This is a genomic window from Virgibacillus sp. Bac330 (genome assembly GCF_003667845.1).
GTDB classification, from domain to species: domain Bacteria; phylum Bacillota; class Bacilli; order Bacillales; family Amphibacillaceae; genus Virgibacillus; species Virgibacillus chiguensis.
In genome coordinates this window covers 2,076,170-2,133,840 of sequence record NZ_CP033048.1, presented here as the reverse complement: position 1 = coordinate 2,133,840, position 57,671 = coordinate 2,076,170, and the positions used below count along the sequence as shown (strand labels likewise).

57 protein-coding genes and 1 pseudogene (2 of these 58 running past the window's edge) are annotated in these 57,671 nt (G+C 35.9%); 38 read left to right on the top strand and 20 right to left on the bottom strand.

Annotated elements, in window-relative coordinates:
* On the bottom strand, nt 1–810 hold the 5' portion of the coding sequence (locus tag D9780_RS09980) for an aminotransferase A (protein ID WP_121639987.1). 354 nt of this gene lie to the left of the window's left edge; 810 of the gene's 1,164 nt are visible here — the first part of the coding sequence; its start codon is at nt 808–810; the stop codon falls past the left edge of the window.
* A 116-nt stretch (nt 811–926) separates the two neighbouring features.
* On the opposite strand from D9780_RS09980, the gene D9780_RS09975 reads away from it, so the two are divergent.
* Nucleotides 927–1,082, top strand: coding sequence for an FbpB family small basic protein (locus tag D9780_RS09975; protein WP_121639986.1), 156 nt, complete (start codon nt 927–929; stop codon nt 1,080–1,082).
* 239 nt (nt 1,083–1,321) lie between these two features.
* Here the strand turns inward: D9780_RS09975 and D9780_RS21410 are convergent, their stop codons facing one another.
* Nucleotides 1,322–1,510 carry an EamA family transporter gene (locus tag D9780_RS21410; protein WP_240458804.1) on the bottom strand — a complete coding sequence of 63 codons (189 nt, stop codon included), beginning with the start codon at nt 1,508–1,510 and terminating at the stop codon, nt 1,322–1,324.
* Between the two features lie 301 nt (nt 1,511–1,811).
* Here D9780_RS21410 and D9780_RS09965 point away from each other — a divergent pair, with 301 nt between their 5' ends.
* Nucleotides 1,812–2,198, top strand: a complete 387-nt coding sequence (locus D9780_RS09965) for a hypothetical protein (protein ID WP_121639985.1) — start codon at nt 1,812–1,814, stop codon at nt 2,196–2,198.
* Between the two features lie 304 nt (nt 2,199–2,502).
* Here D9780_RS09965 and D9780_RS09960 read toward each other — a convergent pair whose 3' ends face one another.
* The 5 genes from D9780_RS09960 to D9780_RS09940 all read right to left on the bottom strand — a co-directional run bounded on the left by D9780_RS09960 (nt 2,503) and on the right by D9780_RS09940 (nt 5,807).
* Nucleotides 2,503–2,706 (bottom strand): hypothetical protein, encoded by a 204-nt coding sequence (locus D9780_RS09960; protein WP_121639984.1) that lies wholly within the window; start codon nt 2,704–2,706, stop codon nt 2,503–2,505.
* A 161-nt stretch (nt 2,707–2,867) separates the two neighbouring features.
* Nucleotides 2,868–3,332 (bottom strand): YkyB family protein, encoded by a 465-nt coding sequence (locus D9780_RS09955; RefSeq protein WP_073005420.1) that lies wholly within the window; start codon nt 3,330–3,332, stop codon nt 2,868–2,870.
* Between the two features lie 120 nt (nt 3,333–3,452).
* On the bottom strand, nt 3,453–4,307 hold the full coding sequence (locus tag D9780_RS09950; protein ID WP_073005418.1) for a metallophosphoesterase: 855 nt from the start codon (nt 4,305–4,307) through the stop codon (nt 3,453–3,455).
* 271 nt (nt 4,308–4,578) lie between these two features.
* A complete protein-coding gene (locus D9780_RS09945) occupies nt 4,579–5,493 on the bottom strand; it encodes a cation diffusion facilitator family transporter (RefSeq protein ID WP_121639983.1) in 915 nt (304 codons plus the stop codon).
* Between the two features lie 11 nt (nt 5,494–5,504).
* A complete protein-coding gene (locus D9780_RS09940; RefSeq protein ID WP_116276865.1) occupies nt 5,505–5,807 on the bottom strand; it encodes an ArsR/SmtB family transcription factor in 303 nt (100 codons plus the stop codon).
* A 271-nt stretch (nt 5,808–6,078) separates the two neighbouring features.
* Here D9780_RS09940 and cbpB point away from each other — a divergent pair, with 271 nt between their 5' ends.
* The 8 genes from cbpB (at nt 6,079) to D9780_RS09900 (ending at nt 14,612) form a co-directional block, all read left to right on the top strand.
* Nucleotides 6,079–6,519: a cyclic-di-AMP-binding protein CbpB gene (cbpB, locus tag D9780_RS09935; RefSeq protein WP_121639982.1), complete on the top strand. Its 441-nt coding sequence runs from the start codon at nt 6,079–6,081 to the stop codon at nt 6,517–6,519.
* A 402-nt stretch (nt 6,520–6,921) separates the two neighbouring features.
* Nucleotides 6,922–7,641 (top strand): 2,3,4,5-tetrahydropyridine-2,6-dicarboxylate N-acetyltransferase, encoded by a 720-nt coding sequence (dapD, locus tag D9780_RS09930; RefSeq protein WP_073005411.1) that lies wholly within the window; start codon nt 6,922–6,924, stop codon nt 7,639–7,641.
* A gap of 16 nt (nt 7,642–7,657) precedes the next feature.
* On the top strand, nt 7,658–8,773 hold the full coding sequence (locus D9780_RS09925; protein WP_121639981.1) for an N-acetyldiaminopimelate deacetylase: 1,116 nt from the start codon (nt 7,658–7,660) through the stop codon (nt 8,771–8,773).
* A 174-nt stretch (nt 8,774–8,947) separates the two neighbouring features.
* Nucleotides 8,948–9,190: a YkuS family protein gene (locus D9780_RS09920; protein ID WP_073005408.1), complete on the top strand. Its 243-nt coding sequence runs from the start codon at nt 8,948–8,950 to the stop codon at nt 9,188–9,190.
* Between the two features lie 89 nt (nt 9,191–9,279).
* Nucleotides 9,280–9,705, top strand: coding sequence for a TlpA family protein disulfide reductase (locus D9780_RS09915; protein ID WP_073005406.1), 426 nt, complete (start codon nt 9,280–9,282; stop codon nt 9,703–9,705).
* Between the two features lie 335 nt (nt 9,706–10,040).
* Nucleotides 10,041–11,792, top strand: coding sequence for an ABC transporter ATP-binding protein (locus tag D9780_RS09910; RefSeq protein ID WP_121639980.1), 1,752 nt, complete (start codon nt 10,041–10,043; stop codon nt 11,790–11,792).
* 15 nt (nt 11,793–11,807) lie between these two features.
* Nucleotides 11,808–13,649: an ABC transporter ATP-binding protein gene (locus D9780_RS09905; protein WP_121639979.1), complete on the top strand. Its 1,842-nt coding sequence runs from the start codon at nt 11,808–11,810 to the stop codon at nt 13,647–13,649.
* A gap of 297 nt (nt 13,650–13,946) precedes the next feature.
* Nucleotides 13,947–14,612 (top strand): potassium channel family protein, encoded by a 666-nt coding sequence (locus tag D9780_RS09900; RefSeq protein WP_073005395.1) that lies wholly within the window; start codon nt 13,947–13,949, stop codon nt 14,610–14,612.
* A 265-nt stretch (nt 14,613–14,877) separates the two neighbouring features.
* Here the strand turns inward: D9780_RS09900 and rnjA are convergent, their stop codons facing one another.
* Together rnjA and D9780_RS09890 are read right to left on the bottom strand one after the other, a co-directional pair.
* Nucleotides 14,878–16,545, bottom strand: coding sequence for a ribonuclease J1 (gene rnjA / locus D9780_RS09895; protein ID WP_121639978.1), 1,668 nt, complete (start codon nt 16,543–16,545; stop codon nt 14,878–14,880).
* 3 nt (nt 16,546–16,548) lie between these two features.
* Complete coding sequence (locus tag D9780_RS09890; RefSeq protein WP_073005381.1) at nt 16,549–16,758, bottom strand: DNA-dependent RNA polymerase subunit epsilon; 210 nt, start codon at nt 16,756–16,758, stop codon at nt 16,549–16,551.
* 558 nt (nt 16,759–17,316) lie between these two features.
* On the opposite strand from D9780_RS09890, the gene D9780_RS09885 reads away from it, so the two are divergent.
* Nucleotides 17,317–18,090: a Cof-type HAD-IIB family hydrolase gene (locus D9780_RS09885; RefSeq protein ID WP_205601123.1), complete on the top strand. Its 774-nt coding sequence runs from the start codon at nt 17,317–17,319 to the stop codon at nt 18,088–18,090.
* 208 nt (nt 18,091–18,298) lie between these two features.
* Here the strand turns inward: D9780_RS09885 and def are convergent, their stop codons facing one another.
* The gene (def, locus tag D9780_RS09880) at nt 18,299–18,850 is read right to left on the bottom strand and encodes a peptide deformylase (RefSeq protein ID WP_073005376.1); all 552 of its coding nucleotides are present in this window, start codon (nt 18,848–18,850) and stop codon (nt 18,299–18,301) included.
* 399 nt (nt 18,851–19,249) lie between these two features.
* On the opposite strand from def, the gene D9780_RS09875 reads away from it, so the two are divergent.
* From D9780_RS09875 to lpdA, 5 genes are all read left to right on the top strand, one after another.
* Entirely contained in the window at nt 19,250–19,927 is a 678-nt protein-coding gene (locus D9780_RS09875) for a YkyA family protein (protein ID WP_073005375.1), read from the top strand.
* A gap of 715 nt (nt 19,928–20,642) precedes the next feature.
* Nucleotides 20,643–21,686, top strand: coding sequence for a pyruvate dehydrogenase (acetyl-transferring) E1 component subunit alpha (pdhA, locus tag D9780_RS09870; RefSeq protein WP_170861705.1), 1,044 nt, complete (start codon nt 20,643–20,645; stop codon nt 21,684–21,686).
* A 3-nt stretch (nt 21,687–21,689) separates the two neighbouring features.
* Complete coding sequence (locus D9780_RS09865) at nt 21,690–22,667, top strand: alpha-ketoacid dehydrogenase subunit beta (RefSeq protein ID WP_073005371.1); 978 nt, start codon at nt 21,690–21,692, stop codon at nt 22,665–22,667.
* Nucleotides 22,668–22,693: 26 nt separating this feature from the next.
* Nucleotides 22,694–23,962 carry a dihydrolipoamide acetyltransferase family protein gene (locus D9780_RS09860; protein WP_121639976.1) on the top strand — a complete coding sequence of 423 codons (1,269 nt, stop codon included), beginning with the start codon at nt 22,694–22,696 and terminating at the stop codon, nt 23,960–23,962.
* Between the two features lie 5 nt (nt 23,963–23,967).
* The gene (gene lpdA, locus D9780_RS09855; RefSeq protein ID WP_121639975.1) at nt 23,968–25,374 is read left to right on the top strand and encodes a dihydrolipoyl dehydrogenase; all 1,407 of its coding nucleotides are present in this window, start codon (nt 23,968–23,970) and stop codon (nt 25,372–25,374) included.
* An 893-nt stretch (nt 25,375–26,267) separates the two neighbouring features.
* Here lpdA and D9780_RS09850 read toward each other — a convergent pair.
* Nucleotides 26,268–27,797, bottom strand: coding sequence for a glycine betaine uptake BCCT transporter (locus tag D9780_RS09850; RefSeq protein ID WP_073005365.1), 1,530 nt, complete (start codon nt 27,795–27,797; stop codon nt 26,268–26,270).
* Nucleotides 27,798–28,535: 738 nt separating this feature from the next.
* On the opposite strand from D9780_RS09850, the gene D9780_RS09845 reads away from it, so the two are divergent.
* From D9780_RS09845 to D9780_RS09835, 3 genes are all read left to right on the top strand, one after another.
* Nucleotides 28,536–29,399 (top strand): polysaccharide deacetylase family protein, encoded by an 864-nt coding sequence (locus tag D9780_RS09845; protein WP_121639974.1) that lies wholly within the window; start codon nt 28,536–28,538, stop codon nt 29,397–29,399.
* A gap of 431 nt (nt 29,400–29,830) precedes the next feature.
* On the top strand, nt 29,831–29,938 hold the full coding sequence (locus D9780_RS09840) for a GapA-binding peptide SR1P (RefSeq protein ID WP_073005361.1): 108 nt from the start codon (nt 29,831–29,833) through the stop codon (nt 29,936–29,938).
* A 483-nt stretch (nt 29,939–30,421) separates the two neighbouring features.
* Complete coding sequence (locus tag D9780_RS09835; RefSeq protein WP_073005359.1) at nt 30,422–30,691, top strand: UPF0223 family protein; 270 nt, start codon at nt 30,422–30,424, stop codon at nt 30,689–30,691.
* Nucleotides 30,692–30,762: 71 nt separating this feature from the next.
* On the opposite strand, the pseudogene D9780_RS09830 reads toward D9780_RS09835, so the two are convergent.
* Nucleotides 30,763–31,394, bottom strand: a pseudogene (locus tag D9780_RS09830) (YktB family protein).
* A 668-nt stretch (nt 31,395–32,062) separates the two neighbouring features.
* Here D9780_RS09830 and D9780_RS09825 point away from each other — a divergent pair.
* Nucleotides 32,063–32,254 (top strand): hypothetical protein, encoded by a 192-nt coding sequence (locus D9780_RS09825; RefSeq protein ID WP_084723531.1) that lies wholly within the window; start codon nt 32,063–32,065, stop codon nt 32,252–32,254.
* Nucleotides 32,255–32,503: 249 nt separating this feature from the next.
* Nucleotides 32,504–33,313, top strand: coding sequence for an inositol monophosphatase family protein (locus tag D9780_RS09820; RefSeq protein WP_121639973.1), 810 nt, complete (start codon nt 32,504–32,506; stop codon nt 33,311–33,313).
* Between the two features lie 4 nt (nt 33,314–33,317).
* Here the strand turns inward: D9780_RS09820 and D9780_RS21090 are convergent, their stop codons facing one another.
* Nucleotides 33,318–33,488: a DUF5325 family protein gene (locus tag D9780_RS21090; RefSeq protein ID WP_162985833.1), complete on the bottom strand. Its 171-nt coding sequence runs from the start codon at nt 33,486–33,488 to the stop codon at nt 33,318–33,320.
* A gap of 152 nt (nt 33,489–33,640) precedes the next feature.
* Here D9780_RS21090 and D9780_RS09815 point away from each other — a divergent pair, with 152 nt between their 5' ends.
* Nucleotides 33,641–33,940, top strand: a complete 300-nt coding sequence (locus D9780_RS09815; RefSeq protein WP_073005355.1) for a YlaH-like family protein — start codon at nt 33,641–33,643, stop codon at nt 33,938–33,940.
* Nucleotides 33,941–34,044: 104 nt separating this feature from the next.
* On the opposite strand, the gene D9780_RS09810 is transcribed toward D9780_RS09815, so the two are convergent.
* Nucleotides 34,045–34,251, bottom strand: a complete 207-nt coding sequence (locus D9780_RS09810; protein WP_121639972.1) for a YlaI family protein — start codon at nt 34,249–34,251, stop codon at nt 34,045–34,047.
* Between the two features lie 177 nt (nt 34,252–34,428).
* On the opposite strand from D9780_RS09810, the gene D9780_RS09805 reads away from it, so the two are divergent.
* Entirely contained in the window at nt 34,429–34,788 is a 360-nt protein-coding gene (locus D9780_RS09805; protein ID WP_240458803.1) for a hypothetical protein, read from the top strand.
* Here D9780_RS09805 and ltrA read toward each other — a convergent pair.
* The 3 genes from ltrA to D9780_RS09790 form a co-directional block, all read right to left on the bottom strand.
* Nucleotides 34,785–36,047, bottom strand: coding sequence for a group II intron reverse transcriptase/maturase (gene ltrA / locus D9780_RS09800; RefSeq protein WP_121639859.1), 1,263 nt, complete (start codon nt 36,045–36,047; stop codon nt 34,785–34,787). The genes D9780_RS09805 and ltrA overlap by 4 nt on opposite strands.
* 664 nt (nt 36,048–36,711) lie before the next feature.
* Nucleotides 36,712–37,314 (bottom strand): YhcN/YlaJ family sporulation lipoprotein, encoded by a 603-nt coding sequence (locus D9780_RS09795; RefSeq protein ID WP_073005349.1) that lies wholly within the window; start codon nt 37,312–37,314, stop codon nt 36,712–36,714.
* Between the two features lie 435 nt (nt 37,315–37,749).
* Nucleotides 37,750–38,235, bottom strand: a complete 486-nt coding sequence (locus D9780_RS09790) for a hypothetical protein (protein ID WP_121639971.1) — start codon at nt 38,233–38,235, stop codon at nt 37,750–37,752.
* A gap of 284 nt (nt 38,236–38,519) precedes the next feature.
* On the opposite strand from D9780_RS09790, the gene D9780_RS09785 reads away from it, so the two are divergent.
* The 3 genes from D9780_RS09785 (at nt 38,520) to pyc (ending at nt 43,644) form a co-directional block, all read left to right on the top strand.
* The gene (locus D9780_RS09785; RefSeq protein ID WP_073005346.1) at nt 38,520–38,801 is read left to right on the top strand and encodes an Fpa/YlaN family protein; all 282 of its coding nucleotides are present in this window, start codon (nt 38,520–38,522) and stop codon (nt 38,799–38,801) included.
* A 242-nt stretch (nt 38,802–39,043) separates the two neighbouring features.
* Nucleotides 39,044–40,234: an FtsW/RodA/SpoVE family cell cycle protein gene (locus D9780_RS09780; RefSeq protein WP_121639970.1), complete on the top strand. Its 1,191-nt coding sequence runs from the start codon at nt 39,044–39,046 to the stop codon at nt 40,232–40,234.
* Nucleotides 40,201–43,644, top strand: coding sequence for a pyruvate carboxylase (pyc, locus tag D9780_RS09775; protein ID WP_121639969.1), 3,444 nt, complete (start codon nt 40,201–40,203; stop codon nt 43,642–43,644). The genes D9780_RS09780 and pyc overlap by 34 nt, the downstream gene beginning before the upstream one ends.
* 635 nt (nt 43,645–44,279) lie before the next feature.
* Here pyc and D9780_RS09765 read toward each other — a convergent pair.
* On the bottom strand, nt 44,280–45,233 hold the full coding sequence (locus tag D9780_RS09765) for a COX15/CtaA family protein (protein ID WP_121639967.1): 954 nt from the start codon (nt 45,231–45,233) through the stop codon (nt 44,280–44,282).
* An 812-nt stretch (nt 45,234–46,045) separates the two neighbouring features.
* Between D9780_RS09765 and cyoE the strand changes: the two genes are divergently transcribed.
* From cyoE to D9780_RS09730, 7 genes are all read left to right on the top strand, one after another.
* Entirely contained in the window at nt 46,046–46,990 is a 945-nt protein-coding gene (gene cyoE, locus D9780_RS09760) for a heme o synthase (RefSeq protein WP_121639966.1), read from the top strand.
* A gap of 61 nt (nt 46,991–47,051) precedes the next feature.
* Entirely contained in the window at nt 47,052–48,104 is a 1,053-nt protein-coding gene (coxB, locus tag D9780_RS09755) for a cytochrome c oxidase subunit II (RefSeq protein WP_101934058.1), read from the top strand.
* 39 nt (nt 48,105–48,143) lie between these two features.
* Nucleotides 48,144–49,997: a cytochrome c oxidase subunit I gene (gene ctaD, locus D9780_RS09750; RefSeq protein ID WP_073005334.1), complete on the top strand. Its 1,854-nt coding sequence runs from the start codon at nt 48,144–48,146 to the stop codon at nt 49,995–49,997.
* Entirely contained in the window at nt 49,998–50,621 is a 624-nt protein-coding gene (locus D9780_RS09745) for a cytochrome (ubi)quinol oxidase subunit III (protein ID WP_073005332.1), read from the top strand.
* Between the two features lie 3 nt (nt 50,622–50,624).
* Complete coding sequence (gene ctaF / locus D9780_RS09740; RefSeq protein WP_077704411.1) at nt 50,625–50,939, top strand: cytochrome c oxidase subunit IVB; 315 nt, start codon at nt 50,625–50,627, stop codon at nt 50,937–50,939.
* 127 nt (nt 50,940–51,066) lie between these two features.
* The gene (gene ctaG / locus D9780_RS09735) at nt 51,067–51,972 is read left to right on the top strand and encodes a cytochrome c oxidase assembly factor CtaG (protein WP_121639965.1); all 906 of its coding nucleotides are present in this window, start codon (nt 51,067–51,069) and stop codon (nt 51,970–51,972) included.
* Between the two features lie 483 nt (nt 51,973–52,455).
* Nucleotides 52,456–52,911 carry a DUF420 domain-containing protein gene (locus tag D9780_RS09730; protein WP_121639964.1) on the top strand — a complete coding sequence of 152 codons (456 nt, stop codon included), beginning with the start codon at nt 52,456–52,458 and terminating at the stop codon, nt 52,909–52,911.
* Between the two features lie 67 nt (nt 52,912–52,978).
* Here D9780_RS09730 and ytvI read toward each other — a convergent pair whose 3' ends face one another.
* Nucleotides 52,979–54,037, bottom strand: coding sequence for a sporulation integral membrane protein YtvI (gene ytvI, locus D9780_RS09725; RefSeq protein WP_121639963.1), 1,059 nt, complete (start codon nt 54,035–54,037; stop codon nt 52,979–52,981).
* Nucleotides 54,038–54,279: 242 nt separating this feature from the next.
* Complete coding sequence (locus tag D9780_RS09720; protein ID WP_073005322.1) at nt 54,280–54,645, bottom strand: YugN family protein; 366 nt, start codon at nt 54,643–54,645, stop codon at nt 54,280–54,282.
* 319 nt (nt 54,646–54,964) lie between these two features.
* Here D9780_RS09720 and D9780_RS09715 point away from each other — a divergent pair, with 319 nt between their 5' ends.
* The 5 genes from D9780_RS09715 to D9780_RS09695 form a co-directional block, all read left to right on the top strand.
* On the top strand, nt 54,965–56,032 hold the full coding sequence (locus D9780_RS09715) for a CAP domain-containing protein (RefSeq protein WP_121639962.1): 1,068 nt from the start codon (nt 54,965–54,967) through the stop codon (nt 56,030–56,032).
* A 311-nt stretch (nt 56,033–56,343) separates the two neighbouring features.
* Complete coding sequence (locus tag D9780_RS09710; RefSeq protein ID WP_121639961.1) at nt 56,344–56,748, top strand: YlbD family protein; 405 nt, start codon at nt 56,344–56,346, stop codon at nt 56,746–56,748.
* Nucleotides 56,749–56,759: 11 nt separating this feature from the next.
* A complete protein-coding gene (locus D9780_RS09705) occupies nt 56,760–56,993 on the top strand; it encodes a YlbE-like family protein (protein WP_073005318.1) in 234 nt (77 codons plus the stop codon).
* Nucleotides 56,994–57,043: 50 nt separating this feature from the next.
* Nucleotides 57,044–57,481 carry a YlbF/YmcA family competence regulator gene (locus D9780_RS09700; protein ID WP_077704391.1) on the top strand — a complete coding sequence of 146 codons (438 nt, stop codon included), beginning with the start codon at nt 57,044–57,046 and terminating at the stop codon, nt 57,479–57,481.
* A 188-nt stretch (nt 57,482–57,669) separates the two neighbouring features.
* Nucleotides 57,670–57,671, top strand: a 2-nt sliver of a protein-coding gene (locus D9780_RS09695) for a YlbG family protein (RefSeq protein WP_073005732.1). 274 nt of this gene lie beyond the right edge of the window; only 2 of the gene's 276 nt are visible here; only part of the start codon is in view: it crosses the right edge, with 2 bases visible at nt 57,670–57,671; its stop codon lies beyond the right edge, outside the window.

Genomic DNA, 57,671 nt, shown 5'->3' with positions numbered 1-57,671 from the left:
GCTGATAGAAGTCGCACAAGACACATTGTATTGATGCACTTTTATCAACTGTTTAGAAATCCAGTCTGGGGCAAGTGTGTACCCAATTCGAAAACCTGTCATGGAATGCGATTTGGATACCCCATTAATGACAATCGTTTTCTCCTTCATACCGGAAAAGCTCGCAATGGAAGTATGTGGATAGTCATAAGAAAGCTGACTATAGATTTCGTCAGCCAACACAAACAACTGTTGGTCTTTTAATACATTTGCAAATCCTGCTAATTCCTTTTTGTTATAAGACATGCCAGTTGGATTGGATGGGTACGGGAGAATAACACATTTGGTTTTGGACGTAATATGTTGCTTTAAAATTTCTTTTGTCAATTTTAAATTTGTTTTCGTTGTATCCATATAGATTGGAATAGCACCAGCCAAACGGATTAAAGGCTCATAGCCAGGATATATGGGTGCAGGTAGCAATACTTCATCACCAGGATTTAAAATGGTACGAAAGGTGATATCGATAGCTTGTGAAGCTCCTACAGTGACGATGACCTCATTTTCAGGCGAATAAGACAGTTCATAGTTTGATTCGTAGAAATGAGAAATAGCTTTACGTAATGGGAGTATACCAGCGTTATGTGTATAAGATGTTTGGTTGGACATTAACGCTTGAATAGATGCTTGTTTAATATGTTCAGGAGTTTGAAAATCTGGTTGACCTATAGTTAAAGATATAATATCGTCTTCCGTTGAAACCATATTAAAGAATTTACGAATGCCTGATATTTCTATTTCTTGTACATGTTTATTCAATAAGTGCTGCATAAAATAACCTCCACAGTAAAATTGGTTTAATTGTTAAAAAATATTTAAAAATTTGTGATCTAGTGTATATAAAAATAGGGTATACTTATAGTACAAGTATAAAAGGAGTGTATCATATGAGACCTAAAACGTTAAATTTTGAGCAATTAGTAAAGAGAAATAAGCAAGAATTGCTTGAAGATGAGCATAGTATATCGCGGATTGAAAAGAAGTTAGAAAGCAAACAGATCGAACTAGTAGAAAAAAAGCGAGATAAAAAAGTAAGTTTATAAATAATGAACTAGAAAATTAAACTTTTCGGTTTTAATATTCAGACTGTTTTTTCTGTTTTGTTTTTTAAAAATAGAAAAAACAGTCTTTTGGAAAAGAAATACTAGCTTGTCAACCAGTTTTTTTACAGAGGTTGTTTTCTTTTTTGGTTGATGTTGTATTAATAAAATGGTCCCTAAAATAATAACCATGCCAATGATTTGTTGGAGGGTAAAAGTCTCTTTGAAAATAAAAATACCGATTATCTAGCAACTACTGGTTCAACCGTGGTTAAAATAGATGCCTTGGAGGCTTCAATATCTTTTAACCCACACGTATAAATAATATACGCAAAAGCAGTTGGTAAAAATCCAAGACCATATTGGAAATTTTTTATAGTTCGCAATTCTAATTGCTCTTTAGCAAACAGAAGTAAGTCAACAACCAGCATTATTGGCTGCTGTCCACGCTCGTAAAATAACTATCTCTATAGGGGAGAATCCATAATCATAGAGTTGTTTCACATACCATCCAATCGTACCCCATAATCCCATAATGCATCCCCAAGTATAATGAATATATATGCTTTCTTACTTCAACGCTACCCCCGTTTTAGATGTAACATAGTCCAATAGCTTATTAACACGATAAGAAGCCATCATGGCTCGCTCAAGAGCGCAAGCCACCATCTCTCATGTTCTCGCCTTTATAAAAAAATAGTAGGATGCTATAAAACCGGGTTACTCCGATGTATGCTAGTCAATAAAGTTGGCAAAGATAATAGCGGTATAAAATATGCAAAGGAAAGGCTGAATTACATGGATTCCATTTTAGAAATAGTAGACCCATCAAGACTGGATAGGAAGTATTGGTATATCATTTTTTTAGTTAGTTTGTTCAGCTTTATTTATTTTATTTCACGGTCATTTATTCGTTGGATAATTCATCGTAAAGCCTTGTTACTTCTTTCTTATATTATTGTTAGTTTATTCGTTCTCTCTACCTATTTTGCAATTAGCTTGCTAAATGGTGGAATTAATAATAGCTTTTTTCTGTCGTTTCCGCTGATTATGCAATCATTAGCTACTTTTGGTTTAATACTAATTCTTAAAGCTATGATCAGAGGTTGGTTAAAATAATTGTTCATGATTCCACTATAAGTAAGCATGTTGTCTCGTTTAATTTGACAAATTAAAGTATAAAAAAAAGAAGGCTTTCGCCATAAGACTTGGTGACAAGCCAAGTTTTTCTAACGTTCATTCGTAAGACGTTTAGCTTTTTAAGCTGTCATCGTTGTAAATAATCATTTGTTGTTTTACATAGCCAGTTTCTCTTAAACTCAGCTTGTTTATTGACCAATCAAACCTTTACAGCAAAAGCGATCATTGCATATGAAAACCATGATTTTTATACTTTGCTATAGGGCAGACGCCGTACGCCCGTCTATCTGCTGTTTTTATTTTGAAGATTTTCAAGCCATTGAAATACAGGATGGTGGATCCGCTCTGGATTGGTAATTTCTTCTGGAGCTGCATGGATAACAACTTGTTTTTCTTCTGTTGATAGTTTTTCAAATTTGTCTTTTAAAGCATGGGTTTGCGTAGCATACTTATGAAGTTCATACATGAAATCACTATATTCTGTCATATAATTATCCTCTCCTTTTAAAACAAACTTACAATTGCTCTTGTATATGGTATACCTTGTTGAGAAGAAGTTAAAACATGCAATAATTGTAAGCATCTTCGTGGAGGGTTATATATTTTGTGAAATTAGGGCATGAAGCTATCGTATATAAAGTATATCCATCAATGATGATGTGTTTTTTTTGCCCAGTTCATTTTACCTAAAGATGATGGAGTGTAATAGGCTGAGCTTCGTTTGCTAACCTTTTTTGTTTTTTGAGAAGATTTCCAATTCAAGTAACTGTAAATTATTTTTTTTGCTTGTGATAAAGACATTTTTGTTTGAGGGTTACGGTAACTTTCATCCAATTCTCCTAAATGCTGTAATTCTTTGAAATCATCTTTCGTTGGAGGTATATGAAAATAGTAATTAGCAACTTGAACGAGTAGAGTGGAATGCTGATTACTATATTTAGGGTGTTTAGAGAAGTGCAAACCGACCTTTTTGGCTAACTTTTTTTTAAGTAACTCGTTTATCGTTGCTTTTTTTATATAATATAAGTGTTTTGGATCAGGAGCTGTTTTCGCGTGTCGGTTAACTGTATAAATTGCTTTTGCTAGATCGTCAAGTTGCTCTGATTCATTCATCCTATGTGCTCCTCCTTAGGAAATTAAGTTGTCTATATCCTATCGTAACAAGTAAATAGATGCAAGGAAATTAGTGTAAAAGAGTGTATATAACAGTTTCATTGGTGGATTTCTCTTCATCTAAACCTTTGATTTCAATGTGTACATATTAATTTCTGGTTTACATAGAAATCGAAAGGGGAGTCGAGTTGTACCTATACCGCTGCTGACAAACAACTGAAACCGGCCTTCATTCAAGGTGTATTTTCCTTGTACATAATTTTCTGCATATGCTGGGCTGTAAAGATGACCTATGAATGGAAAGCGAATTTGCCCACCGTGACTGTGTCCTGATAGCTGCATGTCTATTGGATGGTTTTTAGCTTTATCTGCGAAGTCCGGTTCATGGGCCAGTAAAACGGTAAAGAGGTTCGTATTCACTTGCGCTAGAGTTTGGTTAATATTTGGTTTACCTAACATCAAATCATCAATGCCAGCTAAATTAAATGCAGCATCCTTTAATTTAATGGAAACACTATTATTTTGCAATAGTTGAAACCCTGCTTTTTCCATTACATTATAAACAACTTCGGTTCCATACCCACCATGATCATGGTTTCCGTAAATCCAAAACTTTCCTTTAGTTGCTTGCAACTCTTTCAATATATCAATAATGGTATTATCCCAATGAAAATTTTGAGGCTCATCTACTAGGTCACCAGTAAACACAATTAAATCGGCTTGTAACCCATTGATTTTTGTTACTAGTTCTTTTAATTGTTCTAATGTGTAATGAAAACCAATATGCGTATCTGAAAATTGAACGATTTTGAATTGGTCAAACGCTTTTGGAATTTTACTAGACTCAACCGTATTTTTATTTACGTGGAGTAAAATGGGTTCGACATCTTTAGCGTAGTAAAACGTTCCTCCACTTAAACCTAACAAAGTAAATAAACTACCGAGGGATTTTTTTAGAAAAGATCTTCTATTCATATGTGACAAACCTTTCTCGCGCTATAGGAAAGTATAAAAATTTATAGTATATATAAAACGACGGCGTTTTTTCGCCTATAGAGTTTGGCGATTAGACAAGTTTTCTAACCTTCATTAGATTAAAATTATAACATGAAAATAGGAAAATAGAATCCAATTTCAATTATATTTGTACGCTATAAATTGAAAAAAAGAAGAATTAAAATGAAGAAGTAATTTGCGCAGAGTAGATAAGGGAACATGCAGCAGGATTTTGAACCTGCTGCATGGTTTAATGAGAACAGTCCTCGCAATCCTCTTGAATTCTTGCATTTTCTCCTTCAAGTTGCAAAGTACAATGAGAAATGGAAAAATTTTTCTTTAATAAATCGTTTGCCTTCATAAGTAGGTTGTCACGATCAATAGAATCTTGTACTACAAGATGGCAGCTTAGTGCAGGAAATTCGGAAGTGATAGACCATACATGTAAATCATGGACGTGTTCAACACCTTGAAGTTCCAGTAGTTGTTTCTTAATTTCTGTAACATCAACATGTGACGGTTTACCTTCCATTAAAATGTGAACGGAATTTTTTGTTATTCGAATTCCAGATATAACAATTAAAAATGCAACAATAACACTGGCAATGGGGTCTGCAATATTCCAGTTAAAAAGCAAAATAAGAATACCTGCAATAATAGCGCCGATAGAACCTAATAAATCACCAAAAACATGAAGTAAGGCACTTCGTATATTCAGATTTTCCTGTGAATCTCCCCTCATCAGTACCCAAGCTGCAATAATGTTTACAATCAGCCCAATGATTGCAATAATCATCATACTTGCACTTACATTTGGCGGCTCCATAAAACGTTGAAATCCCTCATAAAATATATAGATGGAAATAACGATTAGCGTTACACCGTTTATAAACGCAGCAATTATTTCAAATCGTCTGTACCCATAAGTTTTAGAAGTATTAGCTTGTCGTTCGCCAATTTTAAATGCTAATAAGCTTAAGCCAAGTGCTGCTGCATCGCTTAGCATATGTCCAGCATCTGAAAGAAGCGCAAGACTGTTTGTTAAAAACCCTCCGACTGCTTCAACAACCATGAAAAATGTTATTAATATAAAGCTCAATAAAAGAGCTTTCTTGTTGCTCGTTCCATGATGATGGCCATGGCTATGATTATGCTCTTGTGCCATATAATAACCTCCTAGCTAATATGTTTCGTATGTTCAATTGTTTGTTCCAAAACATTCATCACATGGTAATCGTCTGGTGAGTAATAATAGGTTGTCTTTTCGCGTCTGTTTTTAACCAAACGTAATTGTTTTAAATACTTTAGTTGATGGGAGATTGATGACTGGTGCATTTCCAGTCTTTCTGCAATTTCATTAACGGAACATTCTTTATGAAACAGCAAGTGTAGAATTTTTATTCTCGTTGGGTCAGATAAAGCTTTAAATGTTTGCGATACAACGTCAAGTAATTGCTCATCAATTGGCTGATAGTCCATTAAAAAGCTCCTTTCCATTACAATATGCTCATATGCACATATTGTAATTCATGCATATTTTATATGCAATTTATTTTGCTTCTTGCTTTCCTATGGTAAAATAAATATAGTCTGTTCTCCGTCGTATATTTATTTCACGCTATAGAAGGGGATAAAAGTTTAAAAATATCGTATAAAAAAGCTATTGCTTTAGCGATTCATACTTAGCAATAAGTCGATTTTTTCTAACAAGCAAACCTTCTGTATGAAGAATGAAAAAAGGGGTGATGTGATGAGCATGTTGCAAAATCATTATTTAACAGACATTACGTTAGGCGAAATAATGATTCCTTCCGAAAAAGTCGCACATGTTCAAGTTAACAATCCGCTAGAACATGCTTTGCTCGTATTAGTAAAGTCAGGGTATTCAGCTGTTCCTGTTTTGGATCCATCATATAAGTTAGTTGGCATTATTGGTAAAACGACGATTTTAGATCAAATACTAGGTTTGGAACGATTTGAATTCGAACGTCTGTCAACGATAGTGGTAAAAGATGTATTGAATGAAGATATCCCTTGTTTAACAAAAGAAGATTCTTTGATGAAAGGTTTAAACGCTGTCATTAATCATCCATTTGTTTGTATTGCTGATAAGGATGGATATTTTGATGGAATTTTAACACGGAGAGCAATATTAAAGCAGCTTAAAAAAGATATGTATGCTGCAAAATAAAAAAAGGTTTGAGGTATAACAAAGACAACCGCTTAAAAATGAACAATAAAGTTTATTTTAACAAGCGGGAGGTATTTTATGACCGCTGTTGTTAGTGGTTTTAGAAAAAGTTAGTTAGCTTGTTCCGAGTCTTTATAGCGGAAGATATGAAAACTTTATATTTTTTGTAGCGTAAATTAGCCGAACCTTTATCATTTGATTGTTCGGCTTTTGCTATATTTTGCTAGGTAGTATTTTCTCACCCTTCTCCTTTTTAATTTTCGAAGTGGTAAAGAGAAAAAGCTAACCAACGTTAAGTTCTCCCACTTTAGTCGAATAGTAAAAAGGAGTAGGTATTGATTGCGACAAAAAAAGCGATCTGCTAAATTATAAAGTAGTACATAACTAGGAGGGAAACATGTAATGAAAATGATGGATGGAAACGAGATTATTAATTTTATTTCGAATAGTAAGAAAAGCACACCTGTAAAGGTATATATAAAAGGAAAAGGTTTAGACCGTTTATCTGCGGATAACTCAATCCAAGCTTTTATAGAATCAAAGAGTGGCGTCTTGTTTGGTGAATGGGATGACATTCAAAAGTTACTTGAAGAATCTAAAGATATGATTCACGATTATGTCATTGAAAACGATCGTCGTAATTCGGCTATTCCATTACTGGATTTAAAAGGAATTAATGCTCGTATTGAACCAGGTGCAGTCATTCGAGACCAAGTTGATATTGGTGACGGTTGCGTGATTATGATGGGAGCAATGATTAATATTGGCTCCGTTATTGGTGAAGGTACAATGATCGATATGAATGTTGTGCTTGGTGGACGAGCTACAGTAGGTAAGCATTGTCATATTGGTGCTGGAACAGTGCTAGCAGGGGTGATTGAGCCACCATCAGCAAAACCAGTGATTGTTGAAGATAATGTAGTTATTGGTGCAAACGTTGTTGTTTTAGAAGGTGTTACTATTGGCAAAGGCGCAATCGTTGCTGCAGGTTCAATTGTAACAAAAGATGTAGCGCCAAATACGCTTGTAGCTGGAACGCCTGCGCGGGTATTAAAAGAAATTGATGAGAATACGAAGTCAAAAACGGAAATTAAACAAGAACTTCGTAAACTAAATGACTAAGTAAGGGAATGACGGCATGTTAGATTTACAACAAATTCGTCGTAAATTACACCAAATACCTGAGCTTGGTTTTCAAGAAAAGAAGACCCAGCAATACTTGTTGGAAATTATAAAAACGCTAGAAACGGATAAAGTATCTATCAAGTTATGGGAGACGGGTATTCTCGTATTTGTGGAAGGTAAGGCCCCAACAAAAACAATTGGTTACCGAGCAGATATGGATGGCTTACCAATAACTGAGCAGACAGGGCTCTCTTTTTCATCGGAGCATGACGGAAAAATGCATGCGTGTGGTCACGATTTTCACATGACCATTGCTTTGGGGGTATTAGAGAAGATTATCTTAAAACCAATGAACGATCATTGCTTATTCATCTTTCAGCCAGCAGAGGAAGGGCCTGGCGGAGCATTACCATTACTTCAATCGGAAGCATTTCAGCCATGGCGTCCAGACATCGTATTTGCATTGCATATTGCTCCTGAATTGCCAGTAGGAACAGTTGCTAGTAAACCTGGTTTACTGTTTGCAAATACAAGTGAATTGTTTATTGATTTTGCTGGGAAAGGCGGGCATGCTGCTTATCCTCATTTAACGAAAGATATGACAGTGGCTGCCAGTAGTTTTGTGGTTCAGATGCAACAAATTGTTTCTAGAAATGTAAATCCACTTGAAGCATCTATTGTTACAATCGGTAAAATGGAAAGCGGATTTGTCCAAAATGCGATTGCTGAGACTGCCCGTTTAGAAGGGACTATTCGCACACAACACCCTGATAGTATAAATATAGTTAAAAATCAATTAGAGAAACTGATGAAAGGGTTTGAGATTGCTTACGATTGTAAGATTGAAGTGGATTATGGAGCGAACTATTATCAAGTTTATAATCAAGCTGAACAAGTAAAGGAATTCCGTCAGGCATTAGCTGGTAGTAATGTGCATTATCAAGAAGCAGAAGCCGCTATGACTGGTGAAGATTTTGGATATATGCTCAAAGAAATACCAGGTTTTATGTTTTGGCTTGGGGTAGACTCTGCCTATGGTTTGCATCATGCACAATTAAATCCAGATGAAGCTGCTTTAAACGTTGGCGTGGAGGCTGTTCATTTAACTTTTTGCAAACTTTCTCAATAAAATATGTATATGCTTCCTATAAGTAGCAAAATATAAGGTATGTTTAGTTGAAAAGGACTAGAGAGAGTGTTAGAGATAGATCTTTACAGTGAAATGTAACTTTTACCGTATATACATTCAATCTGGAGTCCTTATTCTAAAACTTTTTTAAGGCTACTTTAAGGAGGTAATGGAATGGCGAGAATTGGTGTTGAAACGACGCTTAGCGATGTAAAAGACGCACTCACAGAAATGGGACATCATGTAGTGGATTTACGTGGAGCAGAGGATGCAGCTTACTGTGATTGTTGTGTAATTTCTGGTCAAGACAAAGATGTAATGGGAGTTATGCAGGCGGAAATAGCAGGCGCTGTTATTAACGCACAAGGTATGAATACAGAAGAGGTGTGTAATGTAGTGAATCAAAAAGTTGTTTAATCCACCTTCTATATCCTGAGAACCTTTTTATGTTATATCACATATAAAAGTATAAAAGAATTGTTTTCAGGGTATAGGAGGAAGCTTTTATGCGTTTAGGTCAACAAATTCCCGATTTTGATACCACTTGTGAATGGTTGAATAGTGAACCTTTGTTAATAGGTGATAAACCTACTTGTTTTCATTTTTGGTCTATTAGTTGTGTTCTATGTAAACAAGCGATGCCGCATTTTATTAAGCTTTGTAATGAATATAAAAGTAAAGTACAATTTATTTCAGTTCATACGCCATTATCTGATACAGATAACAACTTGTTTGAAATTAATAAAGTGGTGGAAGAACAGGAGTTGAAAGCCCCTATAGCTGTGGATCATAATGAAAGGATTTCGGATGCATTTCAAGTAACATATGTTCCAGCCTACTATGTATTTGATGAATTTGGAAAATTACGTCATATCCAGCGTGGTAAAACAAATGTAAGTATGCTTGAGAAAAATATTTTGCGTATGATCTAGTTTAATACGATGAGCGCCTCCTTTTTACATATAAAAGGAGGCGCTTTTTTATATTATAGCTCATAATAAAGTGAATTTTAGAAAACTGCGTGGTTAAGTTTTTCTAACAATATCGGGAAGTATACACATTTTTTGGGTGTATCGTCTAAGAAAAACAAATGCTTTTGCAGTAAGACTTGGCGACAAGCCAATTTTTTCTAATACGTTACAATTGATGGTGCCTTTAAAATTATAAGATAGAAATTTTTATAAAAATTCAGCAAAATAGTAGAAATTTATTTCGAAACCCGTTATATTATATGTTACGTAATTAAAAACTTGAGGGAGGCACATGTGTGGACACGTTTAAAAAATTAAAGCAATATTATTGGCCTTACAGAAAACATTTTTTACTCTCTGTATTCTTCTTGTTTTTTGTAACGGTAATCACAGTTGTTTATCCGATTATATTACAGCAAACGATTGATCGCGTTGTTTTAATGGATCGCTATGAATTAATTCCGTACATTTCCGCTATTTTCTTGTTGCTAATGGCTGTTAAAGGATTTGCTACTTTTTATCATCAATATTTAGGGGATTTATTTGGTATTACAGCTGTATATAAATTACGTGATGGATTATATCAAAAACTACAGCGATTATCATTTACGTATTATGATAACGCTAAAACAGGAGATATTATGTCTCGCTTAACAGCTGATGTAGAAGGATTTCGTTTTTTTCTATCTTTTGGATTTTCAGAACTATTGAGAATAGTTCTACTTATAATGATTAGCTTAGGAGTTATGTTCTATTACTCTGTTCCGCTTGCTTTAGTTACGATGGCCGCAATGCCTTTTCTGGCTATTGTTGTATATCAATTCGATAAACGTGTGCATCCAGCTTTTCGCTTAATTCGAAAATCTTATGGTAATTTAAATACGCGTGTTCAAGAAAATATTAGCGGTATGCATACGGTGAAGTCACTCTCGCGTGAGGGGTTTGAGATTGGGCGTTTTGCGGATCGTAATGATTCGTACAGGCAAAATTATTTACACACTTCGTTTATTTGGTCAAAGTACTTCCCTTTAATGGAATTTATCGGAAATTTCTGTGCAGCTGCATTGTTGGCATACGGTGGTTTTCTTGTTATTGATGGGCAATTATCCCTTGGCGCATTAATCGCTTTTTTTAGCTTAGTTTGGTATATTATGGGACCACTTATGAACCTTGGTTTTGTTGTCAATCAGTTTTCACAAGCAAAAGCTTCTGCAGAGAGATTATTAGAAATCTTAGAAGCGGAAGAGGATATTACAGAATCTGAACACCCTATTAGAGAACCTATACACGGGCATGTAACATTTCGAAATGTTACGTTAACATATGCAGATGATGACGACGCCGCTTTGAAAAAAATTAGTTTTGATGCTCCACCCGGGAAGGTTATTGGATTAATTGGCTCTACCGGATCTGGTAAAACGAGTATTACACAACTCATTACGCGTTTTTACGAACCAATTTCTGGGGATGTACTTATTGATCAAAAGTCAGTTTCAGATTATTATCTTAAATCTTTGCGCAAAGAAATTGGCTTTGTCCTGCAAGAACCATTTTTGTTTTCCACGACAATTCGTGAAAATATTGCCTATGGTAGCCCAGGTGTAGAGGATGAGCAGATTATAGATGCTGCTAAACGAGCGCAAGCGCACGATTTTATTATGAAAATGCCACAAGGGTATGACACGATGTTAGGTGAACGTGGGATGGGGCTGTCTGGAGGACAAAAACAACGTATTGCCATTGCAAGAGCGATCTGTATTAATCCTAAAATTCTTATTTTGGATGATGCTACATCTGCAGTAGATATGGAAACAGAATTTAGGATTCAAAAAGCTTTACAAGAAGTAATGAAAGGGAGAACTTCATTTATTATAGCTCATCGAATTGCTTCGTTAAAACATGCAGATGAAATATTAGTTTTAGAAGGGGGAAAAGTAGTAGAGCGTGGTAATCATGACTTCTTAATTAAGAATCAGGGACCGTATCAACGAATTTATGATATTCAATACCAAGATAGAGAAGAAGTAATGAAGCGTCAGCACGCTTAGAAGGAGGAAATGTGAATGGCGAAGGATAAGTCCAAAGGGGCCCCAAGCAGGCACTTACAGCGCTTTCATTATACGCAAGAACAAGCAATTGAAAAGCCGTTTAATTGGAAGCAAATGTGGCGTCTACTGGCCTATTTGAAACCTTATGCAAAAACTTATTTACCGGCTGCAATCATAGCTATGTTTATATCGACAGCTGTGCGATTAATTGTACCAATTTTAATCGGAAAAGTCGCTATTGATGTAGCTATAAGTGAACAAAATGTAACGCTGTTAACTTATTTAGTAGTGGTTATTGGCATTTTATACTTATTAAGCTATGCGGGAAATGTATTTCGGATAAAATGGGTAAATATTTTAGGGCAAAATGTTATCTATGATATTAGACAACATTTGTTTTCGCACGTCCAACGGTTATCCCATCGTTTTTTTGATTCCCGTTCAGCAGGTTCTATTTTAGTTCGAATTATGAATGATATTAATTCACTTCAGGAATTATTTACAAACGGAATTATCAACTTACTTATGGACATTGTAACATTAGTAGGGATCATTGTTATTTTGTTTGTGCTTAGCCCTAAGCTTGCGTTAGCGATCATGGTTATACTTCCGCTAATGTTCTACCTAACAACCAAGTTACGACGAACGATTCGTCGTTCTTGGCAACAAGTAAGAATTCAACAATCACGCATGAATTCTCATTTGAATGAAGGTTTACAAGGAATACGAATTACGCAGTCATTTTCTCAAGAACAAGAAAATAGTGAGTACTTCCATGGAGTAAATAAAGATAATTTTAATAGTTGGAAAGAAGCTACGAAGAAGAGTGCTATGTTTCGCCCGTTTGTTGAAATGAGCAATGCTATCGGTACAGTCATTTTAATATCTTATGGGGCATATTTAATTTTACTTGGTGAAAATAATGGTGGCATTGCTATTGGAACGTTTGTTTCGTTCGCCTTTTTTGTTGGTATGTTTTGGGAACCAATATCCCGTTTAGGGCAGATGTATAATCAAATGCTCATGGCAATGGCAGCATCTGAGCGTATTTTTGAATTTTTAGATGAACGACCAAATGTTCAAGAAAAGAGCGATGCTCATGTTTTCAAGGACATGAAAGGAGAAATTGTCTTTGATAAAGTGCATTTTTATTACGATAAAGATCGCATTGCCTTGAACGATATATCTTTGACTATTCATGCGGGGCAAACAGTTGCTTTAGTTGGCCATACTGGAAGTGGTAAAACAACAATTGCTAATTTAATAAGTAGATTTTACGATCCAACAAAAGGGAAGGTTACAATTGATAACTATGATTTACGTGAAGTCCAATTAGATAGCTTGCGACAAAGTATAAGCGTTGTTTTACAGGATACATTTATTTTTTCAGGTACTATTATGGAAAATATTCGTTTTGGGCGGCCAGATGCGTCTGATGAAGAAGTCATTCGTGCAGCAGAAGTCGTTGGCGCTGATGAATTTATAAAGCGTATGGCGAATAGTTATGAAACGGAAGTCGAAGAGCGTGGCAATATTTTATCTGCAGGGGAAAGGCAATTGTTATCTTTTGCAAGAGCATTATTAGCTAATCCAAAAATTTTAATACTTGATGAAGCTACTGCAAGTATTGATACAGAAACAGAAGTTAAGATTCAAGCTGCTTTAGCTAAATTATTGAAAGGACGTACCGCTATTATGATTGCGCACCGCTTATCTACCATTCGTAAGGCTGATAATATATTTGTGCTTGAGAATGGACACATCTTAGAAAGTGGAAATCATGACAATTTAATGAAACAAGGTGGAGAGTACTATCATTTAGTAAAAGCACAATTTCAAATGTTAGATGCAATATAAAATCTTCAATCAGTATGGGGTTCTTTCATTCCTCGTGATTGTAGGTGGACGTATAGGAAATGTAGGTGGATACGTTCATTTTTGCGTTCATTGTTTTTAAAGTTTATGGTACATGATGGTTGAATGTAAAGACTTGGCGATAGCCAAGTCTTTCAAATGCTATAAATCGTGGTTTTCTATTGTAATAGAAGAGTATTTTGTACATCTTTTTTTAATAAAGTTTTCATCTTGAAATATGGTAGAACGAATAGAACTGTGATAAGCTATGAACAAAGACGAAACATGGAGGAACAAAGGATGAAACGAGAATTCGCAGTAATTGGATTAGGAAGATTTGGTGGAAGTATTTGTAAAGAGTTAAGCATGGAAGGGATGGAAGTGCTTGCTATTGATAACAATGAAGATAGAATTAATGAGTTTAAAAATATAGCTTCTCATGCTGTTATTGTTGACTCAACAGATGAAGCTTCTTTAAAAGAACTAGGAATAAAGAATATTGACCATGTTATTGTTGCAATTGGAGATGATATTCAAGCAAGTATTTTAACAACGGTTATTTTAACGGATTTAGGTATTAAGAAAATTACAGTAAAAGCTCAAAATGATTACCATGCGAAAATTCTTAATAAAATTGGCGCAGATCAGGTGGTACATCCAGAAAGAGATATGGGAAAAAGAATTGCACATAGTATTATATCAAATAACATATTGGATTACTTAGAACTATCCGATGACCATAGCATTGTTGAGGTAAAAGTTGGTGAAAAAATGCTAGGCAAGACGCTTGTCGAATTAGATATTCGTGCTAATTATGGATGTAACGTAGTAGCCATTAAACATGGGAAAGATATTAACGTATCGCCTAGTGCGGATCATCGTTTTTCGGAAGGGGACATTTTAATCGTTATTGGTGCAGATAAAGATATATCGCGTTTTGAAAAGCATTTAGTGATTGAAGAATAAACAGTCTAAGTAGGATACAAAATTCAAATCTCCTTTTTCGTATTATAAGAAAGCAATAAATTTCTAGGCTTTATAGATAAGCAAAACGACGACTTTCCATCGCCATAAAGATTTGGCAATAACCGAGTTTTTATGATGAAGCGAAGCCTTTGTCATACTTTTAGGCTACTAAAAAAGCGGGGATCCAATTGTAGATTCATTTTATCCGATTTTATAGTAGAATAAAAAACAGCCAGTGTACGTATACTCTGGCTGTTTTTTTATGTTAAACTTCCATAATAATAGGTAGTACCATAGGGCGACGCTTTGTTTTTTCATACAGAAATGGAGCGATAGTATCTGTGATCTCGTTTTTAATCTCGGACCATTGTGACGTTTTGCGTTCCATCACTTTGGTTAAATGCGTCGCGACCAATTTCTGTGCTTCATTAATTAAGTCTTCCGATTCCCTCATATAGACAAAGCCACGGGAAATGATGTCAGGGCCTGCAGAAACTTTAAACTCTTTCATATTAATGCTTACAACTACAATAACGAGTCCTTCTTCTGAAAGTATTCGACGATCTCTTAGGACAATATTACCTATGTCGCCTATTCCGTTTCCATCTACATAAATGGAACCTGAAGGAATTTTTCCAGCTATTGTTGCTGTATCTTTTCCAAGTGCTAAAACATCTCCGTTGTCCATGACAAAGCAACTATCAGCGTCTGAACCACAAGCAACGGCCAATTTAATGTGCTCTTTTAACATTCTGTATTCACCATGTATAGGCATAAAGTATTTTGGTTTAATTAGGCGTAGCATGAGCTTTTGCTCTTCTTGACTACCATGCCCTGATGTGTGAATATTGGTTAATTTTCCGTGGATGACATCGGCACCTGCACGATATAATTTATTAATTGTTCGGCTGACACTAATGGTGTTTCCAGGGATTGGAGATGAAGAAAACACCACTGTATCGCCAGGGATAATTTGTATTTGCCGGTGAGTACCATTGGCAATCCTTGAGAGAGCGGCCATCGGTTCACCTTGAGATCCGGTACAAAGAATGGTCACTTCTTGTGCTGGAAGACGGTTTATTTGATTAGCATCAATAAACGTATTTTTCGGCGCTTGAATATAACCTAATTCTTGTCCTAAGTTAATAGCAGATTCCATACTTCTTCCGAATACAGCTATTTTACGGTGGTTTTTAACAGATGCTTCCACTACTTGTTGTAATCGATAAATATTTGACGCAAAAGTTGCGAATATAACACGTCCGTCAACTCTGCTAAAAATATCTTTTATATTTTCCCCAACCACTTTTTCGGACATCGTAAATCCGGGAACTTCACTGTTCGTACTATCTGATAAAAGGCAAAGCACACCCTCATTTCCAATTTCAGCCATTTTCGATAAATTAGCTGGTTCACCAACTGGAGTAAAGTCAAATTTAAAATCTCCAGTATGAACAATATTTCCTGGCGGAGTTTTCACTACGATACCATAGGAATCTGGAATACTATGAGTTGTTCGGAAAAAGCTTACCGATGTTTTTCGGAATTTTATAATATCGTCTTCTTGAATCGTGTGTAATTTAGCATTTCTTAATAAACCGTGTTCTTCTAATTTATTTTTAATTAATCCTAACGCAAGTTTACCAGCATATATTGGCACATTAATTTCACGGAGAAGATATGGGATCCCCCCAATATGGTCTTCGTGTCCGTGGGTAATAAATAATCCTTTAATCTTATCTTGGTTTTGTACTAAATACGTATAGTCAGGGATAACATAATCAATACCTAACAACTCATCTTCCGGAAATTTAATTCCAGCATCGATTAGCACAATTTCATCTTGAAATTGAACGCCATACGTATTTTTTCCGATCTCTCCTAAGCCACCTAGAGCAAAAACGGCAGCTTGATCATTTTTCACGAATTTCATTGTTTAGATTTTCTCCACGTGAAAATCTTCGGATTGTTTTTCATATGCTAAATGCGCTTCATCCAATTCATGGATATATTCAATATTATACTTGCGTTCGTTGATTTTTGCTCTAACTTCTCTTACAGAGTTTCCCTCCACATAAGCGCTTTTTGTACGTTCTCGAACTGGAATCTCGTCAGCCAGTTCTTGATATAAAACTTTATAAATCATCTCATCTCTCCTTGACTAATTTCATTGTTGGTTTATTAATATTACAGTTTTGAACACGGAGTTAATGCTATATCTTACCCGACACAAGAATGAAGATAAAGGTATCGTCTTTTTCCAAATAGTGTAGCTTTGTCTTTTTCATTTACTTTATGGTACCTTTAGTATGTGATTGGGCAAATTAATCATTGGTAGTCTTTTTACAAGTAGTTGGCACACGTCCTTGGCCTAAAAAGTCCTTCCAGCGTTTTTTGAGCTTTTTTCTTAGACGTTTCAGCATGACGTGTCATCTCCTTTCTTTGTTTTAAAAAACAAGAAAAACATCTACCGATCCAATCCCTCTTATCTATAGTATAGTATGAGTTGAGGAAATTTGAAATAAAAACACGCTATTTCTTAAAAATATTTCTCATGGCTGTGATAGAAAAGAGTGCATAAAAGTTGGAAGCCGTGCTTCGTTTAGTGAATGTAGGAGCACAGTTTGTTGAAATAAGATCCGATGATTACTACGCTTATTTTTTACAACACGATTAAATTTATACACCAGAAAAGGGGATAAACATGCATAAAAAAATGGTTTTCTTAGATATTGACGGTACGATTTTAACCAAAAAAAATGAAATTCCATATAGTACAAAGCAAGCCATTAAACAATTGCAGGATAATGATATTTACGTAGCGATAGCAACTGGAAGGGCACCTTTTATGTTTAAGTCTATACGTGAGGAGTTAAACATTCATTCTTTTGTTAGTTTTAATGGACAGTATGTTGTGTTTGAAGGGAAAGAAGTTTATCGAAACCCGATAAAAAAAGATGATCTTTTGCGTTTAAACCATGAAATTATGAAAAATAATTATCCGATTGTTTTTTCTAGCTCCGAGCAAATGAAAGCTTCGGAACCTAACCATTTATTCATAGAAGAAAGTTTAAGTAGTATGGATTTCAGTTATCCAGAAGTGGATCCTAACTTTTATCAGTCTACATCGATTTATCAAGCCTTATTGTTTTGTAAACAAGAAGAAGAAAAACAGTTAGCTAAACAGCTTCCTACGTTAGACTTTATTCGCTGGCATGAGTTCTCTTGCGATGTTATTCCGTTAGGCGGGTCAAAAGCGATTGGAGTGGAAAAACTAATTGAAGCTAGCGGTTTAGCGTTTGAAGATACATTTGCCTTCGGAGATGGGTTAAATGATATGCAAATGTTACAGGAAATTGGCACAGGGGTAGCGATGGGGAATGCAGTTTCTGATTTAAAAGCGGTAGCAGACTATATAACGGAGGACGTTGATAAGGATGGGCTTGCAAATGGGTTGAAGCATCTTGGTTTAATTTAACTTTACTATGTTTCCAAAAATGCCAGGTGTTTGCTACGAAAGCAGCTATCTATAAGTTAGTTACAAAGACATGCGTAACCATGCTTGGAAAAGACTTAGTGAGTTTCTTCATGCATGAAGAAACTCACTAAGTACCTGCGGTGCAAAGGGCATTACCAAAGCGACGGTATGTGGTAAATCATGAATAAAATGTTCGCCCAAGCTCTAACTACTCTACCGGTTTTGCGTTGTCTGGTATAAAGAATGGGTTTTGTTGATTAATATGATCATAAAACATGATTCCGTTTAAATGATCAATTTCGTGTTGAAACACAATAGCAGCATAATCTTTTAATCTTAATTTAACGACTTCTCCATCTGTATTTATGGCTTTTACGGTAACTCGAGCATATCTCGGAACGTATCCTTCTATACTTCGATCGACGGATAAACATCCTTCTCCAGACGGAAGATATGCTTTTTCTACAGAATGGCTAATTATTTTTGGATTAGCAAGTCCATAACTGTATTTTTTCCCTCTGCCATCCTCAAAGTGAACAGCTATTAAACGTTTATTCAATCCTAGCTGAGGAGCAGCCAACCCAACACCAGCACGAAGACCATATTTTTGAGCAATTTCTTCATCCTGGCTATTTTGAATAAATTGAAGCATATCACCAAGTAATTGCTTATCTTCTTTCGTTAAAGGAATAGTTACTTCATCAGCAATTGTTGTTAATGAAGGATGGCCTTCCCTAACGATATCTTTCATAGTTATCATCGTACCACTCCTAATTCTATGTGCATAGTCCAAAGATCATTTTATCATATTTATACGCATTTCATCATAATTTGCTATTAAGCGCCGACGTATCTGTTCATTATTTATATAAGCTGAATAATTTTAACTTTCGTTTCTCAAGGCATCAAAAGGCCGTTCGTACTAAACAGGAAGGCCAGGGTGCCGGAGGGCGCCAGTATACTCCTGTTGCAGGAGCATGATTCCTAAAACCTTCTTTAATTCGTTCGAGTCGCTACGTTGCTAACCGGGCGCCCCGAGACTTTGTTCAAAAGGCGTTTTATATGGAGCAAAGGCGGAATTGATTTTTTCCTTTTGTACAACCCATTTTATGTTATACTATAAATCGTATATTTGATTTATAGGTGTAGGAGGTAAATAATGTCATTAAAAAAGTTCACAATCGTTGCATTAGGTTTTATGCTTTTATTTATATTAGCATCGTGTAGTAATGGGACTCCAGAAGAACAAATACAGAATCATTTAGAAGAAGCAGTTACGCTAGAAGAAGGATTTGAAAAACAGCAAAGTAAAATAACCGATTTGGAGAAAAAAGAACAAGAGTTATATAACCAAATTATGGATCTTGGTAAAGACGAAATGGATAAAATTAAAAAGTTAGCTAAACAAGCTATTGAAACGGTGGATAAACGTAAAGAAGCGATAAAGAAAGAAGAAGAAAGCATAGAACAAGCAAAAGAAGAATTTACTAAAACGAAAGAAGTTGTGGAGGATTTAGAAGCTAAAGAAGCTAAAGATACTGCTGAAAAAATGGTAGAGACGATGCAAGATCGTTATAAAGCATACGATAATCTAAATAAAGCTTACAAAGATGCATTGAAATTGGAAAAAGAAATGTATGAATTGTTATCAAAAGAAGATTTAAAGCAAGAAACGTTAACGAAAAAAATAGATGCTATTAATAATGCATATGAAAAAGTAATTGCATCAAACGATAATTTTAACAAGCATACGAAAGAATACAATGAAATGAAAAGAGATTTTTACGAGCAAGTGGGTATGGATGTTACCTATGAAGGAGATTCTGACGAAAAATAGAAGATAAGTAAGATATTGAAACACTCTCTAGGCAAATCTAGAGAGTGTTTTTTGCTAGTACAAGGATAACGGTACATATTTTTACAAAGTAAATGATTTTAAAAACCTAAAGTCTTTATGATGTGTAAACGTCGTCGTTTTGCTTATTGTATAAATCCTTCGCGCAATAAACAGGGAGATAAGAAAGAAATGGTTTGTAATAGATGAAAAATATTAAACACTCGCTATTATTCCTAATAATAGGTAATACAGATAAGAAATCGAACTATAACAGAACAAAGCAGAAAGCGCTTTATTAAGTAATGCTTTCTTTTAAATTATGTGAAAATAAATTAAAGAAAACAAAGTGTTTGACCACTAAGTAGAATTGAGCTAGAATTTATATGTAAAGAAATTGTACTAATGATTTTTTGCTTTTTTATGTAACAGTTTTAAATAGCTGTTTTTGATGTGTATGTACATACAGACGGGGGGCATTCAATATAAAAGCCTCTACTTGCTAGTATAGAGCAAGGGTGGAATATTTTATTTGCGTGCTTTGCCTATTTGGGCATTCACTTATAGATTTATAGTAAGCAAAAATGGGAATACCATAAAAAGTACAGTTTTTTTCTGATTTTGGGTAGGCTAGAAATAACAATATTAAATGGATACAGAAAGGAAGAGGTGAACTATTTTGAAACACGTTTTAGAGAGTGTTGAGAGTCAGTTCGAAATGTTCCAAATTCTTAATGAAGATGGAAAGATTGTCAATGAAAAAGACGTTCCTGATCTTTCCGATGAGCAGTTAAAAGAACTTATGCGTAGAATGGTTTACACAAGAGTTTTAGATCAACGTTCAATTGCTTTGAACCGCCAAGGGCGTTTAGGATTTTATGCACCAACAGCAGGGCAAGAGGCCTCACAGTTAGGAAGTCAGTTTGCACTTGAACAAGAGGATTTTCTATTGCCTGGATATCGAGATGTACCACAATTAATTTGGCAAGGTCTTCCACTATATCAAGCATTTTTATTCTCTAGAGGACATTTCCATGGTAACCAGATGCCTGAAGGTGTTCATGCAGTAAGTCCACAAATTATAATTGGCGCTCAATATGTACAGGCTGCTGGCGTAGCTTTAGGAATGAAAAAGCGTGGTAAGAAAAATGTAGCTGTTACTTACACTGGTGATGGTGGTACATCACAAGGTGATTTTTATGAAGGAATTAACTTTGCAGGTGCATATAAAGCTCCAGCGATTTTCTTTGTACAAAATAATCGTTTTGCCATTTCTGTACCAGTAGAAAAACAAACAAATGCAAAAACACTAGCTCAAAAAGCTGTTGCTGCAGGAATTGAAGGCATTCAAGTAGATGGTATGGATGTACTTGCTGTTTACGCTGTTACAAAACATGCTAGAGAGCGTGCAGTTAATGGCGAAGGTCCGATGCTTATTGAAACAATGACGTATCGCTATGGTCCTCATACAATGGCTGGTGACGATCCGACTCGTTATCGTACAGAGGATTTAGATAATGAATGGGAAAAGAAAGATCCATTAGTCCGTTTCCGTAAGTATCTAGAAGCAAAAAATCTATGGTCTGAAGAAGAAGAAAATAAAGTAATTGAAGAAGCAAAAGAGGAAATTAAGCAAGCCATTAAGCAAGCAGACCAATATCCAAAACAAAAAGTAACAGATTTAATGGCAAACATGTATGAAGAACTTCCATATAATTTACAAGAACAAATGGAAGAATATAAAGAAAAGGAGTCGAAGTAAATCATGGCACAAATGACAATGATTCAAGCCATTACAGACGCACTACGTACGGAACTTAAAAATGATGAAAATGTGCTTGTTTTCGGAGAAGATGTCGGTCAGAATGGTGGCGTGTTCCGTGCTACTGATGGATTGCAAGCCGAGTTTGGTGAAGAACGCGTGTTTGACACACCTTTAGCCGAATCAGGTATTGGTGGACTAGCAATTGGCTTAGGCTTACAAGGTTTCCGACCTGTTCCAGAAATTCAATTCTTCGGCTTCGTATATGAAGTGATGGATTCCATTAGCGGACAAATGGCTCGTATGCGATATCGTTCAGGTGGCGTTCATCATTCGCCAATTACAGTACGTGCTCCATTTGGCGGAGGTGTTCATACACCAGAACTTCATGCGGATTCATTAGAGGGGTTAATTGCTCAACAACCAGGTATTAAAGTGGTTATTCCTTCTACTCCTCATGATGCTAAAGGTTTACTTATTTCTTCCATCCGAGATAATGATCCGGTTGTGTTTTTAGAGCACATGAAATTATATCGCTCATTCCGTGGTGAAGTACCTGAAGGAGAATACACGATTGAACTAGGGAAAGCAGATGTTAAGCGTGAAGGTACAGACGTTACATTAATTGCTTACGGTGCGATGGTACATGCTTCGTTAAAAGCTGCTGAAGAACTAGCTGAAAATGGTGTTAATGCTGAAGTTATTGACTTACGTACTGTATCACCACTTGATATCGAAACGATCATTGAATCGGTTAAGAAAACAAATCGTGCTGTTGTGGTGCAAGAAGCGCAACGCCAAGCAGGCATAGCTGCGAATGTAGTAGCTGAAATACAAGAACGTGCCATTCTTCATTTAGAAGCTCCTGTATTACGTGTTGCGGCTCCAGACACCGTTTACGCATTCTCGGAAGCAGAAGAAGTTTGGTTACCTAATCATAAAGATATTGTAGAAAAAGTAAACAGTGTGATGAACTTTTAATTATTAAGACAGGAGGCAAAAATATTATGGCTTTCAATTTTAAATTACCTGATATTGGTGAAGGAATTCATGAAGGTGAAATCGTTAAATGGTTCGTTAATGAAGGCGACGAAGTTAAAGAAGACGATGTTTTGTGTGAAGTGCAAAATGATAAAGCTGTAGTGGAAATTCCATCACCAGTGGAAGGAACAGTAACAAAATTACATGTAGAAGAAGGAACGGTAGCAGTTGTAGGTGACACGATTATTACGTTTGATGCAGAAGGCTATGAATCAGATGACGAGGAAGAAGCGGCAGATTCAAAACAAGAAGCTTCTGCTGACGAAAAAGCATCTGAAGCTCCTGAAGCTACAAATGAAGAAGTAGATGAAGATGATGGTGAAAGAGTAATTGCAATGCCATCAGTAAGGAAGTATGCACGTGATAACGGAGTAACGATTTCTAAAGTTACGCCTTCAGGTAAAAACGGACGTATTTTAAAAGAAGATATTGATGCTTACCTAAGTGGAGACCAACCTGCTGCAGACGCAAAAGGAACAACAGAAGAAGCAGCATCTTCTAAGAAAGAAGCAGCTGCAGAAACAGCGGGAGACTTCCCTGAAACTCGTGAATCTATGAGCGGAATTCGCAAAGCAATTGCCAATGCGATGGTTAATTCTAAAACAAAAGCTCCTCATGTAACTTTATTGGATGAAGTAGATGTATCAGAATTAGTAGCTCATCGTAAGAAGTTTAAAGCCGTAGCTGCTGAGCAAGAAATTAAATTAACATACTTGCCGTATGTTGTTAAAGCACTAGTATCTGCTTCTAAAAAATTCCCAATGATAAATGCTTCCGTTGATGATGAAACGAATGAAATTGTTCACAAGCACTATTACAATGTAGGTATTGCAGCAGATACAGATAAAGGCCTTCTTGTTCCAGTTGTGAAAAATGCGGATCGTAAATCCATCTTTGAAATTTCTAAAGAGATTAATGAATTGGCAGAAAAGGCTAGAAGTGGTAAACTAGCACCTGAAGAGATGAGTGGTGCATCGAATACAATTACAAATATCGGTTCTGCTGGTGGTCAATGGTTTACGCCAGTATTGAATTACCCAGAAGCGGTTATTCTTGGTATTGGTCGTATAGCAGAAAAACCAGTGGTTCGTGATGGGGAAGTTGTCGTAGCACCTGTACTAGCATTATCATTGAGCTTTGATCATCGTATTATTGATGGAGCAACTGCACAACATGCTCTAAATCAAATGAAACGATTATTAAGCGACCCACAATTAATTATGATGGAGGCGTGAGTTTTATGGTAGTAGGAGATTTTCCAATTGAAGTAGACACACTCGTTGTTGGAGCAGGTCCTGGTGGTTATGTTGCTGCTATTCGTGCTGCACAGTTAGGCCAAAAGGTAACAATTGCTGATAAAGGCGCTTTAGGTGGGGTTTGTTTAAACGTTGGATGTATTCCATCCAAAGCATTAATCCAAGCTGGACATTTAGCTGAACAAGCTCATGGAAATGAAGAGATGGGAATTAAAACAGAAAATGTTTCTGTTGACTTTTCTAAGGTTCAAGAGTGGAAAGCAAGTGTCGTTAACAAGCTAACTTCTGGTGTGGAAGGCTTGTTAAAAGGAAACAAAGTAGATATTGTTAAAGGTGAAGTATATTTTGTAGATAAAAACACTGTAAAAATTATGGATGAGAAAAATTCTCAAACATATACCTTTAAGCATTGCATTATTGCTACAGGATCAACGCCAATTGAAATCCCTAACTTTAAGTTTTCAGATCGAGTATTGGACTCAACTGGTGCTTTAAACCTGAAAGAAATTCCGAAGAAAATGGTAGTTATCGGTGGAGGATATATTGGTACAGAGCTTGGCACTGCTTATGCGAATTTCGGAACAGAAATTGTTGTTCTTGAAGGTGCGAAAGAAATCTTAGGCGGTTTTGAGAAGCAAATGAGTCAAGTTGTGAAAAAACGTTTGAAGAAAAAAGACGTTACAATTATTACAGAAGCAATGGCTAAAGGTGTAGAAGAATCTAAAGACGGTGTCAAAGTAACATATGAAGTAAAAGGTAAAGAAGAAACTGTTGAAGCGGACTATGTATTAGTTACGGTTGGCCGCCGTCCAAATACAGAAGATATTGGCTTAGAGCAGGTTGGCATTGAAAAAGATGACCGTGGACTAATTAAAATTGATAATCAATGTCGCACGAATGTTGATAATATCTATGCTATAGGTGATATTGTTGCTGGGCCTCCATTAGCACATAAAGCATCCTATGAAGGAAAAGTTGCTGCAGAAGCTATCAGTGGGGAAAAAGCTGTAATTGATTACTTAAGTATGCCTGCAGTTGTGTTCTCGGATCCAGAATTGGCTACTGTCGGTTATACGGAACAAGAAGCGAAAGATGCTGGATTCGATGTCAAAGCTGCTAAATTCCCATTTGCAGCTAATGGTCGTGCACTTTCATTAAACGATAGTGATGGATTTATGAAACTGATTACTCGTAAGGACGATGGCTTAGTGATCGGTGCACAAATTGCTGGACCAAATGCGAGTGATATGATTTCTGAATTAGGTCTTGCAATTGAAGCTGGTATGACAGCAGAAGATATCGCATTAACGATCCATGCTCATCCAACATTAGGTGAAATCACCATGGAAGCTGCTGAAGTAGCTCTAGGTACACCAATTCATATGCTATAGGTATAGCAAAAAGAGCTGTTCTATGTACAGAACAGCTCTTTTTAGCATTCCGCTTATTAATCTCACTTTTTTACATTAGTTTTTCAAGCTTACTAACGATTACATGTTTAGGGGTTTGACCGCTAATTCGGTCAATAGTAATTCCGTCTTTTCTAATAATTAAAGTAGGATACTTAGGATCTATCTTCTCATCAATCTCATTCAACGCTTTATTTCTTGTGTTTACTTTACTAAATTCGGTTGGAAAATTTGCTTTCACCTCAATGATAGCATCAAAATATTGATTTTCTACCGAATCATTCGTTTGGTGTGTATAAAAAAAGATATCATATTTTTTTGGTTGAAAGGAAATTACGTTAATGGTAGAAGCATTGAACGTTTTGCAGCCATTTACTAGTACACAAACAATTACTAAAAAAATAATTAGCTTTTTAATTGTTGTTCACCTACTTGTCATTTAATGTCGATAGCTTTAGTTTATCAAAATTAGATATACTGAAGTTTTATGTAATGCAACTGTTATAAAGTTGATAATGTGCTGTTAGAGGTAGTAATATAAGATATTAAAAAGTAAAAATTGTTACATTACGATTTCCCGATAATAAAATGAAGTAAACTTGGTACTTTTGCTGAAGTAATTCAATTCTGAGATAGAATTAGCAAAGAGAAGAAAAATTAGAAGAAAAACTATTTAAGCGATGTACAGGTGTTTTTAAAAGATAAGATGAATTATAACCTTTAACCTAACATATAAGGTGTGAAAGGCTTCTATTTCAAGAATGGGAAGATGTGTGAAGTCTAAGTTGGAGATGCCAGAGCCTAAATATTTTCATTAAGACGAAAGCTACTATTTTATGTCCTATTATTGTAGAAAAAAAGCTAGAGCATGAGCTCTAGCTTTTTCTTTTCGTTGCTAAGTTATGGTCTTTGGCTTCTTGCCGGAAGGACTTGACAAGAGAAATGATCACTAAAATCATTATAATGGCAAAAGGAAACGCTGCGATTATCGAGGCTGTTTGTAAAGCATTCAAGCCACCTTGCCATAACAATACAGCTGCAGCACTTGATTGAATAATACCCCAGATGAATTTTACTGAATTGGCAGGATCTAATTTCCCCCCAGTTGTCTGCATGCCAAGAACAAAAGTAGCTGAGTCGGCAGAAGTAATGAAAAATGTACAAATTAATAAGATAGCAATAATGGAGATGAAAGTACTCATAGGGAAGTGCTCCAACACAGTAAATAATGCTGTCTCCTCACCAAAATCATTGATGCTTTGGATGATATTTGCTCCCTTGAAAGTTTCTAAATGAATCGAGGTGCCCCCGAATACAGAGAACCATAAAGCACTAAATATTGTAGGTACGAGTAGTACGCCTAAGACAAACTCTCTTATAGTTCTACCTCGGGAGACTCTTGCTATAAAAGTTCCTACAAATGGCGCCCATGCAATCCACCAAGCCCAATAAAAGAATGTCCAATTATTAAGCCATGTAGAGTTCTCTTCGTTAAAAGGAGTCATACGTAGACTCATGCTAGGGAGATTTTGGAGATAACTACCTAATGTTGTAGTAAAGTAATTCATTATAAAGTTGGTTGGACCAAAGAATAATACAAATAACATAAGTAATACGGCTAAAACAAGATTGGCATTACTTAAATATTTCATCCCTCTATTTAGTCCAGTCATGGATGAAGTCATATATAATACGGTAACAATTACAATAATGATCAATTGAAGTGTGATGGTTGATTCCATCCCAGTAACAAATGAGAGACCACCACTGATTTGGATAGCTCCAAGACCTAAGGAAGTAGATACGCCAAATACCGTTGCAAAAACAACGATAAAATCGATTGTTGTTCCCCAAGACCCCTTAATTCGATTTCCAAACAGCGGTTCAAGCATGGCGCTTACAACACCTGGAGATTGTTTGCGAAATTTAAAATAGGCCATGGCTAAGGCGAGAGTAGCGTATATAGCCCAAGGATGAATTCCCCAATGGAAAAAACTGTATTGCATCGCAGTTTTAGCAGCATCTCCCGTTTCTTCTGCCCCGAAGGGAGGATCGTGAAAATGAGATACTGGCTCAGCAGCTCCCCAGAATACAAGACCAATCCCCATACCAGCACTAAATAACATAGCAAACCATGTTAAATAGCTGTATTCTGGCTTGTCACCAGGTCGGCCTAGTTTAATATTGCCATATTTTGAAAAAATGAGATAGATCGCAAAAACAACAAATGATGTTGCACTTAATAAATAAAACCAACCGAACTGTTCAACAAGAAATGTTTGAATAATAGTTGTGACATTGTCTAAGTTGGCATTTGGCAATACGTCTTCCGGAATGATTCCCCAAATTATGAAAAGTACTGCAACAATTGCTGAAATGTAGAATACACGCGTTACTTTCTTCACAAAAATAATCCTTTCTATCTTTATTTTTTGGAAAACTATGTAGACGTACTTATTGTATTAAAACATAAGCACAAAAATTGTTCAAATAACAAACCTTGCTGTTTTACTATATCCTCCCTCTAATTAATCATACTTAAAAAAGCCCAAAACGTGTCATCATGCATTTTCTAGTTGTAGTTATATGAAAAAACAAAGAAAATAATTTATGTGTATTTGCATGATTTTTTATATTTAAATAATTCTTTCAATAAATATACGGAGTTCAAAATCGTTATTAAAATGGGCTAAAATGTTCGTTGTATTTTAATAAAGAACTCCTAAAACTTTTAATTTAATTGTAGGACGAAAGCTAGACAAGCCGGCCGGTAGTAGTGAATAGAACAAAGGCTCAGAGGCGCCCGGTTAGCAACGTAGCGACTAGAACGAATCAACGAAAGTTTTACGGATCATGCTCCTGCAACAGAGTATGCCGGTGCCCTCCGGAAAGCCCGTCTTTAGTCGGCCTTCCTATTTAGAATGAACCGATGATGACTTAGCTTAGGGCAATGGAGTGAAGTTGCCTAGTTGCTGGGCGCTGGAGCCGGACGGGGCTAAATAACTTAGTAAGTTTATTCGCAGCTGCTAAATTTTATAATTTCCTAGACCACAAGAAAAATGTAGATTTTTGTTGTCATTTATTTTCCAGCAATTTATAATAGAAGTTGACACCTTAACAGGAGCTCGGACAGGAGGAACTATATGAAGAAAGCTATACTAGTGGTTACTTTCATCTTCATTGGACTATTCATAGTCGCATGCGGTTCGAGTGATGAAAAATCGCAACCAACACATGCAGATAAGGCTGAAGAAAATAAACAGGATCAACGTAAGGAAGAACAAAAGCCACAAAAAGAAGATAACCAAACAGAGAAAAGTGCGGTAAACGAAGCCCCTAACCCTACGTATAAGGTTTCGGACAATGCTACGATAGTACCAATTGATGAGAATACCAATGAAAAAGTAGTTTTGTTAACAATTGATGACATACCAGATAAGCATGCTTTGGATATGGCTAAGACATTAAAAGAGCTAGAAGCCAATGCAATATTCTTTGTGAATGGACATTTTTTAGAAACAGAAGAACAAAAGGATATGCTAAAACAAATCCATGAGATGGGTTTTGTTATCGGAAACCATACATATAGCCACCCTAAGTTACCAGATTTGACTGAGCAGGAACAGACAGAAGAAATTGTTCGTGTGAATGATCAAATTGAAGAGGTTATTGGAGAACGCCCTAAATTCTTCCGCGCCCCTCATGGTATGAATAGTGACCACTCCAGACAAGTGGCTAAAGAACAAGGAATGGTCGTTATGAACTGGACATATGGATATGATTATTTCGCGCCATATCAAGATGCTGCTAAACTGAAAAAAGCAATGGTAAGCGGAGAAGGCCCAGAAGCGGGGGTTGATTACTCCCTACTAAAACCGGGAGCCAATTTGCTAATGCATGATCGGGAATGGACAAATGAAGCATTAGCAGATATTGTTAAAGGATTGAGGGATAAAGGGTATGAGATGGTTGATCCTAAACAAATTCAAACGTTAAGTAAACAATAAGTATTTATTTTACATAGAAAGTCTCCACATCGTTGTATTTCTGATTCATATTTATTTGAGTTAGAAGTATTCGTTCCTGTGGAGGCTTTTTAGTGTTTTGATGAGGGTATATACCGCCATATATAAGACGAATGCAGCCCTTCACAGCATTTCATTACGCAGTAAAATAAAGTGGAGCTGGCAGTGTTCCATTTTTATGTACTTTGATTTTTAAGTGCTAAATCTACGCTAATAACCTTATAAAAAGATTCATATCTTTAACGAGGATAGGAAGAACAGAGGAATGCATTATCGTATAATTCTGTTTCAAAATGGTAAAAGGTAATTATCGTCCACAATTTAAAAAAGTGTTATACTAATTAGGCTTGATTTTTTAAATGTGACATATTATAATATGAATACGTTATCAATATGAAGAGGAGTTGGATTTAATGGGTACAATAGTTTGTCAAGATTGCCAAAATATTATTGAGCAATATGAAGAAGAAAAAGTAACAACTCTTTATGGTACTTGTCCAACGTGTCGTGAAAATAAATAAGCATAAGAACAAAGGCGCAAGCCGCCCGGTTAGTAACGTAGCTAATGGAACGAATCTATTGAGATAAAGGAATCATGCCACTAAAACAGGAGTTTGCTGACGTCAGACGGCAAGCCCGTTTTTAGTCGGTATTCCTCTTAGTGACAACGGATGATGACTTATCGTAGGGAGATTACGTGAAGTCGCCAAATGCTGAGCGCCGGAAGTGACTATTCGATTGTTTCATTACTACAACCACTATATTATAATAAAAAGCTACCCTTGAGGTAGTTTTTTGTTAATGGAATTATTATTACCATGTAAAAATTTTAATGAAGAATCTTCTTTAAAATGAGATAGTAAAATAATAAAAAATGTTAGTTAAGAAACTTGGAATAGGGTACATTTTCTTAAATCTTGTATGAAGATACTTGCATGCCCTCAATTTTTTTGATTAAACTGAAGGTGTGGGAATGAAATGAACGTATATATGGAGGAAGTAATTTGAATTATCACTATCCAATTGACGATACATGGACAAAAGAAGAAATTATTTATGTTGTGCAGTTTTTCAGCTTAATTGAGCAGGCATATGAAAGAAAGGTAGAAAGGAAAGTTATAATAGCAGCTTACCGGAAGTTTAAACAAGTAGTTCCTAGTAAAAGTGAAGAAAAGAAGTTGTTTGCTACTTTTAAACAAGGTTCGGGATATTCTAGCTTTCATGTACTTAAATATGCAAAGATAACCGAAGACCATTTTATAAAAATGAAGTAGAGGAGAGAAGCATTTGTAGAGCTTCTCTCCTTTTGTAATATTCTTTACGTTGGCCAATGAATAAATGATACTTATTTTGTATAATTAGTTTTGCTTTGTAGAGCCAGTTTATAAAAAGGTATCAATGGATGAACAGTAGATTTTAACTCCTCTATAAAGATATTTCCGTCATAAATGTGTTCATCATGTTTGGCAAAATGCTTCCCAATTAAAAATTCCGCTTTTTTCACATCTCTGAACCTTTCTACATCTTTTTTATCTAAATCTAATAATGGTTTGGCATCTTTTTTAGTATGATCTAATGAATACATAAAACTTTTAGGAAGTTGTTTTAATTGGTCAAAATGGTTTAAATAGGTTTGTGCAATTTTTGATTTATGGTCTAACTCATAAATAAGCGCTAACCATACAAATACATGATCATCGAATACACCTACTTGAAAATGAGGGTGTTTTTTATATCCTCGTTTGTTATCAGCTACAGCTAACCATGTATCTTGGGGGGATTGACTGTTCTTCTAGCATGTTTGGCAATATGTAGAAACATTTCATTCCCAAGTTGTGCAGCTAAGAAGTCTACTAGTTCATTGCCAATCTGTTGGAATTTTGGTTGAATTCTTGTCTGAATTGCTTCCATTCTTTCTTCGAGGCCTTCAATATAAAATGTATCAAAATCTACTTTTTCAAATCCTTTAAAGGTCATCATCATCGTCCTTTCCTATAAAGCATATATATCGTTAATACTCCTGCTTTAAAGAATTAGAGGGAGCTTTACATCGTGATAGTATATGCTAAATTTGTTTGCTTAGTTGCTGAGTTTGAACCGTATATACATAAAAAATTATTTCTACATGTAGTGTACGTCAATACAGATAAGAATATCTACTGATAATGTTTGCCACTTATTATTTTAAAAGTTGCTTAAATCAAATAAACTATGCCTATTTGATTATCATTATTTAATATGCAAAAGCACAAGTCAAGTTATTCACGTCATGTTGTAAGTAGCATTTTGTTTTAATGAGTACAACGAGTACATCCCGAATAACGTGCAGTCTGCTCGTCCAAAGATGATGGTGCCAGTAGAAGGATTAACATAACTTCTACCAGAGATAGGGATATCGCCTTCATAGGTTTTTACGATAAATCAGGAAAAACACACAGATGAAAGACGTACCTTATTGGTTATACAGCATATAAGATGTGTTTTTTAAACAGGCTAACCTGTATATATATATCATATTTGGGTTTAAATGAAAATAAATTTAAGAAACTGGATGATACTTGTCGAACCAAATAGGAAAACCAATCATAAATATATTTAAAGTACAGTTTTGGAATAAAAAGTATTTAACGAAAGGAAGTGAAATTGTGAAGTACGTCTTAGGAACATTATGTAAAGAAAAATCATTGGGCAATTTGCAGGTCATTCGTATGGAAATTGATTATGAATTGTTAACACTTTATGACGCGATGAAAAAAGAAGATGCAATTGAAATAATAAAAAGCAAAGAACGGCTCATTTGCTTAAGAAAGCAATGGTTAGATTTGAAAGCAGAATAATGTAGATGAGATTTTCATTGCAAGCTTATTGCTAAATACATGTATCACAGTAAAATGTATATCATCTGTTGTATCCCATAAAAAGGCTTCATTTGGAAATGCCAATATCGTTGAGTAGATATTAAATAAATCGGTGAGAAAAATTAAAACAATTAACGTTTAACGAGTTCCCCTTATTAGCTACAATTCATGACGGCGTATCTAAAATTTGGTACTATTATATGTAGCATTGAATGGAGGAGTATACAGATGAACAAAGCGCAGCGTGATATGATTTTTTCCCAAGCTACAAAGTGGATATACGAAGCGGGTGAGCAGATAAGGAAACAAATTCATAATCCATTAACTATTGATACAAAATCAAATGCGAATGATTTAGTAACTGAGATGGATCGTTCAACCGAAGCTTTTCTGGCAAATAACATTAAATCTACGTTTACTGATCATTTTATTTTAAGCGAAGAAGGCTACGGTGATCAGTTAGATTCTATGAATGGTATCGTTTGGATTATTGATCCTATTGATGGCACGATGAATTTTGTCCATCAAAAAAGAAATTTTGCGATTTCAATCGGTATTTTTAATAATGGTATTGGAGAAATTGGACTTATTTATAACGTGATGGAAGATGTTTTATATAGCGCAAAAAGAGGGGAAGGTGCTTATAAGAATAATAAGAAGCTTCCACAACTTCATCATGATATCCTTTTCCAGGAAGCAATTGTTAGTATGAATCACTTTTGGCTATGTGAAAACCGCCTCGTTGACGAAAAATGGATGCAAAAACTTGTAAAAGATGTGAGAGGGTCAAGGACTTACGGTTCGGCGGCATTAGAATTTGCATTTGTCGCAGAAGGTATTATCGATAGTTATTTAACATTGAGTCTGTCACCGTGGGATTATGCAGCGGGAATGGTTATTATTAACGAAGTTGGAGGAGTAACAACTACTATAGATGGCGATACACTCGACATGCTTTCAAAAACATCTGTCGCTTCTGGAAATCCATGTATTCAAGAAAAAATTATAGCTAATTATATAAAAAAAGCAAGGAAGTGATTTGTCACTCCCTTGCTTTTTTTAAACGAATTCCAGTTCCCATCAATGTAAAGCCTAATAATAAAAATAAAACCGTCAACCAAGTATTACGATAAGCTATAGCAGCACCTACACCGACAAACATGCCAATTACAAGCATTGCTAAAAGCAACATCGGTATATTTAACTTCTTCATTCCCATCCACCTCTTCTTCACCTTCTAGTATAAATGAATAGAGGTGAGAATTCAAAATGTATTGCGTTATTCGATAAGATTATAACTGGCGAAATATAATATATTTTAGTATGATGGAATATGGAGATGAGATTGATAACTGGGGGATGGCTATGGAAGGAAGTTTCAGTTTTGTGTTCAACTTTATTTTAGAACAATTCGGTACGGAACATATGTTTTTGACGTTATACATTTTGAACCTAATTTTTAGTATTATTTCATTTAAACTTGGATTTGCAAGAAAGCTTACCCTGATCAAAACAATTATTGTATATATCATGCTTGCTTTGGGTGTTTATTTATTAACTATTTTTAGTATATTTCAACTTCCAATCACGGAAAGCTTAATCTTGATATCACTTGTATTAGCAATTTATCGTTTTCGTTTATATCAAGAAAGAAAAAATCGCTAGTAACTTATATTTTTATATTTCGTTTTATAATTATGGAAATGAATTTGAAACTTAAGAGCGTTAAAAACCCAGAAGGAGTTTAATTCTTCTGGGGTTTTTATATTCTAATTATATAAATTCATCAACGGTTTTTTTTCTGAATATAAACGGAACTTACCTGTTGCATGTCTTGCTAACGTCTTTTTTCCAACTCTATTGTAGCACGTCTGACATAAGTGCATAAGGATTCTTTTATTTCTTAAGCGTTTTGCTTCAAAGCAATGATCATCAATACTTTCAACTGAATCGCAAATGGTACATTTCACTTGCATAATTTCACCTCAATGTCAAAGAATAAATAGGACAAGTATATAACCTATTCAGCATGTTTTAGGAATAATTTTAAGCTGCATGCGTATTTTGTTTATGAAATAGTATATCACAATTTTATGTTTGGGCAAATTGTGGAAAGGGTAAAGTTATATAAGAAGAAAAGAAAGGACGATTCAATGAAGAAAAAATATTTATACTCTGCAGGTGCCGCAGGAGTAATTGGAGCTACAGTTGCTGGGTACTTTCTAAAAGACAAAGATAAAAGAGATAACGTAAAAAGGAAAGTTAAAAATTATCAGAATAGCATCCGTGCTACTTTTGAAGAGGCGGGTGTACCAGATCAGTCAGAGGATAGAGGTTTGGAACAACTCGAAAATGCAAAAATGGTATCGGAAGGTTCACAGTTTGGCGTTCAATATTACAATGAAAATAAAGAAGCGAATACTAGTGAGTACCAATCGAGTAGGAGGGGGCGACTAACCCCCGACCTCTCACACCACCGTACGTACGGTTCCGTATACGGCGGTTTCATTTAAGTCCAACGCATCGTTTGATATCGTTTATGTAGACTCTTTAAGCCTAGGTTTGACCAGTATCGATCACCTAATGCTCTATGTAAGATCGGACTTTTAGCTATACGCCAATAAGCCTTTCTCGTGTTTGCCCACTCCCATGCTTTTCCTTTACTAATTCCAAGTTTTATTAAATTCTTGTATTTTGTTTTGACTTTCTTCCATTCTTTCCAGCGTATCATTCGCATCCTTCTTCGAATCCAGCTATCCAAAACTTCAAATATAGAGGGCGTCTCTGCTAGCTGATAGTAGCCTAGCCAACCTACTAAGTATCGATTTAGCTTTGCGATTCTATCCTGCATATTCATAGACTTCTTTCTTGAGGTTAGTTCTCTGACAAGCTGTTTAAAGCGTTTGATACTTTCTTTAGAAACCCGAATCTTTGGGTTCTCTTTATGGAATGTGAAAGAAAATCCTAGGAATTTACGCTTCCATGGGCGGTCTACTGCACTTTTCTGTTCATTTACTTTTAATTTGAGTTTTCCTTCGATAAATGTAGTGATACTTTTCATCACTCGCGATCCCGCTCTCCTCGATTGAACATATATGTTACAGTCGTCCGCATAACGGACGAAATGGAGCCCCCTTCGCTCTAATTCTTTATCTAGCTCATCTAAAACGATGTTGGATAGCAACGGACTTAATGGTCCGCCTTGAGGGGCTCCTTCTGTGTTTGGTTGAACGATTCCGTCCTCCATAATGCCAGCTTGGAGATACCTACGTATAAGTTTAAGTACTCTCGGATCTTTGACCTTTTGGCTCAGTTTCCTCATTAATCGGTCGTGATGTACTTTATCAAAGAATTTCTCTAAATCCATGTCTATAACCCAGCGATAGCCATCTTTCATATAGCTTCTCGCTTTCCTAACCGCGTCATGTCCTCGTCTGTTTGGGCGAAAACCATAACTATGTTCAGAAAATGTTGCGTCATAGATGGTTGTTAGAACTTGTGCGATTGCTTGTTGGATGAAACGGTCTAGCACGGTAGGAATTCCTAGCTTCCTCACTCCGCCGTTTGGTTTCGGGATTTCGACACGGCGAACGGGTTGAGGATAGTAGGTACCTGATTCGAGTTGTTCTCGAACGGAAGCCCAGTGTTCCATGAGATGCGCTCGTAGGTTTTGTACGGGCATTTCATCCACACCGTGGCTTCCTTTGTTACGTTCGACACGTTTCAGTGCACATATTAAGTTTTCTCGTGATAGAATGCTTTCCAACATGATATCTAACTCCTACGTGAATGGCTCTTTCTTCTTGTGTGGCAATTTCTCTCAGCCCTTCTAGTGTCCCCCACGGGATTCACCGCTTCCTTCACTAGGAAGGTTTTCTTGTTTCTGCTTCATCAAGTATTGCGTACTCCGAAGCGACCATTCTTCTTCAATGATTCAGCCCTTCCTAGAAATATCTAGTACTACGGCTTCGGCTGACTTCTGACAGTTCAGCGAACACTTACATGTTCGGTTACGGCGTGTGCACCGCTTTTCTGTCAGATCTCCCGGGGTAAGCACACATTCTTCCTCTCCATATCCCCACTTCATTTACTCTGTGTACCCTTTGGCAGTAAGGACTTTGACTTGTTGTGCAGTCTCATCCAAGTACACCTAGCCTTCTATGAAGTTCGTGTTCCTAAGGGCGGAGATTTGCCGCCGACTTCCTTCAGATTCTGGGTCACCCCAGACACCCTTGTCTTAGGCTAACCACTACTACTGCCTTCGTGGTTCGGGACTCGAACCCTAGAGAATGTGTGCATGCCTGGCACACACAATAAAAAAGTTTCCGCTTATAAGCGGAAACTTTTTTACACTATAGGAAAGCATAAGATTCTTAGGTTTATCTTGAATTGCTGTGAGACAGCCGCTTCAATCCTTGTTAAGTGGTTGGTGTAGCTCACGATGCATTCTGTTTATGATGATTGGATTGTTCTTCCTCCGTATCTTCAAGTTGCTCTTTTTCTTCTTCAGGGATTACCTCTTTATTTGGATCACTTTCCTTTGGTCGATTTTTGTTAATAGGAAATTCTGGCATATATCGCCCAACAACGGCGGCTAATTCATCCACCAAACCGTATACAGGTTGACCTTGTTCCATCTTATCCACTATCCCACGAATTCGTTCATTAGCATCAGCGTCTGCAACCACAACAGCTGTTTTACCATATGGATCATTATACAATGCTTCTGAAACGCTATATTTAATAGTACCGACTCTAGAACGATCGAGGTCTTTATCAACATCTATTCCTACTACTGCATATGAACCAGCTACAATTGATACCGCATCGTTAACATTTGGTACACCACTAGCAATATTTGCTAAATGGTTTGCAATTTCTTTGTTAGTCAACGATTTTTGTTTTGTTGGTTCTGAGTTTTTAACTTGTTCAAACTGATTTGTTTCTTCGTTTGTAATAGATTCTTCACGATCTTCTTGCATACAAGCTGTAAATATAAACAAGCTAAGAAACGTGATTCCCATAAATGCTAATCTCATTGTCATTCCTCCATTTATTCACCTTATTAGAGGTTGTACGTTCAGTAAATATTCTTCCTCTCTTTGGACTGTGTTATTAGGTTTAGTTTGTTTAGAAATCAGGGAAATATGCAGGTGGAAAAAAATCAGGCTAACTTTTGGGTGGTTGTGAAGTATTACTTTGCATTAAAGAAATGTATAAGATGAAAAAAAGAAGGCTTTATTTCTTCATAAGACTTGACGATAGAAAAGTTTAAGAAAAATAATTAACGAACGGGGAATAACAAAAATCTATTGACATACATTTTTGGGAATAAAAAAGTTATCACCTTTCTTAAGGACCTCATAAGTAACAAATAAAAACAATGAAGAGGACAAAAGTGGAGGTCTATAGAAAGGCGATAACGTCAATTAAATATTTAAGTAAAATAAACCACGTTAAAAAGATTGTCTACATTACTGGATAGAAACACTTTTAATATGTGTAATAGGATCATGTTTATTGGAACCATCTTTATAGTATAGATGTACTGGTCCATCTGTTTTCAGAGGCTTCCCATCCTTCGAAAATAAGAAATAGCTATTGAACAGATCTTTCAACGGAATGGTTACGTTTTCAAGCTCGCGAATTAAAACAGCTTCTGTTGCGCTTGCGCTAATCTCTGCATGGTTTAAAAAATCCTCTAACGGAATAACGTATGAACTACTCAACATTTTTTCCCGCTCATACTTTTTTATACTTCGATTTACTGGTGGTTTTACTTGTTCAGAAATTTCTCTTTCCCACCTTTGTGATGTTTGTTTTAACGTTTCATCCTCATCCACCGTAACATGCTCGTTTACAAAAGCATGTTCAAATTCGACTTTACGATCATCGAATATCCAAACAGTAGGATCTAATGTAATAGGAAATTTGACTTTCCCTTTAATTGGCACGATCATTTAAATCACCTCGTAGTAGAATTCTTATATAGGATAGCAAACCTTGAAGATAATTGCATTCATTTTGGGTTAAGCTAGAGAGAAATAGAAATTTAAAACTACTCGATTAGCACGCGTTTTTAAGTTATAATATAATGTAGTTTAAAATAAATAAACGTACAATTAATAATAACCTTTTCACGCTATACGAAAAGCCCTAATTAATATTTTTTTATTTGCATTTTGCAAGCACTAACGATAATATAATATAGAAAGAAGCTTTGAAAACGGAGGGGATAGATTTGATGCAAGAGGTGACCGTAAATCATCGCGAAAAAGCCCATGCCCTTCTTAAGGCTGATGCTGACAAAATTTTGCGACTTATAGAAGTTCAAATAGATAATTTAACCATGCCACAATGTCCATTATACGAAGAAGTCTTGGATACACAAATGTTTGGGCTTTCCAGGGAGATTGATTTTGCTGTTCGATTAAATTTAATTAGCGAAAGTGAAGGTAAAGAAATATTAGAAGATCTGGAGAGGAAGTTAAATATTCTGCATGAAGCAGCGCAAAATTCCGTATAATCCTACTTATCTTCGGTTTTTGCGAGAACGAATAGAAGCAAAAACTTTGCCTGCATAATAATTTCTGGCAAGGTTTTTTTGTTTCAGATATCTGTAATACTGGCTTTCGGTTTAAAGTATAGTCGACATCATAAGCGTAGTTTTGCATTACATAGAATAAGCACGCGGAAAAGTTGTTGTTGAAAAATATTATATCGTTTTGAATAAAGCTTTTGTATTACATATTTAGTAGGGAGAAGAATATGCTACAAAAATTAAAATTTTATGATTATACACTTATAATAACGCCCATTTTATTAGCAGCTTTTGGTTTAGTAATGGTTTATAGTGCAAGCATGGTTTTTGCTGTTGTTCAAGGGCATGCTGCTAATCATTATTTAACGCAACAATCTATCCGCTTTGGAATGGGGCTAATAGGATTTATTTTATGCTCTGCTTTTCCATATCGCTACTATCAAAAACTAATCAAACCTATTATACTAGGTGTAATACTGTTATTGATTGGGGTGTTGCTATTTGGTTCAGAAGTGAACAATGCACAATCCTGGATATTGGGAATTCAACCGGCAGAATTTGCTAAACTTGCGATTGTTATGTACTTAGCTTCTGTGTATTCCAAAAAACAGGAATACATTCGTGAATTTAGTAAAGCTGTCTTACCACCGCTCATTATTACAGGAATTATTTTAGCACTTATCGTTTTACAGCCGGACATTGGAACAGCTTCCATTGTTTTCTTAATTGCATGTTCGGTTATTTTTAGTTCAGGTATCCGGTTTAAGCACTTATCCCTACTCCTGTTTATCGGTTTGATGTTTTTATTGATGACGTTACCGTATATGGCCACTGATGAGCGGCTCACCCGATTTACGGGTGCTTATCAGCCCTTTGAAACTCCTGCATCTCACGGCTATCAGTTAATCCAATCTTATGTGGCAATTGGAAACGGTGGACTAGCTGGTGAAGGATTAGGGCAAAGTGTACAAAAATTAGGGTATTTAACAGAAGCGCATACAGATTTTATTATGGCGGTAGTTGCTGAGGAGTTAGGTTTTATCGGTGTTGTTATTGTTATTGGTATGTTATCTATTATTGTACTTAGAGGTTTGTTTATCTCTAGAAAGGCGAAGGATAGCTTTGGCTCTTTATTAGCGATTGGCATCTCTTCCATGGTGGGAATACAAGCATTTATTAATTTAGGAGCCATTAGTGGCTTATTACCAATTACAGGAGTGCCATTACCATTTGTAAGTTATGGCGGTTCATCTCTTTTGGTGTTATTAATATCAATGGGGATTTTAAATAATATTGCTATGCATATTAAAAAAAGAGAATTAGAACCAGCAGGAGAAAATCAAAATACTCGTGACATATCACAAGCATATCGAGGAGGGAGAACATGGCACAACTTAAACAAATCAACAAAGTATTAGTTGCCAATCGAGGGGAAATTGCAATTCGTGTTTTTCGGGCATGTACCGAATTAAATATTCGTACTGTTGCAATCTATTCCAAAGAAGATTTAAGTTCCTATCACCGTTATAAAGCGGACGAGGCGTATTTAATTGGAGAAGGAAAGAAGCCAATTGATGCATATCTGGATATTGAAGGTATTATCCAGTTAGCTAAGCAAGTAGGAGTAGATGCCATTCATCCTGGCTATGGATTCTTATCTGAAAATATTAACTTTGCGAAGCGATGTGAAGAGGAAGGAATTATTTTCATTGGTCCAACAAGTAATCATTTAGATATGTTTGGGGACAAAGTAAAAGCTCGGTACCAAGCTACACAGGCAGGTTTACCTGTTATACCAGGAAGCGGTGGCCCGGTCAACTCTTTGGAAGAGGTGGAACAGTTTGCAAGGGATCATGGTTTTCCAATCATTATTAAAGCCACTTTAGGCGGTGGAGGACGAGGTATGCGTATCGTTCGAAGTAAGCAGGGACTTGCGGAGGCGTACGATCGTGCTAAGTCTGAGGCTAGGGCTGCATTTGGTAATGATGAAATTTACTTAGAAAAGCTCATTGAAAACCCAAAACATATTGAAGTTCAAATTATTGGAGATCACCATGAGAATATCATTCATTTGTACGAAAGAGACTGCTCTGTACAGCGAAGACATCAAAAGTTAGTCGAGGTTGCTCCAAGTATATCTTTGCCTGAAGAACTGCGTATGAAAATATGTGAAGCTGCGGTCAAACTAATGAAAAATGTTAATTATTTAAACGCTGGTACTGTAGAGTTTTTAGTGACTGAGAATGAGTTCTTCTTTATTGAAGTAAATCCAAGGGTTCAAGTAGAGCATACGATTACTGAAATGATTACTGGTGTTGACATTGTCCAGACGCAAATTAAAGTCGCTGAAGGAAGAAGTTTACATGATGATTCCATCGGTATATCGGAGCAGGATAAAATTGTTACTACAGGATATGCTATCCAATCGCGTGTAACAACAGAAGATCCGCTGAACAACTTTATGCCAGATACTGGAAGGATTATGGCTTACCGATCTGGTGGTGGATTTGGTGTCCGATTAGATGCGGGGAATGGATTTCAAGGTTCTGTTATTTCACCGCACTATGATTCATTGTTAGTTAAAGTGTCTACTTGGGCGTTAAATTTTAATCAAGCTGCACAAAAAATGGTCAGAAACTTAAAAGAATTTCGTATACGTGGTATAAAAACAAACATTCCATTTTTACAAAATGTTATTTTACACAAAAATTTCTTAAATGGGGTCTATGATACAACATTTGTTGATAACACACCTGAATTATTTGTATTTCCAAAACGAAAAGATCGTGGAACGAAAATGCTAACATATATTGGAAATACGACAGTAAATGGTGTTGATAAAGATGGAAATAAAGAAAAACCTGTTTTTGATGATTTAAAGCTTCCCGATGTTAATACATCTAACCCAATAGCTTCAGGTACAAAGCAAATTTTAGATAAACATGGTCCTGATGAGTTAGCAAAGTGGTTAAAAGAACAAAAAGAGGTGTTGTTAACCGACACAACGTTTCGTGATGCACACCAATCTTTATTAGCGACGAGAGTTCGTACGAAGGATTTGCATCGTATCGCGGAACCTACCGCTAGATTGCTTCCAAACTTATTTTCAGTCGAAATGTGGGGAGGAGCCACATTTGACGTAGCTTACCGCTTTTTAAAAGAAGACCCATGGGATCGCTTGTTAAAGCTTCGTGCAAGTATGCCAAATGTATTGTTACAAATGCTGCTTCGTGCAAGTAATGCGGTAGGTTATAAGAATTACCCAGATAATGTAATTAAAGAATTTGTGGAGAAAAGCGCAACAGCCGGCATTGATGTGTTCCGAATTTTTGACAGTCTAAACTGGGTAGAAGGCATGCAATTAGCAATAGAAGAAGTACGCAACAATAATAAAATTGCAGAAGCTACTATGTGTTATACAGGCAATATTTTAGATACTGGACGAACAAAGTATGATATTAGCTATTATAAAAATTTAGCTAAAGATTTAAAAGCGTCAGGAGCGCATATTCTCGGTATTAAGGATATGGCAGGATTATTAAAACCGGAAGCGGCATATCAATTGGTGTCTACATTAAAAGAGACGGTTGACTTACCAATTCATCTGCATACACACGACACCAGTGGAAATGGAATTTATTTATATGCCCGAGCTATCGATGCCGGAGTAGACGCTGTGGATGTTGCAGCCGGACCCATGGCTGGTCTAACTTCTCAACCAAGTGCACAGACTTTATACCACGCATTAGAAGGGCATGAACGCCAACCAAAAGTGGATGTAAATGCTTATGAAGAGCTTTCTTATTATTGGGAAGGTATACGTGAATACTACCGTGATTTTGAAAGTGGAATGAAGGCACCACATACTGAAATTTATATGCATGAAATGCCTGGAGGTCAGTATAGTAATTTGAAGCAACAAGCCAAAGCTGTAGGGCTTGAAGATCGTTGGAATGAAGTAAAAACAATGTTTCGACAAGTGAATGATATGTTTGGTGATATTGTTAAAGTTACCCCTTCGTCAAAAGTGATTGGTGATATGACTTTATTTATGGTGCAAAATAATTTGACAGAAGATGATATTTATGAACGTGGAGAAACGATTGACTTTCCGGATTCTGTAATAGAATTTGCACAAGGCTACATTGGACAGCCTTATCAGGGTTTCCCGCCAGAATTGCAACGAATCATTCTGAAAGGAAAGGACCCTATCAAAACACGTCCAGGTGAATTGCTAGAACCAGTTGACTTTACGCAACTAAAGGAAACGTTATTTAAGACCTTGGACCGACAAGTAACTAGCTTTGATTTAATATCTCACGCTCTTTACCCTAAAGTTTTTATGGAATATCATAAATTTCATGACAAATACGGCGATGTAAGTGTATTGGATACACCGACTTTCTTCTATGGGATGAGGCTTGGAGAAACGGTTGAAGTAGAAATTGAACAAGGGAAAACGTTAATTGTAAAACTTGTTTCTATTTCAGAACCTAGAGAAGATGGCACGCGTGTTGTATACTTTGAATTGAATGGGCAAACGAGAGAGATTGTTGTGAAAGATCAAAGCATTCAATCTGAAGTTGAGATGAGGCCAAAAGTAGATAAAACTAATGAAAAACATATTGGTGCTACAATGCCAGGGACAGTAATAAAAGTTCTTTGTCAATCGGGAGAGCGCGTTAATAAAGGAGACCATTTATTGATTAATGAAGCTATGAAAATGGAAACAACTGTCCAAGCTCCATTTACAGGAGTTATTAAGCAAGTGAATGTAAAAGATGGCGATAGTATTGCTGTAGATGATCTACTTATTGAATTAGAATAAAATAAGAAACAAAAAGTGCAGGTTCCCGTTTAGCAACGAAGCGAATGAAAGAATGAACGTAAATAAAGCGTCGCGGTGAGGCGGCGAATTGAAGATAACTTATTCGTAGGGTGATTTCGTGGAAGTTTGGCGATGGAACTGGACGTGAGTATTTGGTTATTTCGTTATCAACAAGCGCTTCATCTACAAGCAAAAGAGCAGGTTTAAATCCTGCTCTTTTTTACGTGATAGAAATGTTAGTTAAGTGGGGGATAGCAATGGCGAAATTAAATTCTTCGCTTAAGGAGATGCTTTCTCTACAAAAGTTTAAAAAAGTAACCGATATGAGCCAAGTTTTAAGGGTTTAAAAACTAGGCTTAACGTCATTAGGACTTGTTGATACCTATAGTTTTTTGATAATTGTAGGTAATAATGATGGCTACTTCGCATTTGTAATAAAAATAATTTATCTTTGGTATAAGATGTTGTAGATTCCCGCTTCAACAATCGGAGATGTGCTAAACAAGTCTAAGTGGGAGATCACAAACAGTACCTAAATCTTCTTTCTCGTAAGAGGACTTTAAGTCATATCCTTGGGCTACTAGCCATCAGTGGGGATGAAAGCTCCCCGCTGATTGAAGATTCACTCTATGTGTTTACGATGAAATTTGCGTCTCTGACTTATTGTTGTCTGTTTGTTTTGCATATTTAGCACTACGTGTCGCGTGTAAAATAAAATATGTTAACATACCAAAAAATAGCGATATAATAAGTGCATGCATTAAAGCGGTAGCTAAGTGCAATCGTGTGAATATAATCATAGCACCAAAGAATACCTGTAAAGTTATTAAACAAATAACCGTCCACCACCCCCAAAACATTAACTTATTATTCTTGTAGGTACGTATCATGCGAAAAGCGAATATAACCGTCCATAAAAATAAAATCCCTGCAGCAAGCCTATGCCCCATTTGAATCCATTGCGGTATAACGTAATTAGAAAAGTCTAGTGGAGCCTGGTTGTTACAAAAAGGCCAACTCTTACAAACTAAATTTGCGTCAGTGTGGCGCACGAGAGCTCCAGAATAAACGACGAGCATCGTGTAGATGGTTAAAGCATAAATTTCCAATCGATGCGCTTTTTTTATTAAAAGTGACTTTGCATCAAATTTTTTATCTACCTCAAAAATAAGTAACATTAACAGAAATACAGCAGCAAAAGAAATTAATGAAATTCCGAAGTGTGCAGCAAGGGCGAAATCAGATTGTCCCCATACCACAGCTGCCGCTCCAATGAGTGCTTGTAAAATTAAAAATAAAACGGAAAGTATAGAAAGAAATTTAACCTCGCGAACATGACCAAGTTTAATCCAGGCTAAAATCGCCAAACCTATAACGGCAAATCCAACTACACCAGTAACTAATCGATGGCTTAGTTCAATAATTAATTCCGGTGTAATTTCAGAAGGCAACCATTCCCCTTCACATAAAGGCCAGCTATTTCCACAGCCATCTTCTGAGCCGGTTTTTGTTACAAGAGCACCCCCAAGCAACACAAATGTCATTCCAAGTGTCGCTACAATAGATAACCATTTTAAGCTTTTTATCATAATTATTGCCTCGCTTTTTATGTATTATTCACGCTAGTGTAAGTATACCTTTTCATCTACACATTCGTTCAAAAACATCATAGAAATAAGGGTGGAAGCATCATCCTTAGATTAAGTACAGAAGGGGGATTTTGAGAATTATTTTCTACAAAACTATTTGTTAATCCTGTATATAAAGTGCTGTAAACTCCACTTTCAAGTCAAAGCGAGAGATCATAGCACCTAAATCGTGGGGAATAGAAGAACCTCCCAATATTTGAAGACTCCCTTTACATATACAAACTCTGAAAGATAGTAGCTTCAGTTATGTGATAGCAGAAATTTTCTGCTAGATTCATCATAATATTAGTAGCGCCTAAAAAGCAAAGAATTAATTAGAAACAGTTCAATCTGTTAAAGGATTGTGTTAATATTAGCAGGTAATCATTTCATTGCAAAAACTGCATTTATCTTAACATGAAAACAAACTATTTTCACTATAAAAATAAAAAACGCTTGCATTGTTTTCGTATGTTTGCTAGAAATAGTGTAGGGGAATAAGTTGCAACTTAGATAATTGAGGGAGAAAGACTGCATACATAGGTAATTCGCTAACTAATTTAAAACAGTTCGCATTTGTAACAAATGATTCACAAAAACGTCACAAAAAATTACTTATTTTGAAGTAGAATAGGCATGAGGGGGTTTTTTCATATAGTATTAGATTTGTAGAAATAATTTTAAGATACAATCAAATTTTTGTAACGCTGTCACGATTTTCATTCGAAAGCATGTATCATATGTTTCTACAATGGTGTAAAGGGGGGGAAGGGATGGATAAAGTAGAGGCAGCTACTTCACAGGTTATTACGAATACGTCTTCAACCGAAAAAAACAAGCCAGTTTCTACACTTGATGATATTAAATCGCTAATAAAAATAGGAATTATTAACTCCAATTTAATTACAGTTTTTACTGGATTTTGGTTGGCAATTTATTATAGTGGATATACATTTACGGATTACATCGGCACGTTTATTATTACGATGTTAGGAAGTGCTTTGGTGATTGCCGGTGGATGTATGCTTAATAACTGGTATGACATTGATATTGATCCAGTTATGAAGCGAACGAAAACTCGACCAACTGTAACGGGTACAATCTCGCTTCCGACGGTACTCGTACTAGGGTTAATTACATCTTTTGCTGGTCTTTTACTTTTACTATTTACAACCATAGAAGCAATGTTGTTTGCGTTTATAGGCTGGTTTTTCTATGTAGTGCTATATACGATGTGGTCAAAGAGAAAATATACACTTAATACGACAGTTGGTAGCTTTTCTGGTGCTGCGCCACCACTCATTGGTTGGGCTGCAGTAAACCCGAACTTTCATATCGTTCCGCTTATATTATTTTTAATTATGTTCATTTGGCAAACACCTCATTTTTTAGCATTAGCAATGCGAAAGAATGAAGAATATAAAGCGGCAAGAATACCTATGTTGCCCGCAGTCCATGGTTTTGAAATAACCAAGCGACAAATCACCATTTATATCGCATGTTTATTGCCGTTGCCATTTTATTTAACTTCTTTAGGCACAACATTTGTCATCTTGGCGACTTTGTTAAATGTTGGATGGCTAGGGCTTGGAATGAGTGGTTTCTTTATGAAAGATGATATTAAATGGGCGAATATTATTTTTATTTACTCTTTAAATTATTTAACCATCCTCTTTTTATTGATGGTTGTTGTAACGTGGAATTCGCCATTTAGTTAAATTTTGTCCTTAATGTTTTTTATATAAGGAGCAACAAGAAAAGAAAGAGAGGTATGGATACATGAAAGGTTGGATGGGAAAATTTAAATTTGTATTCCTCTTAAGTTTTCTAGCCATCATCCTTGCGGGATGTGGAAAGGAAAACTTAACGGCTCTTGTACCAAAGGGGTATGGTGCAGAGTCTTCCATGAATTTAATTGTTCTTTCAACAGTAATTATGACTTTTGTATTTATTGTTGTTCTTTCTGTTTATTTGATAGCGATTGTTCGCTTTCGCAAAAAGAAAGGGCAGGAGAATTACATTCCAAAGCAGGTGGAAGGTAGTAAAAAACTAGAAACTATTTGGACAGTGATTCCAATTATTTTAGTTTTGATCCTTGCAGTACCGACTGTTGCTGCTACTTTTGATTTGGCTGATGAGTCTGGTAAAAGTGATCACATTAATGTTGACGTTACTGGTAATCAATATTGGTGGCATTTTAGCTATGCAGATGAAGAAGTGCAAACAAGTCAGGATTTATACATTCCTACTGGAGAAAAAGTATACTTAAACATGAAATCCTCAGATGTTATTCACTCTTTATGGGTGCCAAGTATTTCAGGGAAAATGGATGTGAATCCTGAAAACGAAAACACAATGTATATTGAAGCAAATGAAGAAGGGGTTTATTGGGGCAAATGTGCAGAGCTATGTGGCCCATCACATTCACTTATGGACTTTAAGGTTATAGCTGTGAGTCCAGAAGAATATGAACAATGGGTAGCCGATATGCAAAGTGTAGATCCCGAAGAAAAACCACAAGATGCGGTTGCTCAAGATGGAAAAGCAGCGATGGAAGCAAACAATTGCTTGAATTGTCATGCGATCGGTTCATCGCCAAATGCAGTGGGGCCAAACCTAACGAACTTTGGAGATCGGACAAAAATTGCTGGCTACCTTGAAACAAACAAGCAAAACCTTGTGGACTGGTTATTGGATCCAGAATCCATAAAACCAGGTAACTTAATGACTGGTAAATACCCTGAACTATCTGAAGAAGAAGCAGACAGCATTGCAGAATATTTGCTGCAATTAAAGCCATCTGAAATTACTCCAGAAAGTGCAGGTAACTAATTAATAAAGGGTGGAAGATTGAAAAGGGAGGTTTATGATTTGAGTATTGCAGCTGCTCAAAAAAAGGGCTTCGGAGCTTTTTTATGGGATTATTTGACAACTGTTGACCATAAAAAAATAGCTCATTTATATTTGATTGGCGGAGGGTTTTTCTTTATCCTCGGTGGGCTCGAAGCGATGTTTATTCGTATACAATTAATTGCGCCTGAAAATGATTTTATTAGTGCAGGCTTATACAATGAAATGTTTACTATGCATGGAACGACGATGATCTTTCTTGCAGCTATGCCTTTGTTACTAGGATTAATGAACGCTGTCATGCCATTGCAGATTGGTGCACGCGATGTGGCGTTCCCGTTTTTAAACTCATTAGGATTTTGGTTATTTATGTTTGGAGGCATTCTATTAAACTGTAGTTGGTTTTTAGGTGGAGCACCAGATTCAGGTTGGACTGCTTATACACCGTTATCTGTGGAATCTCCAACACATGGTATTGACTTTTATGTCCTAGGCTTACAAATTTCTGGTGCGGGTACACTAATTGGGGGAATTAATTTTCTTGTAACCATTGTGACGATGCGTGCTCCAGGGATGACATATATGCGCATGCCATTATTTTCATGGACTACTTTTGTCACTAGTACATTAATTTTATTCGCGTTCCCAGCATTAACAGTAGGTCTATTCTTACTGATGTTTGACCGCATGTTTGGATCGGCGTTTTTCAATGTCGCTTTAGGTGGTAACTCTGTAATTTGGCAACATTTATTTTGGATCTTCGGGCATCCAGAGGTATATATTTTAATACTGCCAGCTTTTGGAGTGTTCAGCGAAGTTATTCCAACTTTCTCCAAAAAGCGTCTATTTGGTTATACAGCTATGGTCTTTGCAACCATTCTAATTGCCTTTTTAGGCTTTATGGTTTGGGCACACCATATGTTTACAGTAGGTTTAGGGCCGGTAGCGAACGCTATTTTTGCGATTGCCACGATGGCGATTGCTGTGCCAACAGGAATAAAAATCTTTAACTGGCTAGCGACGATGTGGGGTGGAAGCATAACGATTAATTCAGCTATGCTTTGGGCATTAGGGTTTATTCCGTCATTTACAATTGGTGGTATGACTGGGGTTATGCTTGCATCAGCTGTAGCTGACTACCAATACCATGATTCTTACTTCGTTGTAGCTCATTTCCACTATGTTATCGTTGGTGGAGTAGTTTTTGGTATTTTTGCTGGTCTACATTATTGGTGGCCGAAAATGTTTGGTAGAATTTTAAATGAAAAATTAGGGAAAATAGGTTTCTGGTTATTCTTCATTGGATTCCACTTAACGTTCTTTATTCAGCATTTCTTAGGGCTTATGGGGATGCCAAGACGTTATTGGGTGTTCTTAGAAGACCAAGGTCTAGATACGGGTAACTTTATTAGTACGATTGGTACGTTCTTAATGGCTATTGCTGCAACTATATTTTTAATTAATATTATCTACACAGCAGTAAAAGGAGAAAAGCCTGCTGGAGACCCTTATGATGGTCGTACTCTAGAATGGGCAATACCATCACCGCCTCCATACTATAACTTTAAACAACTACCACTTGTTCGTGGTCTGGATCCGTTATGGATTGAAAAAATGGATGGTAAAGGGAAAATGACTCCTGCTGAGCCACTAGGGGATGTTCATATGCCAAATGGGTCGATATTACCTTTTGCCATGTCTCTTGGGTTCTTTGTTGCTGGATTCGGCTTTATTTATCAGACCGATCACCAAGCTTGGAATTTAGCCATATTTGTTGGGATGGGAATTGCGTTAGGATCTATGCTGATTCGTTCATTAAAAGATGATCACGGCTATCATATCAGCAAAGAAGAACTAGAAAGGGAGGCGGACTAAATGAGTCACGATCATTCCTTAAACCCTGAAACGATGCCACAAGAACCAGAAAAAGCAACGTTAGAAGGGAAAAATAAATTTTTAGGCTTATGGTTTTTTCTAGGTGGAGAAACTGTATTGTTTGCAAGTTTGTTTGGAACATATCTTGCTCTTCGTAACTCGACAGCTGGCGGTCCAAGTGGTCAGGATATATTTGGTTTAGAGCTTGTTTTTCTTATGACAATGTTATTATTGACTAGTTCATTGACTAGTGTTTATGCAATGTATCATATGAAAAATAATGACTTTAAAAAAATGCATCTATGGCTTGGAATTACAGCCTTTTTAGGGATTGGATTTCTAGCATGCGAAATTTATGAGTTTTACCACTATATTACAGACTTTGGTTTTACATTTAGGTCATCGGCATTTGGCTCAGCATTCTATACACTTGTTGGTTTTCACGGAGGTCACGTTGTCTTTGGACTCAGCTGGCTTATCGCATTAATGGTGCGAAATGCAAAACGTGGACTAAATTTGTATAACGCTCCTAAATATTACACATTTAGCCTTTACTGGCATTTCATTGATGTTGTATGGGTATTTATCTTTACGGTTGTATACTTGATGGGAAAGGTGGGCTAATACATGACAGATAACACCAATACCAATTCATTTCAGAAACAAAAAAATAAGGAAGAAATGAAAAAGCAACTGATTACATTTGCATTAATGATTGGTTTTACGATTGTTGCTTTCTCTATTGTAGCAACAGAAGCTATGGATAAGATGTTTGCAGTTCCGTTACTACTAATCTTAGCGCTCGTTCAAGTTGGGTTCCAATTTTATTATTTTATGCATATGAAAGATAGAGGCCATGAGTTTCCAGCTATGATGATTTATGGCGGGGTATTCGCTGCACTATTAACGATAGCTGCTTTAGTAGCTATTGTATGGTGGTGAAAAAGGTCGGGTGTTCCCGACCTTTTTTATTTCTAAGAATGTTTTGAAAAAATGTCAAACTTTATTAATGTCCACACGACGATAAGTAAGTTATAATGAATAAGACAATCCTTTTGAGGTGATTATCATGTGGCTAGAATTACAAATTTTTGGCTTCCGAGCTTTATGGAGTCCTTATTTTCTATTGTTCGTAATTGCGTTAGGAATGGTTTACTTTCTAATAACTGGACCATACCGACATAAATTCGGTGGTGATGAAAAACCATCTAAACTGCAGCAAGGTATGTTTTTGCTTGCGCTCGTATTGTTGTATGCAGTGAAAGGTGCTCCAACAGATTTATTGTCACATATAATGTTAACGGCACATATGATCCAAATGGCTGTATATTACTTAATTTTCCCTATTTTAGTCATTAAAAGTATTCCAGTGTGGATTTGGAAAAAAGTGATTCATGCGCCATTCATACAACCAGCATTTAGCTTGTTGACGAAACCATTGATATCGTTACTTTTATTTAATGGGTTATTTTCGCTGTACCATATTCCTGCTGTTTTTGACTTTGCCAAATCTACACAAATTGCACATACATCCATTTCTTTAATTATTTTAGTAGCTGCTTTTATCGTCTGGTGGCCAATTTTGTCTCCGATAAAAGAAATGGATTCAATGAGACCAGTTTTAAAGATTGGCTATATTTTTGCGAATGGGGTTTTAATAACGCCGGCATGTGTTCTAATTATATTTGCAGATGTTCCGTTGTTTTCAGCGTACAGTCAAAATGGAGCCTGGTTACAAGCACTTGCCTTATGTGTACCTGGAGACGTACTAGATGGGTTAGCTGTACAAATTAGTGGACCTGAAATGTTTTCGCCAATGAGTACGTTGGAGGATCAGCAGCTTGGTGGAATTATTATGAAAATTATGCAAGAAATCACTTATGGAGTTATCTTGGCAAGAGTATTCTTTAAATGGTTTACAGATGAAAGTTTAAAGGTTGATCCTATGCCAGCTGATGTACAACATTCTCAATAAATGTGCGCATAGAGAGTGTAGTGGGGATTCAAACTTCATTTTTATCTGTTCCTATATAAAAGGTGACAAAAATGTTTCTTTAAAACTTGAATTGTCGCAAATAACGGGTCAGATAACAGGCCTCCCCCCTATTGGCTATAGGAGATTATAAAGTTTTTAGGGTTAATTATATAAGAAAACGACAACGCTTTTCCGCCATAAGAATTGGCGGAAAGCCATGTTTTCTACCTAATACAAAGGTCTATACACCATACTCTTTCGTAGGGAAAGAATCCCTCGCGAAAGGAAGATTCAATTCTTTTAAGTAACCCTATGTATCTAACAAAAAAGACTACTTGCACTAATCGTGTTTTATGTAATTTACAAGCCTCTTACCGTGCGAATTAATTTTACTTTTTTTAGGTAAGTGCTTCGCTTGTTAGAATGGAAAAAATAAGTATGCTACTTGTTTCTTGATTTATTAAATAGGAGAGTGGATTTAGTATGCCAATTTTACCAACAATAAGTACTTTTTTTATTGTTATAAGCGCTGTTTTTGTAGCTATTGGCTGGCGTTTCATAGTAAAAGGAGAAGCAGTAAAACATAAAAAAGCTATGATAACAGCTGCAGTTAGTGCTATTATATTCTTTATTATTTACATGTCCAGAACAATATTTATCGGGAATACGAGTTTTGGAGGACCAGAAGATTTAGAAATATATTATACAATCTTCTTAATATTTCACATTACTTTGGCAACAACAGGTGCTTTGTTTGGTATAGTAACCCTAATATTAGCGTTTAAGCGCAATATTCGTGTACATAGAAAAATTGGGCCAATTACTAGTGTTATTTGGTTTTTTACGGCTATTACAGGAGTAGCAGTATATTTATTGTTGTACATTTTATATGATGGTGGGGAAACAACGAGTTTAATTAAAGCTATCTTAGGAACATAAAAAAACGGGAAGTTACCAAAACTTCCCGTTTTTTGAATTACACAGAGTAGCCTTATACGAAATTACATTAGATTTTTATATTCCACTTAATAATCCCAGCTTCTTTAGCCGAATTGAAGGTAATTACGATCAGTGGGCCAAGTATAAATCCTAGTAATCCTAACAATTTTAAGCCGATAAACATAGAGATTAACGTGGCCAATGGAGAAAGTCCTATATGCTGCCCCATTACTTTTGGTTCAACGGTTCTACGAATGGCCAGTAAAATAATGGCTAATATAGACAATTGTATCCCAAGGGTTGTATCTCCCGCCATAAACATAAATAACGCCCATGGCCCGAGGATAGCAATGGAGCCGATGATGGGGATTAAATCCACAATCCAAATAATTAATGTCATAATAATGGCAACTTCGGGAGCAATAAACAAAAGACCAATTAAAGTTACAGCTAAAATGATTAAGCTAACTAGGAACTGCGCTTTAAAGAAACCTAAAAACACGTTTGTCACTCGTTGATTCATAAACGATACTTTTTCTGCTGTTTCCTTTGTCATCATGTGGTACATCTTTGCTTTAAGGATAGGCAACTCCAGCATGAAAAGAAACAAAGCAATTAAATATACGATAAAGCTAATTAAATACTGCGGAATGGAGGAAACGAGTTGCGCAATTCGTTCAATAGTAATCGTTTCTTTTGCATTGGTCGTTAACGTATTCAAATTTGCTTCAATACTTGAAGATACTTGTCTTACAAATTCATTTGGGAGGTCATCTGTGTAACGTTGAACTTGCCCTTCCCAATCCTGATAAATCCTATTTAACTCATTAAAATGTTGTGGCACTTCTTCTACAAAATTAACAACTTGGGTAACCGCTCGTGTAATAGTAAACGTTCCTACTACTCCAAGAACGATTAAAAACAATAAAAAAACAATGGTTACGGATAATTTCCGATTGACCTTTAATTTTTTTTGCACTAATCTTATTATTGGGTTTAAAATAAGTGCTGTTACAAAAGCCACAATCAAAGGAATGGATATCGGTAAAACAAAAATGAAAAATAAGATTAATAAAATAGTTAAAAAAATTAGTGACCAATGACGTTTAGTTATATTGCGAAACAAAGTAATATGCTGGCTCCTTTCATTATCAAACAATAACGATATACTTATAAAAAATATAGCATTAAATAGCTAATTTGAACAGAATTAATTACTATTACCGGGAGAATATATTTCGACTACAATGAAAAGAGAGAAAATCTACTGCAAAAAGGGCTATAAAATATAATATAGAAAACCGACTACCTTCATTATCGGATGGCGTCGGTTTGTTTGAAAATTCATTCCATATCTAAGGACATAAATTATTGTTTTAATTGGTTTATCTCTGTTTTTAGTTGACTAATATGGCTTTTTGCTCGTTCTACTATATCACTTGGGAAATTCTCTTCTTCCCCATACTCAACCCCATGCGGATAATAATGTTTACCTAATAACGGCGTCAACATTTGAATGACTGCATCACCACGATCGACATCGCCTTCTACCGCATAGCCTTGGATTCGGATATAGTATGTAATGCCTTTCTCGTCAGAGTCGATCCGATAATCATACGTAACGCGCTCATAATCCCATTGCCCTGCCCGGATAAAAGCATGTTTTGCTGTTACATGATCAAGCGGTTTTAAATCAATAATTTCTTCTTCTAATCCAGTATTTTCTAATTTCATTTTCCCACCTCACCTTGTTATCCTCACTATACTATATTAGTATGAAATATAACAACTTTCAATGAAAAAGACACGGTGCAATATAAATATTTGCCGCAAGTGATTTTTTTTATTATGATACAGTAAAATACTAGAATAAATAGCATGATATATTTGATGCAACATATACATCGTATAAAGTGATTTTTTAAATAGTAGGTTAGTGAGTGTATGTTATCTGTTCTCATAATTCATTCCGTTTTCTTGTAAGTAAATTAAAGGTATGGAGATTGAAAACCTTACTATAAGCTTCATGAAAAATGAAAAGGAGAAGCGAATAATGCGATTTATACGAAACCTCTTACTTTTAGCAGTAGTCGCTGTTGTCGGTTTTTATTTGTTGGAAAGTAGTGAAACATCGCCCAAAGAAACGATGCAAATAATTAGTGATACAGTAAAAGAAAAACAGCAAATGATTAAAACAAAAGACGTACCAGAAGATAGACCCGATATTGCTTTAGAAGGTGATATATTTAAATGGTATGGCAAATCAAGTGAGCAATTAAAAGATGAATTAGGCGAGCCAGTTAGAAAAGATTTAAGTGCTTATGGTTACACGTGGTGGGTTTATACAAATGATAAGGACCAATATATTCAATTCGGGTTGATGGATGGAACGATTCAGACTATTTATGCGACTGGCAAAGGAACAAATATCAAACCTGTTGCCATTGGAGAAAGTTATGAAAAGGTGCAAAAGCATTTTCCATTTAAAGAAGAAGTAAATTATCGGGACGGACTTGCTTCTTACACATTTAAGCTAAGCGCTGACGATAGAAAAACGCGGCCATTAGTAAAAATTTCTGATTCTATTTTCATGCAACTTTATTTTGATACTTTTCAACAACAATTATCTTCTATCCGAATTGTTGACATTGATGCTCTTTTAAAGCATCAACCTTATGAATTGCAATATAGAGGTAAACTCCCAGAAAAGCCGAGTTTGTCTGATGAGGAATGGGAAAAAGTAGAAGCCGGTATGGAACAACAAGTGCTAGATATTACCAATATTATGCGACAACAACGGAATAAAGATAAGTTACAGTGGGAAAAATCAGTTGGAGAAGTTGCCTATTTTCACAGCAAAGATATGGCTGTTAATAAATATTTTTCTCATTCCAGTCAAGATGGAAGAGGGTTAAAAGAACGTTTAGAGGAAGGAGAAGTATCCTTTGTTGCAGCAGGTGAAAATATTGCAGCGCAATACCCAGATGCTGCTGCTGCAATGGAAGGTTGGTTGAATAGTAAAGGTCATAGAGAAGCTTTGTTAAGTGATAAATATACACACTTAGGTGTTGGTGTATACCGATTATATTATACGCAAAATTTTTTAGCTAAACCTTTTTAGTAAGCAGGAAGTTAGGAGCTATTCCAAAAAAATATTAGATTGTATATTGTTAGAACCAAACGGTTAGGAGCTAATGACCAACTGCTCCTAACCATTTTTTATGCAACGATAGTGACTTAAAGTTTTAGAAAAACAAACGCTTTTAGTTTTTTTAAAAGTGAAACAGTGTAATGTTGATAGTAACCAAGCCTTGCGACAAGCCGTATGCTTCTAACAATATAAGTAGGGGCAAGTACTTGTTAATCACAAGCGTTCACATATAGCATAAGCTAATTAGTACATATGACTATATGCAAAAGAGGTGACTATGTATGAGTGATCAAGATTTACACCCTTCTGTAAGTGAATTTAAGCAATTTATTAATAAACACCCTCAATTGATCAAAGAAGTCCGTAAAAGCGGAAAACCGTGGCAAGACATATACGAAAAATGGGTATTACTTGGTGAGAATGACCCTTATTGGGATAGATTTAAACAAGCAGATGGAGATAATAATGAAAGTAAATCAAAAGATAATCAGTCGAATGAAAATAATAAAGAACTATTTAGTCAACTATTAAAGATGACAGAATCAATGGATTTAGAAAAGGTGCAACGTCAAATGGAGCAATTTAGTTCTTCTATATCTACTATTCAAGAAATAATTTCGCAATTTAAGCAGACAAAGGACACGAAACAACCAACCAATGAACGGATGGGGTGGTTTCGTGATTAAGGAGAATAAATATGGATCCGTTATGTTATGACTATTTAAAACAGCAACCTGAACTTTTACAATTTGTCCGTATGAATCCAGTTTGGTATCGTTATTTGTCCCGCGACCCTTCTCTGTTACCAGAAGTGAAAAAAGAAGCAAAAAGATTCTATGGGAAAACATTTCCTCAACAAGTAGAAAAGGTGAATCAGCATATGCAAATGGTTAGTATGTTAATGCAGTTCGCTGGAGCAATGAAAGACTAAATATTTTCACATACTATAAAAAATGGTACTATGAAGGAGGAGGTGTTAGGATGATAGCAACAATGGACTACGTAGCACTCCTAGATCAATCAGAAGAACTAACTAAAATGATCTTAGGTTCTGATGTTATGGAAGCTTATCATCATGCTCAGAAGGAACTACAAGCAGATGCAGAGGCCCAAAAGCTCATTCAAGCTTTTTCCTCGATAAAAGAGCATTATGAAGATATACAGCGGTTTGGCAGATATCATCCAGATTACAATTCTATTATGAAGGAAGTGCGTAGAGTAAAGCGTGAAATGGATATGAATGACAAAGTCGCTTCCTTTAAAATTGCTGAGCGCAATTTGCAAAAACTATTAGATGATGTCAGTCAATATATAGCATATAGTGTAAGTGAACAAATTAAAGTGCCTAAAGATGGAGCGGCTCTAAGTGATAGCGGCTGTGGTTGCGGTAGTGGTGGCAGCTGTGGTTGCGCTTCTTAAATGGGTAGAGGAACATAATCGTATGGATCTGATACCATGAACAAATCAATGAGCGGGGGGTTCTTCTTTCATCCCCACTCATTGTTGCTAAATATATAAAACATAGCTAATTCTTTAAGGAAGCCCAGGGTACCCGTGGTTTGATTTTTAAATTATTGATGTAACTGTAGGGGAGCGAGGTGAAAAAATT

What these genes read in the sequence shown, in the direction of transcription:
- D9780_RS09865 (WP_073005371.1), top strand. Translation starts at nt 21,690, where the DNA reads ATGGCACAAATGACAATGATTCAAGCCATTACAGACGCACTACGTACG.
- D9780_RS09790 (WP_121639971.1), bottom strand. Translation starts at nt 38,235, where the DNA reads ATGATCGTGCCAATTAAAGGGAAAGTCAAATTTCCTATTACATTAGAT.
- D9780_RS09720 (WP_073005322.1), bottom strand. Translation starts at nt 54,645, where the DNA reads ATGAAATTAGAAAATACTGGATTAGAAGAAGAAATTATTGATTTAAAA.
- D9780_RS09875 (WP_073005375.1), top strand. Translation starts at nt 19,250, where the DNA reads ATGTCATTAAAAAAGTTCACAATCGTTGCATTAGGTTTTATGCTTTTA.
- D9780_RS09815 (WP_073005355.1), top strand. Translation starts at nt 33,641, where the DNA reads ATGGAAGGAAGTTTCAGTTTTGTGTTCAACTTTATTTTAGAACAATTC.
- D9780_RS09805 (WP_240458803.1), top strand. Translation starts at nt 34,429, where the DNA reads ATGAAGAAAAAATATTTATACTCTGCAGGTGCCGCAGGAGTAATTGGA.
- rnjA (WP_121639978.1), bottom strand. Translation starts at nt 16,545, where the DNA reads ATGAAATTCGTGAAAAATGATCAAGCTGCCGTTTTTGCTCTAGGTGGC.
- dapD (WP_073005411.1), top strand. Translation starts at nt 6,922, where the DNA reads ATGAAAATGATGGATGGAAACGAGATTATTAATTTTATTTCGAATAGT.
- D9780_RS09975 (WP_121639986.1), top strand. Translation starts at nt 927, where the DNA reads ATGAGACCTAAAACGTTAAATTTTGAGCAATTAGTAAAGAGAAATAAG.
- D9780_RS09840 (WP_073005361.1), top strand. Translation starts at nt 29,831, where the DNA reads ATGGGTACAATAGTTTGTCAAGATTGCCAAAATATTATTGAGCAATAT.
- D9780_RS09780 (WP_121639970.1), top strand. Translation starts at nt 39,044, where the DNA reads ATGCTACAAAAATTAAAATTTTATGATTATACACTTATAATAACGCCC.
- ctaF (WP_077704411.1), top strand. Translation starts at nt 50,625, where the DNA reads ATGACAGATAACACCAATACCAATTCATTTCAGAAACAAAAAAATAAG.
- coxB (WP_101934058.1), top strand. Translation starts at nt 47,052, where the DNA reads ATGAAAGGTTGGATGGGAAAATTTAAATTTGTATTCCTCTTAAGTTTT.
- cyoE (WP_121639966.1), top strand. Translation starts at nt 46,046, where the DNA reads ATGGATAAAGTAGAGGCAGCTACTTCACAGGTTATTACGAATACGTCT.
- cbpB (WP_121639982.1), top strand. Translation starts at nt 6,079, where the DNA reads ATGAGCATGTTGCAAAATCATTATTTAACAGACATTACGTTAGGCGAA.
- D9780_RS09905 (WP_121639979.1), top strand. Translation starts at nt 11,808, where the DNA reads ATGGCGAAGGATAAGTCCAAAGGGGCCCCAAGCAGGCACTTACAGCGC.
- D9780_RS09715 (WP_121639962.1), top strand. Translation starts at nt 54,965, where the DNA reads ATGCGATTTATACGAAACCTCTTACTTTTAGCAGTAGTCGCTGTTGTC.
- D9780_RS09945 (WP_121639983.1), bottom strand. Translation starts at nt 5,493, where the DNA reads ATGGCACAAGAGCATAATCATAGCCATGGCCATCATCATGGAACGAGC.
- ctaG (WP_121639965.1), top strand. Translation starts at nt 51,067, where the DNA reads ATGTGGCTAGAATTACAAATTTTTGGCTTCCGAGCTTTATGGAGTCCT.
- D9780_RS09745 (WP_073005332.1), top strand. Translation starts at nt 49,998, where the DNA reads ATGAGTCACGATCATTCCTTAAACCCTGAAACGATGCCACAAGAACCA.
- lpdA (WP_121639975.1), top strand. Translation starts at nt 23,968, where the DNA reads ATGGTAGTAGGAGATTTTCCAATTGAAGTAGACACACTCGTTGTTGGA.
- def (WP_073005376.1), bottom strand. Translation starts at nt 18,850, where the DNA reads ATGATAACTATGAAAGATATCGTTAGGGAAGGCCATCCTTCATTAACA.
- D9780_RS21090 (WP_162985833.1), bottom strand. Translation starts at nt 33,488, where the DNA reads ATGAAGAAGTTAAATATACCGATGTTGCTTTTAGCAATGCTTGTAATT.
- D9780_RS09860 (WP_121639976.1), top strand. Translation starts at nt 22,694, where the DNA reads ATGGCTTTCAATTTTAAATTACCTGATATTGGTGAAGGAATTCATGAA.
- D9780_RS09890 (WP_073005381.1), bottom strand. Translation starts at nt 16,758, where the DNA reads ATGATTTATAAAGTTTTATATCAAGAACTGGCTGACGAGATTCCAGTT.
- D9780_RS09955 (WP_073005420.1), bottom strand. Translation starts at nt 3,332, where the DNA reads ATGAATGAATCAGAGCAACTTGACGATCTAGCAAAAGCAATTTATACA.
- D9780_RS09705 (WP_073005318.1), top strand. Translation starts at nt 56,760, where the DNA reads ATGGATCCGTTATGTTATGACTATTTAAAACAGCAACCTGAACTTTTA.
- D9780_RS09965 (WP_121639985.1), top strand. Translation starts at nt 1,812, where the DNA reads ATGCTAGTCAATAAAGTTGGCAAAGATAATAGCGGTATAAAATATGCA.
- D9780_RS09820 (WP_121639973.1), top strand. Translation starts at nt 32,504, where the DNA reads ATGAACAAAGCGCAGCGTGATATGATTTTTTCCCAAGCTACAAAGTGG.
- D9780_RS09925 (WP_121639981.1), top strand. Translation starts at nt 7,658, where the DNA reads ATGTTAGATTTACAACAAATTCGTCGTAAATTACACCAAATACCTGAG.
- D9780_RS09915 (WP_073005406.1), top strand. Translation starts at nt 9,280, where the DNA reads ATGCGTTTAGGTCAACAAATTCCCGATTTTGATACCACTTGTGAATGG.
- D9780_RS09795 (WP_073005349.1), bottom strand. Translation starts at nt 37,314, where the DNA reads ATGAGATTAGCATTTATGGGAATCACGTTTCTTAGCTTGTTTATATTT.
- D9780_RS21410 (WP_240458804.1), bottom strand. Translation starts at nt 1,510, where the DNA reads ATGCTGGTTGTTGACTTACTTCTGTTTGCTAAAGAGCAATTAGAATTG.
- D9780_RS09845 (WP_121639974.1), top strand. Translation starts at nt 28,536, where the DNA reads ATGAAGAAAGCTATACTAGTGGTTACTTTCATCTTCATTGGACTATTC.
- D9780_RS09785 (WP_073005346.1), top strand. Translation starts at nt 38,520, where the DNA reads ATGCAAGAGGTGACCGTAAATCATCGCGAAAAAGCCCATGCCCTTCTT.
- D9780_RS09940 (WP_116276865.1), bottom strand. Translation starts at nt 5,807, where the DNA reads ATGGACTATCAGCCAATTGATGAGCAATTACTTGACGTTGTATCGCAA.
- D9780_RS09730 (WP_121639964.1), top strand. Translation starts at nt 52,456, where the DNA reads ATGCCAATTTTACCAACAATAAGTACTTTTTTTATTGTTATAAGCGCT.
- D9780_RS09885 (WP_205601123.1), top strand. Translation starts at nt 17,317, where the DNA reads ATGCATAAAAAAATGGTTTTCTTAGATATTGACGGTACGATTTTAACC.
- D9780_RS09900 (WP_073005395.1), top strand. Translation starts at nt 13,947, where the DNA reads ATGAAACGAGAATTCGCAGTAATTGGATTAGGAAGATTTGGTGGAAGT.
- D9780_RS09810 (WP_121639972.1), bottom strand. Translation starts at nt 34,251, where the DNA reads ATGCAAGTGAAATGTACCATTTGCGATTCAGTTGAAAGTATTGATGAT.
- D9780_RS09710 (WP_121639961.1), top strand. Translation starts at nt 56,344, where the DNA reads ATGAGTGATCAAGATTTACACCCTTCTGTAAGTGAATTTAAGCAATTT.
- D9780_RS09700 (WP_077704391.1), top strand. Translation starts at nt 57,044, where the DNA reads ATGATAGCAACAATGGACTACGTAGCACTCCTAGATCAATCAGAAGAA.
- D9780_RS09960 (WP_121639984.1), bottom strand. Translation starts at nt 2,706, where the DNA reads ATGACAGAATATAGTGATTTCATGTATGAACTTCATAAGTATGCTACG.
- pyc (WP_121639969.1), top strand. Translation starts at nt 40,201, where the DNA reads ATGGCACAACTTAAACAAATCAACAAAGTATTAGTTGCCAATCGAGGG.
- pdhA (WP_170861705.1), top strand. Translation starts at nt 20,643, where the DNA reads ATGTTCCAAATTCTTAATGAAGATGGAAAGATTGTCAATGAAAAAGAC.
- D9780_RS09950 (WP_073005418.1), bottom strand. Translation starts at nt 4,307, where the DNA reads ATGAATAGAAGATCTTTTCTAAAAAAATCCCTCGGTAGTTTATTTACT.
- D9780_RS09920 (WP_073005408.1), top strand. Translation starts at nt 8,948, where the DNA reads ATGGCGAGAATTGGTGTTGAAACGACGCTTAGCGATGTAAAAGACGCA.
- D9780_RS09765 (WP_121639967.1), bottom strand. Translation starts at nt 45,233, where the DNA reads ATGATAAAAAGCTTAAAATGGTTATCTATTGTAGCGACACTTGGAATG.